Here is a 56,278-nt window from a genome sequence, read left to right on the forward strand (position 1 = left end):
CAACCACCCACTCCTTGATACGTTTGCCCGATATGAGCCCCACGCCGCCGGACGCACCCCTGCCCCCGCGCGGTGTGGTGCCGCCCAGGCGGCGCGGGGTCGAACTCGCGCTGCTCGTGGGGGCGGTGCTGATCGCGGTGTACGGGTACATCGGCGTCGGGCTGGCGCACGACGGCGCCCTTCCGCCGGGTGCCGCCGGGTACGGGGCGGGGCTCGGGGTGCTGGCGCTGCTCGCGCACCTGGCCGTACGCCTGCGCGCACCCTACGCCGATCCGCTGCTGCTGCCGATCGCCGTGCTGCTCAACGGGCTCGGGCTGGTCCTGATCTACCGGCTGGACCTGGAGACTCCGCGTCTTGAGGCCGCCCCCGCCCAGTTGGTCTGGTCGACGGTCGGCGTGGGCCTGTTCACCGTGGTGGTGCTGCTGTTGCGGGACCACCGGCTGCTCCAGGGGTACGCGTACCTGGCCATGACCGCGGCCCTGCTGCTGATGACCGTGCCGATCTTCTTCCCCGCCGTCAACGGGGCGAGGATCTGGATCCGGTTCGGCGGATTCTCGTTCCAGCCGGGCGAGTTCGCGAAGATCCTGCTGGCCGTGTTCTTCGCCGCGTACCTCGCAGCGAACCGCAACGCGCTCGCGTACACGGGCCGTCGGATCTGGCGGCTCCAGTCGCCGACCGGGCGGGTACTCGGGCCCATCGTCGCGATCTGGCTGCTGAGCGTGGGCGTGCTGGTGCTGGAACGGGACCTCGGGACCTCCCTGCTCTTCTTCGGACTGTTCGTGATCATGCTGTACGTGGCGACCGGCCGGACCGGCTGGATCGCGGTCGGACTGCTGCTCGCGGCGGCGGGCGCGGCGGCGGTCGGTGCCCTGGAACCGCATGTGCACGGGCGGGTGGAGGACTGGACGGACCCGTTCGCCGGGATCGCGGAGGGGCGGGGGGCGGGACAGCTCGCCCAGTCGTTGTTCTCCTTCGCGGCGGGCGGGGTGACGGGGACCGGTCTGGGGCGCGGCCACTCGATCCTGATCGGGTTCGCCGCGAAGTCCGACTTCATCCTGGCCACGGCGGGCGAGGAGCTGGGGCTGTCGGGACTGTCTGCGGTGTTCCTGCTGTACGCGCTGCTGGTGGCGCGGGGCTACCGGGCGGGGCTGGCGCTGCGCGACCCGTTCGGGAGACTGCTGGCGATCGGCCTCGCGTCGATCCTGGCGTTGCAGGTGTTCGTCATCGCGGGCGGGGTGACCGGGCTGATCCCGCTGACCGGCATGGCGATGCCGTTCCTGGCGCAGGGCGGTTCGTCGGTGGTGACGAACTGGATCATCGTGGCGCTGCTGATCCGGCTCAGCGACTCGGCCCGCCGGCCGGAGCCGGCCGCCGGCCATGACGCGTTCGAGCCCGTCGCCGAGGGCGTGCGGTGACCCGCTACATCCGGCGGGCGGCCGCACTGCTGCTGGTGCTGCTCGTGGCGCTGCTGGCGAACGCGGCGCGGGTGCAGCTGCTCCAGGCCGGGTCGCTCGATGCGAACCCCGCCAACCGCCGTGCCACGATCGCCCGTTACGCACAGCCGCGCGGTGCCATCATCGTCGACGGGCGGCCGGTCACCGCCTCCAAGGACACCCGGCAGCCGCTGCGTTACGAGCGGACGTACCGCGACGGCCCGCTGTACGCACCGGTCACGGGGCACGCCTCCCAGGTGTACGGCACGTCGTTCCTGGAGAACGCCGAAGACGCGCTGCTGGCCGGTACGGACCCCCGGCTGGTGCCGTTCCCGTCGTGGGACGGCCTGGCCCGCGGCCGGCAGCCCGGCGGCCGGGTCGTCACCACGATCAGGGATGCCGTGCAGCGGGCCGCGTACACGGGCCTCAAGGGCAGGCGCGGCGCCGTGGTCGCCCTGGAACCGGCCACGGGCCGGATCCTGGCGCTGGTGAGCAGCCCGTCGTACGACCCCGGGCGGCTGTCGGGGAACGACCGGTCGGTGGCCGAGGCGTGGACGGAACTGACCTCGTCGACCGCACAGCCGATGCTCAACCGTGCTGTCAGGGAGACGTATCCGCCCGGATCGACGTTCAAGATCGTGACGGCGGCCGCGGCGCTGGACGCCGGGCTCGTGCGGGACGTGGACGAACCGACCGACACCCCGGCGCCGTACATGCTGCCGGGCACCAGGACCAGGCTGCCCGACGGGGCGAGGGGCTGCCGGAAGGCCTCGCTGGCGGACGCGATCCGGGTGTCGTGCAACACCGTGATGGCCCACCTCGGGGTACGGGTCGGCCGGCCGGGGATGGTGCGGGCGGCGCAGCGGTTCGGCTTCAACGACACGGCCCTGCGCATCCCCTACGGCGTCGCGAAGTCCAACTTCGACACCGATATGAGCGCCGACCAGCTGGCGCTCTCCTCCATCGGCCAGTTCGACACACGGGCCACCCCGCTGCAGATGGCGATGGTCGCGTCGGCGGTCGCCAACCACGGGGAGCTGAGGCGCCCGTATCTCGTGGACCGGATCACGCAGGCGGACGGCGACACGGTCACCCACAACGGGCCGCGCCCGTACCGGATGGCGATGGGTCCGGCGACGGCACTGCGGCTCCAGCGGATGATGACGGACGTGGTGGAGCACGGTACGGGCGGCAACGCGGCGATCCGCGGGGTGCAGGTCGGCGGCAAGACCGGGACCGCGCAGCACGGGTTCCGCAACAAGGGCACGCCCTATGCCTGGTTCATCTCGTGGGCACGCCCCGCGGGTGCCCCCACGGCCACGGTGGCGGTGGCGGTGGTCGTGGAGGACGCGGCCGCGCAGCGTGCGGACATCAGCGGCGGGGGCAAGGCGGCGCCGATCGCCAAGGCGGTGATGGAGGCGGCTCTGGCGGTGGACGGCGGGGGCCGGGCCGGAGCCCGGACGACGCTGCCGGCCCGCCCGTCGGCGCCGGTGCGCCCCACTCTGCCATGGCGCCCCTCGCCGCCTGCCCGCCCCACCCTGCCCGGACGCCCCTCGCTCCCGGTGCGCCCTGCGCTTCCTCCACGGCCCTCCCCTCCGCTCCGGCCCTCGCTCCCTGCACGGCCCTCTCCTCCTGTACGGCCGTCGCTTCCTGCTTTCGCACCCGGGACCCGGGAGGCCCCAGGAGCCCGTAAGTCGCCCGGAGTCCATGAGCCACCCGGAGCCGGCGCCCCGGCCCGCACCCGGAACCCGAGCGGCACCCGTTCCCCAGGCGCCCCGGCCGACACCCGCACCCCCACCGAAATCCCGAACGCCCCCCGCGCTCGACCGCCCACCCGCACACGGCACACGCCCGCTGCCCGCGCCCCGGCCCGCACCCGGAGCTCACCGGCCATCACCACCCAAGCCCCGGCCGGAACCCGGGAGTGAGCCTTGCCGGGCACCCGCCGATGCCCGGACGGCGGCGGCAAAGTCCCTGGTGTGCGGCGCCCCGGCGGGCGGGGGAAGCTGGTGTCCATGAATATTGCGGAGGTACGGGACGGGGCGGGTGCCCTCGAGTCGGTGTCGGCGGCGCTCGGTCGTATCGAGCAGCTCGACGGGGAGCTGTGCGCGTTCATCGAGGTGTGGCGGGAGGAAGCCCTGGACCGGGCGCGGGAGATCGACCGGCGGGTGCGGGCCGGTGAGCGGCTGCCGCTGGCGGGGATGCCGATCGCGGTGAAAGGGCCGAGCGGGATCCGGTCGTTCGCCGCGCGAAGACTGATGGCCGCGGGATGCGTGCCGGTAGGTTCGACGGCGGTGCCGGGCCCGGAGCTGGAGTGGCAGACGTGGGGGCGCGGCGCGCACGGCCGCACCGTCAATCCGTACCGGGCGGACCGTACCCCCGGAGGGTCGTCGGCGGGCTCGGCCGTCGCCGTGGCGTCCGGCATGGTGCCGCTGGCGACGGGCAGTGACGGTGCCGGTTCGGTGCGGATACCCGCCGCCTGGTGCGGGGTGCTCGGGCTGAAGACGACGAACGGGCTGCTGCCCTCCCCGGACCGGACGGGGCTGGCCAGCGCGGGGGTGCTGGCGCGCGGGGCGGCGGAGGCGGTGGCGTATCTGCGGTGCGTGGTGGGCCGGGAACCGGAGGCAGTGGCGGGCCCGCTGCCCGCGGTGTGGTCCGCCGATCTCGGCTTCGCGCAGTGCGACCCCGAGGTCGAGACGGTCGCGCGGGCCGCGGCGGAACGCTGGGCGGAGGCGGGCCTCGTACGGTTCGGGGAGCCGGCGGATCCGTTCGCCCTGCTCGATCCCCGCGACGCGTGGTGCGCGGTGCGCAGCGGTGACGCGGAGCGGGCGGAGGACACGCGCGCCGAGAACGACCGCCGGCTCGCGGCCCTGTTCGCGGGCACGGCTCTGCTGCTCACCCCGGCCACCCCGAACCGGCCGCACGGCCACGAGGGCCCGGGTGACTGCTATTCGACGGCACTCACCTGGGCGTTCAATCTCAGCGGGCATCCGGCACTTTCGGTGCCCGCGGGATTCACCGCCGACGGTTGCCCGGTGGGCCTCCAGGTGGTCGCACCGCACCGCACCGAACCCCTGCTGCTGACCCTCGCACAAAAAATCGAGACCAGCGGAGCGGGCCGGGCTATCGTGCGCCCATGACCGCTCACGAACTCGCCCAGGTGAATATCGCCCGGCTCAAGCACCCCTTGGATTCCGATGAGTTGAAGCCCTTCGTCGACGCACTGGACCCGGTCAACGCGGACGCCGAGCATGCGGACGGCTTCGTGTGGCGCCTGACGAGCTCGTACGGGGTCGACGCGAAGGACCTCCGGGTGTTCGGCGACGAGTGGATGATGGTCAACATGTCGGTGTGGCGTGACGCCGATGCGCTCAGCGCCTTCATGTACCAGGGCCGGCACCGCGACATGCTGGCCCGCCGCTATGAGTTCTTCGAACGGCTGGACGAGGTCATGACGACCATGTGGTGGGTCCCGGCCGGCCACCGCCCGACCCTGGAGGAGGCGGAGCGGCGCCTCCTCCACGTACGCGAACACGGCCCGACGCCCTATGCGTTCACGTTCCGCACGACGTTCCCGGCGGAGCCGGCCGGACCGGTGGCACCGACGGGTCGCGTGGCTCCCGTCTGCCCGACGCCTCCGGCTACCTGACGGCCGTCAGGTAGATGTCGAGGGTGTCCGTCCGCAGGACTTCCCGCAGGACCTTCCCCGCGGCCCTCCGCGATGGCGGCGTCGACCTCCGCGACCCGTGCGGCCTCCTCCGCCGCGAAGCGGTCGCGGTCGAGCTGTTCGGCGATCTCCTCGTCCTGGGTCATCAGGAGGTCGAGGTCGGAGTCGCCGAGGTCGAAGACACCCATGGCGAGATAGGCCTTCTGGAGACGTTCGCCCCACAGGCCGATGTCCTTGACGCAGGGGACGATGCGGCTGAACAGCAGCTTGCGGAAGAGGTGCAGGAACTCCGACTGTTCCGAGAACTCCTCGGCCTCCTTCCTGGAGATGCCGAAGTTCTCCAGGACCTCCGTGCCGCGCAGCCGGTCGCGCATGAGGTGGCAGCCCTCGATGACGAACTCCTCCCGCTCGCGGAGTTCGGCGTCGGTGAGCTGCCGGTAGTAGTCCCGCAGCGCCATGCGTCCGAACGCCACGTGGCGGGCCTCGTCCTGCATGACGTAGGCCAGGATCTGTTTGGGCAGCGGTTTGTCGGTGGTGTCGCGGATCATCCCGAACGCGGCGAGCGCCAGGCCCTCGATGAGCACCTGCATGCCGAGGTAGGGCATGTCCCAGCGGGAGTCGCGCAGGGTGTCGCCGAGCAGCGTCCGGAGGTTGTCGTTGATCGGATAGAGCATGCCGATCTTGTCGTGCAGGAAGCGGGTGTAGATCTCGGCGTGACGGGCCTCGTCCATCACCTGGGTGGCGGAGTAGAACTTCGCGTCGAGGTCCGGCACGGACTCCACGATGCGGGCGGCGCACACCATCGCGCCCTGTTCACCGTGCAGGAACTGGCTGAACTGCCAGGAGGTGTAGTGCCTGCGCAGCTCGCCCTTGTCCTTCTCCGTCATCTTGGCCCAGTGGCGGGTGCCGTGGAGACTCAGGGCCTCGTCGGGGGTGCCGAGCGGGTCGTACGGGTCGACTTCCAGGTCCCAGTCGATCCGGGTGGCGCCGTCCCACTGCTTGTCCTTGCCCTTCCGGTAGAGGGCGAGGAGGCGTTCGCGCCCGTCGTCGTACTCCCAGCTGAAGCGGGCGGAGCCGGAGGCGGGTACCTGCCAGTGGGGCTCGGCCACGGGATTGGCGTACAGCTCGTGCGTCGGCATACTGCGCAGGCTCACACGTAGTAGACGCCGGGTCAACAAGTCGTAAACAGGGGATTGACGCTCTTACTGACAGGCAGTCTCATAAGAGTAAGCGAGATGTCCGGCGAGCGACATGAGGTGTCTTCAGCATGACGACCGAGATCGAACGAGGCATCCTCCGGGACGCACTCGGCCCGCTCCGGGACCGCGAGCAGGTCGCCGAGCGGCTGCTCGAGTCCTCCGCCAAGCACTCCTTCGACCCGGACCGGGAACTGGACTGGGACGCGCCGTTCGAGGAGGGCAAGTGGTTCTGGCCGCCGGAGCTGGTCTCGCTGTACGACACCCCGCTGTGGCGGCGGATGTCCGAGGAACAACGGATGGAACTGGCCCGCCACGAGGCCGCGTCGCTCGCCTCGCTCGGCATCTGGTTCGAGATCATCCTCATGCAGCTGCTCGTCCGGCACATCTACGACAAACCGGTCACCAGCAACCACGTCCGGTACGCGCTGACCGAGATCGCCGACGAGTGCCGGCACTCCATGATGTTCGCCCGGCTGATCCGGAGGGGCGGCACCCCCGCCTACCAGGTGCCCCGGGTCTACCACAATCTCGCACGGGTCCTGAAGACGGTCTCCACCACTCCCGGCTCCTTCGCGGCCACGCTGCTCGGCGAGGAGATCCTCGACTGGATGCAGCGGCTGACGTTCCCGGACGAGCGGGTCCAGAACCTGGTGCGCGGGGTGACCCGCATCCACGTCGTGGAGGAGGCCCGGCACGTGCGGTACGCCCGCGAGGAGCTGCGCCGCCAGATGGTCACCTGCCCCCGCTGGGAAGCCGAGTTGACCCGTATCAGCTGCGGCGAGGCGGCGCGGGTCTTCTCCGCCTGCTTCGTGAGCCCCGACGTCTACACGAACGTCGGCCTCGACCGCCGGGAGGCGGTCGCCCAGGTCAGGGCCAGCGGCCACCGCCGCGAGGTCATGCAGACCGGCGCGAAGCGGCTCACCGACTTCCTCGACGACATCGGCGTCCTCCAGGGAGTCGGGCGCCGGCTGTGGAAGAGCTCGGGGCTGCTGGCCTGACACCGTGAACGGCCGGACCCGACGCGTGGCGATGGGGTTACGCTGCGGAGCATGACCCCGACGCCGCCGGCCGACACCCGCGCCTACCGCAGGCTCAGCGTCGAGGAGCGGCGTGTGCAGCTGCTCGGCGCCGCCCTCACGCTGTTCGCGCAACGAGCACCGGAGGACGTGTCGCTGGACGACGTCGCCGAGGCGGCCGGGGTCTCCCGGCCCCTGGTGTACCGCTACTTCCCCGGCGGCAAGCAGCAGCTGTACGAGGCGGCGCTCCGCTCCGCCGCGGACGAGCTGGAGCTGTGCTTCGCCGAACCGCAGTCCGGGCCGCTGACCCTGCGTCTCGCCCGTGCCCTGGACCGGTACCTGGAGTTCGTGGACCAGCACGACACCGGGTTCAGCGCGCTGCTCCAGGGCGGCAGTGTCGCCGACACCTCCCGGACCACCGCGATCGTCGACGAGGTGCGGCGGGCCGGTGCCGAGCAGATCCTCGTCCACCTGGAGGTGCCCGATCCGGGCCCGCGGCTGCGGCTCATGGTCAGGACCTGGATCGCGGCGGTCGAGGCCGCGTCGCTGATCTGGCTCGACGAGGACAAGCAGCCGCCGCGCGACGAGCTCCGCGACTGGCTCGTCGACCATCTGGTCGCGCTGCTCACCGCGACCGCGGCGACGGATCCGCAGGCCGCGGAGATCCTGCGGGCGGCGCTCGGCACGGAACAGCCCGACGGGGCCGCCGCGCGGCTCGCCCGCCGGGTGCTGGGCGTGGTCGGCGAGGCGGAACGCCTCCTGTGAGACTGGAGGGGTGAGAAGCGAGAACACGCCGTTCGTCGGCGGCCCCCTGGACGGCCGCACCCTGCAGGTCCTGGTCGGGCCCACCGGCCAGCCGCCGCGCTGGTACGAGGTCCCCGTCCCCGACGATGCCGGAGGTCCGCCGACCGTGCACACCTACGAACGCGTCCCGGCCGGGCACACCAGACGACTGGGGCTCCCGCGCGGCTGGAAATACGTGTACGTGCCGGAGGGGCGGGAGCGGCGCAAGTGGCCTTGGTCCAAGTGAGAGGCGGGGGCCGGGTGGACCGAGGAAGACGCAAAGGGCCGTGGACCGGTTAGGACGCGAGGGGCCGTGGACCGGGTAAGGGCCCGCCGCAAACGGTCCGAGGTCCCGCAGGCGCGCCGGTGGACGTGCCGCCGTCAGCGGTACGGATGACCGGGCCGGCCCGCCGCGCCCCGCAACCTCCACGCCGGCCACACCCCATGGTGTGAGCATCACGTCCGGGGTCCGGGGAGGTCGGCATCCCCGCCGCCGAGGTGAAGAGGTGTCAGGAGCGTTTCCGCTGCGCGGGGGCCCTCCCGCCGTGGAACCCGTGTACGTACCCCCGGCCCCGTGGAATCCGGCGGCCCTCGGCGTGCACGCTGCTGACGAGACTTCAGGGGCTCCACCTGCAGCGGCCCCCGGGCGGGCCCACAAGCCTCCGTGTTCCCTCGGCCGAGGGCGGGCCGCTTTTCGGCCACGCGTCCGGAACGGCCGCCGCACTCCCCCTCGGGGTCCCAGGCGGATCACGCTCCCGCCGACGCGCGGTGAGTCACCGGGAGTCCTCGGCGGTCGTGTCCTGCGGCCGCCCCGACGGCGTCAGAGGCGCCGGAGTCCGTCCAGCACCCGTTCGAGCAGGGCGCGGTCCGGTGCGTCCTGGGCGTGTCCGGTGGTGAGGAACGGATTCGGTGCGGCCGGGTCGCCGAGCAACACCCTGACGACCCGCGGGCGGCCACCGGACAGGGAGTAGGGGCGCACACGCGCCGGGCGGCGCAGGACGACGCCCCGTACGGGGAGGGCGGGGACGGCCGCGCTCATCGGGTGCGCTCCAGCGACCGGCGCAGTTCGCTGCGGAGTTCGGGCGTGAGGACATGGCCGGCCCGGCCGACGAACAGCGCCATGTGGTAGGCCACCACCCCCATGTCGCAGTCCGCCGCGGCATGCACGCCGAGCAGGGAGCCGTCACTGATCGACATGACGAAGACATTGCCCTGGTCCATGGCGACCAGGGTGTGCTTGACGGCTCCCCCGTCGATCAGTGCGGCCGCGCCCATGGTGAGGCTGGCGATCCCGGACACGACCGCGGCGAGATCGGCACTCGATCCACGGGGTCCCTTGGGGCGTGGGGCATTGGCTGCTGCGGCGCGCTGCTCCGGGTCGGAGGACAGCAGCAGCAGCCCGTCCGACGAGACGACGGCAACGGACAGCAGCCCTGACACCTCCTCCACCAGGCTCTTCAACAGCCAGTGCAGGTTTCGTGCTTCGCTGCTCAGTCCATATGTGCCCGTCGCGGTCAACTACGTGCCTCCTCGACTGTCTCCCCCGATCCGTCCATGTCCGCGGGACGGTCCGTCCCGCCGTGCCCGGCGCTGTCGACGTGTGCGGCGATCTCCGCCTCGGCGTCGCGCCGTCCTTCGTTCGCGCCCTGGTGGAAGCCGCCGAGCCGGCGGCGCAGTTCCTCCAGGTCGTGGCCGCCCGTGCGCTCGTGCGCGGCGGACATCTGGTGGGGGATACGAGCGGTTCCACTGCCGGTTTCCGTTTCCTCGGGCAGTGCCGTGTCCGGGTCCCCGGCCGGAACCCCCTCCCGGCCCGTCACCGGCTCCGGCGTCCCCTCGGGCTCCGGTGCCGGCTGCGGCAGACGCATGGTGAACGTCGGCTCGTCGACCTCCGGCTCCGCGGCGGTCCGGGCGTCCTCGCCGTCCACGATGCGCTCGTGTGCCTCGGGCCCGATGGCGTAGGGACCGGCGACGGCCGCCGCGATCCGCTCGTCCGGCGCGGGGGCCTCCGGCTCGTCGTCCTGCCCGCCGTCGTATCCGTCCTCCGGCGTGGCTGCCGCGTCGTGGGACGCGGCGGTGGCTGCCGCGTCGGCCGGCTCACCGTGCTCGGTCACGGACACGGCCTCGTCGCGAACCCCGGCCTCGACCCCGGCTTCGGCCTCGAACTCGGCTTCCGCTTCGGCAGCAGCTTCGCCTTCAAACGCACTCTCGTCAGCAGCGGCCTCGGCCACCTCGGCGCGCATGCCCGGCTCGGTGGCCTCCGTCACCGCTTCGCCCGCGGTCACGGCCTCGTTCACGGCCTGGGAGGCCCCCGGGGCCTCGGACGTGCTGGGCATGATCGCCTCGGGCAGGACGACGACCGCGGCCATACCGCCCTGCTTCAGCTCCCTCAGCTCGATCCGGACACCCAGCCGCTGGGCGAGCAGCGCGGCCACATGGAGGCCGAGTCCGCCGCCCTCGACGTTCGCGCGGTCCCCCGGGTCGTACGAGGAGGGTTCGGCGAGCCGGGCGTTCAGCTCGGCACGGCGTGCGCCGGACATACCGGTGCCCTCGTCCTGCACGGTGAGAACGACCCCGCCGTCGTCCGTGAGCCGGCCGGAGAGCCGCACCTTGGTGTCCACCGGGGAGAAGGAGGTGGCGTTCTCCAGGAGTTCGGCGACCAGGTGGCTGAGGTCGTCCGCGGCGAAGCCGGCGACCTGGGCGTGTGCCGGGAGGGCCTGGATGTCGACGCGCTCGTAGGGCTCGATCTCGCTGACGGCGGCGCGCAGCACGTCCTCCAGCGGGATCGGTCCCGCCGTCTGGTGGCCGTGCTCGGTGCCGGCGAGGACCAGTACGTTCTCGCTGTGGCGGCGGATGACCGTGGCCATGTGGTCGAGCTTGAAGAGGGTGGAGAGCTGCTGAGGGTCCTGCTCGCGGCTCTCCAGCCCCTCGATGATCCCGAGCTGCCGTTCGACCAGGCCGAGGTTGCGCAGGGCGAGGTTGACGAAGGTGTGCTGGACGGACCTGCGCAGCCGCTCCACCTCGTCGGTGAGCGCGGTGGTGCGCTCGCGGAGTTCGGCGCGCTCGGTGGCGACCTTCTCGCGGGCCTCGATCAGCCGGCCGCGCTCGGCGGTCAGCTTGCCGGTCTGCTCGCCGGCCTCGGCCAGCTTGCCGTGCAGTGTGTTGAGGGACCTGACGACCTGCGCGAACTCGTCGTTGCGGCCGGTGAACCGGATCGGCTCCTCGGTCTCCGGGGCGGACGAGCCGGCGAGCCGGGCGGCGCCGATCCGCAGCACGGCGAGGGGCCGGGTGAGGGTGCGGGCGACGGCCGTGGAGACACCGATCGCGAAGAGGAAGCAGACCCCGACGAATCCGACGCGGATCTCCAGGGCGGTGACGTCGTCGTCCCGCAGGGCTTCGAGCCGCGCGACCTGTGCGGTGGCGAGGGAGGACTCGACCCCCCGCATGCGGTCGATACGGGCGGAGAGTGCCGCCTCGGTCTTATCGCGGTCGGTGCGCCGTTCCTCCTTGGAGAGTTCCGGCTGGTCGGTGAGTCGTCCGAGGGTGCGCTCGGCGGCGGTGACCTCGGGTCCCGAGACGGTGGTCGCGAGGGATTCGCGGGCGGCGCTGCCGGCGGCCTGGTCGAAGTCGGCGAGCGCGGCCAGTTCGCGGACCCGGGCCTGCTGGGCGGCGGCGCTGAGCGCGTTGCGCTCGCGGGCGGTGTCGCTGTCCTCGTCCTCCTTGCGGACGCCGGTGACCGGGTCGAAGGTGCCGCCGGTCTCCTCACGCGGCACGGCGAGGGCGGCGAGCAGCAGACCGCGGGTGGCCGAGGCCTGTTCGACGGCACGGCCGAGAGTGGCGGGCGCGCGCGTCGCCTCGGCGGCCCGGGCGGGCGTCTTCTCGGCGATCTCGTCGGCGACGCCCTGGAGCTTGGAGATGACGTCGGTGTACGCCTTGTGCGCTTCGAGGGCGCTGCCCTTGCCGGTGAGCGCGGTGCGGCGCACGGAGGGCACGGTGGCGAGGTCGCGGCCGAGGGCGGCGGGGGCGGCGGAGCGGATCTCGTCGATCTGACGGTCGACGCGGGCGCTGCGCTCGTCGGAGAGGCCCTTGGAGGCCTCGTCCCGGCCGGCCGCTACGTAGGAGGTGACCTGGTCCCGTTCGTCGGCGAGCGACTGGGCGAGGGTGACCGCCTGCTGGTTGAGCTGCGCGAGGGTGACCAGGCGCTGGGACTCGGTCAGGTCGGCGGAGGCGGCGACGACGGCCGGGGCTCCCGTGCCGAGGACGACGAGGCCGACCACGGCCACCGAGACGACCAGCCTACGGCGCACCCGTACCGGGCGCCCGTTTGCCGTACCGTCTTTGCCCCGAGGCGACTTCTTCTGCACCGGTGCTCGCAATCTTGACTCGCTTGACTCGACTCGCGTGTTTCATCCGCCCAGAAAGCCGGGTGACGGTCGGTCATGCCAGAGAGCGCCCCCACCCCTGAACGGGTTCCGACCATTCCAGTGGATTTGGGAGGGAGGCGCGCTTCAATGACTCCGCCACCCGAACGAGTGAACAACACTCCGGAGTTGACGAACAACTCTTGTTACCGACGGGAACATGTGAACCGGGTGCGCCGGTTGGACCTGGGCCACGGCCTTTGACAGGATGCGCGCCCACAGCTTCACGGACCGGCCATTCGGCGGGAAATGCGACACCCTCCGCCAGCACCGTCCAATCGCCGTCCATCCACATGGAAGCCGCGAAGGCGTCGGGCAGACTGGGCCCATGCGCATCGAACTCGCGACGGCTCCTGGTGATCCCGGACGGCCCAACGAGGACTGGGCGGGCGCCACGGCACCGACGGGCGGACAGGGCGGCACCCTGGTGGTCCTGGACGGCGTGACGCCGCCGACCGGGGGCGACGGCTGTGTGCACGGAGTGCCGTGGTTCACCATGCGACTGGGCGGACTGCTGACCGAACTGTCCGCTTCACTACGGGATACACCCCTCACCGGTGTGCTCGCCGAGTCCATCCGGCGCACAGCAGAGGCACATGCGGACCGGTGTGACCTTTCTCACGCGCGTACTCCGCAGGCGACGGTCGTGATGGTCCGGTGGGACCCGGACCTCGTGGAGCACCTGGTGCTGTCCGACTCGACGCTGTTGCTGGAGCACCGGGACGGGAGCGTGCGGGCGGTGCTCGACGACCGGCTGGACCGCCTGCCGCCCGGGGTGCGCATCTCGCTCACGGCGACCGACGCACTCCGGAACGCCGAAGGGGGCTTCTACACCGCCGCAGCCGACCCCTCGGTCGCGGTGCGCGCGATCACCGGCACGGTGCCGCGGTGCGAGATCCGGGCAGTCGCCGCGCTGACCGACGGCGCGAGCCGGTGGACCGATCGGTTCGGCGAGGGCGACTGGGCCGCGTGCCTGGCCGTGCTCCGCAAGGAGGGCGCGCAGGCCCTCGTCGACCGGGTGCGCGCCCTGGAGTCGGCGGACGCGGGGCGTACACGCCGACGCCACGGGAAGACGCACGACGACGCGACGGCGGTGTTCGCCGAATTCTGAGCATCCCGGACGGTCAGCCCTCCGACCCCGCGTTGAGCTGGTGCAGCAGCCTGGCCAGCTCCGCGACCTCCGCACGGTCCCAGTCGGCGAGTTTGCGGACGTACCGGGCACGGCGGGCGTCCCGTACCCGGCGGAAGCGGTCGCGTCCCCCGGAGGTGAGGCGCACCAGGAAGGCGCGCCCGTCGGCCGGATCGGGCTCGCGGTCCACGAGACCGAGGTCCTCCATGGCGCGCAACTGGCGGCTCATCGTGGCCTTGCCGACACCGAAGTAGCCTGCCAGGTCGGTGGCGCGCTGCTGACCGGCCTCCTCCAGGCGCACGAGCAGTCCGTACGCGGCGGGTTCGAGCTCCGGGTGGACCTCCCGGGCCAGTTCTCCCGAGGACGCCCGGGCACGGCGGAGGAAGACCGCGAGCTCGCGTTCGAGCGCGAGGAACTCCTGGAACTCCTCACCCGCGCCTCCTGCGCCGCCGGACCCGGTTCCGTGCACGTCAGCTCCCCTCGCATGGTCCGCCCTGCCGGTCCAGTATTTCCCAGCGACGGGCGCCGGACCGCTCCGGAGCACCCCCGTCTATGACGTGTTCACGCCACGACATGCCGACGGTTCGTCAGAAGCCCTCATGCGCAGCGTTCAGGGGCAGGCTATGCCCGTGCAAAGATCCGGAACGGAGCGCCGCCCGCGCACTGCGACGGCCGCGATCCTCCTCAGCCTCGCCACCCTGCCCCTCTGCCTCGCCCTGGCCCCTCCCGGCACCGCCGACGCGGCGGGCGCCGCGAAGGCGCGGCTCGCACGCGGTTCGGCCCGCATGGGCATGGGCGTCCTCGCACACGACGGCTGGCGCGGTATGCCGTCGGCGGGCCGCTCGACCCAGATCGAGGGCGTGGACGTCAGCAGCCACCAGGGCACCGTCGACTGGCCCGCCCTCTGGGCCAGTGGAGTGAAATGGGCCTACGTAAAGTCCACCGAAGGCACCTACTACAAGAACCCCTACTTCACGCAGCAGTACAACGGCTCGCGCAGCGTGGGCATGATCAGGGGCGCGTACCACTTCGCGACCCCCGACACGTCCTCGGGCGCCGCCCAGGCCGACTACTTCATCGCCCGTGGCGGTGGCTGGGTGCGCGACGGCCGGACCCTGCCCGGTGTCCTCGACATCGAGTGGAACCCGTACGGATCGGCCTGCTACGGCAAGTCCCGCGCGTCGATGGTGAGCTGGATCCGTTCCTTCGTCACCCGCTACAAGGCGCGTACCGGGCGCGACCCCGTCATCTACACCGCCACCAGCTGGTGGAAGATGTGCACCGGCAACCACCCGGGCTTCGGCGCGGTGAACCCGCTGTGGATCGCCCGGTACGACACCACCCCGGGCGAACTCCCCGCGGGATGGCTCTACCACACGATGTGGCAGTACACCTCGTCCGGGCCGCTCGTGGGCGACCACGACCGGTTCAACGGCGCCTACGACCGGCTGCGGGCACTGGCGAACGGCTGAGGCGGCCGACAAACCCGTGGTCCCTCTCCCCACGGGAGAGGGAGAGGGACCGAGCGGGGTCAGGCCGCGACCGGGACGTCCGCCGTGGCCGGCGCCAGGGCGAGCTCCAGGACCTGCCGGACGTCGGTGACCGGGTGCACCTCCAGCCCTTCGAGGACCTCCGCCGGGACGTCGTCCAGGTCCGCCTCGTTCCGCTTGGGGATCACCACGGTGGTGATGCCCGCCCGGTGCGCGGCGAGCAGCTTCTGCTTCACCCCGCCGATCGGCAGCACCCGGCCGGTCAGCGACACCTCGCCGGTCATGGCCACGTCCGTACGGACGAGCCGGCCCGAGAGCAGCGACGCCAGCGCGGTCGTCATCGTGACGCCGGCGCTCGGGCCGTCCTTGGGAACGGCGCCGGCCGGGAAGTGGACGTGCACCCCGCGGTCCTTGAGGTCCGCCACCGGCAGCTCCAGCTCCGCACCGTGCGAACGGAGGAAGCTCAGCGCGATCTGCGCCGACTCCTTCATCACGTCGCCCAACTGACCGGTGAGGGTCAGCCCGGCGGCACCCGTCTCCGGATCGGCCAGTGACGCCTCCACGAAGAGGACGTCCCCGCCCGCGCCGGTGACCGCGAGTCCGGTGGCCACGCCGGGCACCGAGGTGCGGCGCTCCGCCGGGTCCTGGGCGGACTCGGGCACGTGGTGCGGCCGTCCGATCAGTCCGCGCAGATCGTCCTCGGTGACCGTGAACGGGAACGCACGTTCCCCGAGCTCGTGCTGGGCCGCGACCTTCCGCAGCAGCCGCGCGACGGCACGCTCCAGGGTCCGCACGCCCGCCTCGCGGGTGTACTCGCCGGCGAGCCTGCGCAGGGCGGACTCGTCGATGGTCACCTCTCCGTCCGCCAGACCGGCCCGCTCCAGCTGGCGCGGGAGCAGGTGGTCGCGGGCGATGACGACCTTCTCGTCCTCGGTGTAGCCGTCGAGCCTGACGAGTTCCATACGGTCGAGCAGCGCCTCCGGAATGGCCTCCAGCACATTGGCGGTGGCCAGGAAGACGACGTCGCTCAGGTCGAGTTCGACCTCCAGGTAGTGGTCGCGGAAGGTGTGGTTCTGCGCCGGGTCGAGGACTTCGAGCAGCGCCGCGGCCGGGTCGCCGCGGAAGTCGGAGCCGACCTTGTCGATCTCGTCGAGCAGGACGACCGGGTTCATCGAACCGGCCTCCTTGATCGCCCGGACGATACGGCCGGGCAGGGCGCCCACGTAGGTCCGCCGGTGACCGCGGACCTCCGCCTCGTCCCGCACACCGCCGAGGGCGACCCGGACGAACTTCCGGCCCATGGCGTGCGCCACGGACTCGCCGAGCGAGGTCTTGCCGACGCCGGGAGGTCCGACGAGCGCGAGCACCGCGCCTCCGCGCCGGCCGCCGACCACGCCGAGGCCCCGGTCCGCGCGGCGCTTGCGCACCGCGAGGTACTCGGTGATCCGCTCCTTGACGTCCTCCAGACCGGCGTGCTCGGCGTCGAGGACCGCCTTGGCCCCCTTGATGTCGTAGGCGTCCTCGGTGCGCTCGTTCCACGGCATCTCCAGGACGGTGTCCAGCCAGGTGCGGATCCAGCCGCTCTCGGGGTTCTGGTCACCGGACCGCTCCAGTTTGGCGACCTCCTTGAGGGCCGCCTCGCGGACCTTCTCGGGCAGGTCGGCCGCCTCCACGCGGGCGCGGTAGTCGTCGGGTTCGTCGTCGTCGGACTCGCCGTTCAGCTCGCGCAGCTCCTTCCGGACGGCTTCGAGCTGCCGCCGCAGCAGGAACTCGCGCTGCTGCCGGTCGACACCCTCCTGGACGTCCTTGGCGATGGACTCGGCCACGTCCTGTTCGGCGAGGTGGTCGCGCAGCCACTGGATGGCGAGCTTCAGCCGCGTGACCGGGTCGGCGGTCTCCAGGAGCTCCACCTTCTGGGCGACGGTGAGGAACGGCGAGTACCCGGAGTTGTCGGCGAGCGCGGAGACGTCGTCGATCTGCTGGACGCGGTCGACGACCTGCCAGGCGCCGCGCTTCTTCAGCCAGCTGGTGGCGAGGGCCTTGTACTCCTTCACCAGCTCGGTGACGGAGCCGGGCAGCGGGTCGGGGACCGTCTCCTCGACCGGGGTGCCCTCCACCCACAGCGCGGCACCGGGTCCGGTGGTGCCGGCGCCGATCCTCACGCGGCCGCGGCCGCGGATCAGGGCGCCGGGGTCGCCGTCGGCGAGCCGTCCGACCTGCTCGACCGTGCCCAGGACGCCGGTCCCGGCGTACGTGCCGTCGATGCGCGGCACCAGGAGCACCTTGGGACGGCCCCCGGAGGCCCGGGCGGCCGCCTGCGCGGCCTCCACCGCGGCGCGCACCTCGGTGTCGGACAGGTCCAGCGGCACCACCATGCCGGGAAGCACGACCTCGTCGTCGAGGGGCAGCACGGGCAGGGTGAGCGGTGTGGACGTCGAAGCCATGATCTCCCCTTCAGCACTCAAGTTGAGCTATGCCGACTCAATGCTCGGGAGCGGCCGGATGTTCCACGGGCGCCGGTTGTTCGCTGTCGGCGATCACCCGGAAGAGGGGCGCGGACCACCAGGCAGGGAACAGGACAGCTCTGACCACCAGGAACGCCACGGACGCGGAGCATGTGCCCCGTGCCGACCGGACGTGTCGGGTGATCGTCGCCGCGTCGCCAGTCGCTGCCGCGCTCGCCGTCGCATCGCGCCCGTTCGTGCGCCATCACACCGCCCCTCGCCGTCGCCGCGCGGGGTGCGTCCCCGTCCACGAACCGGCCGCCCAGCTGACACAGACGGGGCGGGGGCCGACCGGACGCCGACGAGGCGAGGCCGGGGGCGTGCCGCCTACGGCACGACCGTGGGAAGCACCTGAGCTGCGGACGCTCCCGGGGAACGCCGCCACGGGCGCTCCGGGCGACCGGGCAGGCGCCGCAGCAGCGGCCAGCACGCGATACCGACGAGCAGGGCGATCGGATGGCCCCAGTTGCTGATCGGATCCTCGAACACCAGCAGGTCCCGGCCCAGCATCACCGCCACCCACGCGAGCGCGATCCACCGCGCCCGCGGGCTCAGCAGCCCGGCGAGCCCGCCCACGCACGCCAGAAGGCCGAAGCTGATGCCGTAGTCGAGACGGTGCAGGGAGGTCACCGGCAGATGTCCGGCCAGCACCGACAGCCCGACCGGAATCTCCGTGACCAGGGTCGTGGCCATATGGCCGATCACGAACAGTCCCGCGGTGGGCCAGGCGCCCGTACGGCGTTCCAGCGCCGTCAGCACGAAGAGGAACCCGAGGGCGTACGCCGAGGCCAGGCCGCCCGAGATCCACAGGGCGCTGGCGACCAGGACCCGCAGGGGACTGGTCACGAGATGTGCGACGTCCGTGCTGGAGCCGCGCAGCAGGGCCGCGACGGTGTCCGGATCGCCGTACTGGGCGAACAGCGACGTGCCGACGAGAAGCAGCGAGTACCAGAAGGTGAAGGGCGCGCCCGTGGGGCTCGGCAGCAGGCGCAGCGCCTGCCGGGCCCCTGCCCGGGGGCCCGGTCCGCACGTCGCCCGTGCGGCGGGGGTGCCTTGCGACGGCCCTTCGTGCGGCGCCGACGCCCCTTGGTCGGGCACCGGTGGCGTTGCCGTGCGGTCCGGCGATCCGCTCCGGTCCGCTGCCGCGCGAGGCCGTTGCACCGCGTCAGGCTCCTTCCCCGTCCGGCGTGCGCTGCCGCCCGCGTCCGGAATCGTCGAGCCGCCCGTGTACACCCCGGCCGCTTTCCCCATGTCATGGACAACGGCCACCCTCGGGGATCTTCTCCGGCCGCGTCCATGACGTGCGTCACAGAAAGCAACCTCCGGCCCCCGCCGCGCGTCCGCCGGCGTGCCCTCCCGGCCGAGTCCACGCGCGCCGCGCACGACGGGGTCAGCCGCGCGTAACGGGGTCACACGTCAATGCGGCACGTAAACGGCTTGGGCGCGTGCTCGCCCTCCCGCCAGGATGGACGGAAAGCCGTCGCTCACGCCGTCGTACGGATCAGCCGGAGGTCGCGTCCATGTCCGTTCCCGTCACCATCGACCGCCGAGAAGGCCCCTACGGCGAGGTGGTGCTGCGCAGACGCGGCGAGGACTTCGAGATCATCGCCAACGGCTGCTTCCTGATGGACACCTCAGACGGACGCTCGGAACGGCTGCTCGTCGACGCGGCGCTCCGGGCCCTGCCCGCGGACCGTGAGCGGCCCTCCGTGCTCATCGGCGGACTCGGTGTCGGCTTCTCGCTCGCCCACGCCGCGGCCGAGCCGCGCTGGGGACGCATCACCGTGGTGGAGCGCGAGGAGGCCGTCATCGACTGGCACCGCGAAGGCCCGCTCGACGTGGTGTCGGCCGCGGCGCTCGCCGATCCCAGGACGGAGGTGCTGCACACCGACCTCCTCGTCCATCTGCACGACCCCGCCTCCGGCCGCCATGACGCCCTGTGCCTGGACATCGACAACGGCCCCGACTGGACGGTCACGGAGAGCAACGGGAGCCTGTACGCGCCGGCCGGTCTGGAGGCCTGCCGGGACCGCCTCGAACCGGGTGGGGTGCTCGCCGTCTGGTCCGCACGACCGTCCGTCGCATTTGAGAAGGCCTTGCGGAATGCCGGGTTCTGCGAGGTTCGGACCGAAGAGATCCGGGTTGCCCGGGGCGTACCGGATGTGGTCCACCTCGCCGTTCGCCCTGCGTAGCCGGGAGTCCACCAGTGCCTTTAGTCTGCTGACCGACACACGGGATCTCCCCCACGATTTCCCGGAGCGCACGACAGGGGCGGGCGATGGAGCAGACACAGACCACTCACAACGGCGTCGCGGCGACTCCCGGCGCCCAGCGGCGCGTTCTGGTGGTCGAGGACGACACCACGATCGTCGAAGCCATCGCCGCACGCCTGCGGGCCGAGGGCTTTCAGGTGCAAACGGCGCTCGACGGGCCGGCGGCCGTGGACACGGCCGAGGCGTGGCAGCCGGACCTGATGGTGCTGGACGTCATGCTCCCGGGCTTCGACGGACTGGAGGTGTGCCGGAGGGTCCAGGCCCGCCGCCCCGTCCCCGTGCTGATGCTCACGGCCCGTGACGACGAGACGGACATGCTCGTCGGTCTCGGGGTCGGCGCGGACGACTACATGACCAAGCCGTTCTCCATGCGCGAACTGGCCGCCCGGGTCCATGTGCTGCTGCGTCGCGTGGAGCGGGCCACCCTGGCCGCCGCCGCACCGCGCAGTGGCATCCTGCGCCTCGGCGACCTGGAGATCGACCACGCACAGCGGCGGGTGCGGGTGCGGGCCGAGGACGTGCACCTCACCCCGACCGAGTTCGACCTGCTGACCTGCCTGGCGAGCACCCCGCGGGCCGTGCTGTCGCGCGAGCAGCTCCTCGCGGAGGTGTGGGACTGGGCGGACGCCTCCGGGACACGGACCGTCGACAGCCACATCAAGGCGCTGCGCCGGAAGATCGGCGCCGAGCGGATCCGTACCGTGCACGGAGTGGGATACGCGCTGGAGACCCCGGCGCCATGAGCCCGCCCTGGTCCGGGCTGCGGCCGTTCTCGATCAAGGCCAAGCTGGGCACCCTGGTCGTCGTCTCGGTCTTCATCACGACCGGGCTGCTGATGGTGGCGGTGCGCACGGAGACCGAGCTGCGATTCATCACCGTGTTCTCGGTGATCGCGACCCTCCTGATCACCCAGTTCGTGGCGCACGGTCTGACCGCGCCGCTGGACGAGATGACCAGGGTCGCCAAAGGCGTGTCGCACGGCGACTACACCCGGCGGGTACGCGGCGCCGACCGCCGCGACGAGCTGGGCGACCTGGCCTCCACGATCAACCGGATGGCCGACGACCTCGAGTCGGTGGACCGCCACCGCAAGGAACTGGTCGCCAACGTCTCGCACGAGCTGCGCACACCGATCGCGGCGCTGCGGGCCGTGCTGGAGAACGTCGTGGACGGGGTGTCGGCCGCCGACCCCGAGACGATGCGGACGGCGCTGAAGCAGACCGAGCGGCTGGGCGGGCTCGTGGAGACGCTGCTGGACCTGTCACGGCTGGACAACGGCGTCGTACCGCTGCGGGCCCGGCGCTTCGAGGTGTGGCCGTATCTGTCGGGGGTGCTGAAGGAGGCGAACCTGGCCACCGGGCAGCGCCGTCTGGCCTCCGGATCGGGCCGCCACACCCGTACCGACGTCCATCTGCACCTGGACGTGTCGCCGCCCGAGCTGACCGCGCACGCGGACGCGGAGCGGCTCCACCAGGTGGTCGCCAATCTGATCGACAACGCGGTCAAGCACAGCCCGCCGCACGGCCGGGTCACCGTACGGGCCAGGCGGGGCCAGGACCCCGAGTCGCTGGACCTGGAGGTGCTGGACGAGGGGCCCGGCATCCCGGAGTCGGAGTGGCACAAGGTCTTCGAGCGCTTCAACCGGGGCAGCGCCTCCACCCCGCACGGTCCGGGGAGCGACGGCGGTACGGGCCTGGGTCTGGCCATCGCGCGCTGGGCGGTGGATCTGCACGGCGGACGGATCGGAGTGGCCGAATCGGCCCGGGGTTGCCGGATCCGGGTCACTCTTCCGGGGATCCCACGGCAGCTGCCTTGACGTAGGGTTCGAACCGGAGGGACCGCTTCTGTGTGTCCTCCACCGAGGATGCGGCCAGGATGCGGGCCATGGGCCCGCAACCGCGCTGCGGCGTACCCGCGGAGAAACGGAACCTGGCTTGTTTCCCGCCATTTCCCGCGCCGAAACGCGGTTCTCGATGTGACTTACACGACGGATGGGACGCCCGGCCTGCACCTCCCCGCCCGGGAGGCGTAGCCTTTATTTCCGCTGTCCATCACCTTGTGAAGCGGAAGAGGGCGGTTGCCGCCGTGTCGTCTCAGTCCCCCAGTAACTCGAGCATCTCGACCGACCAAGACGGGCAGGGCACGAGCCCTGCGACCGCCTTCGGTGCCAATGAGTGGCTCGTCGACGAGATCTACCAGCAGTACCTCCAGGACCCGAATTCGGTCGACCGTGCCTGGTGGGACTTCTTCGCCGACTACAAGCCGGGCGCCACGTCCGGCGCGGCGGAAGCCCCTGCCGGCGGTACCGCAGCCGCGGGGGCTGCGGTGACCCCCACGCCCGCCGCACCGGCCCCGGCCGCACCGGCGAAGCCCGCGCCCGCCGTCCCGGCACCCGCCGCCCCGGCTCCGGCCGCACCGGCCGCCAAGCCCGCCGCCACCGCTCCCGCCGCCCCCGCACAGGCGGCCGGCGCGGCGGCGAAGCGTGCAGCCGCCCCGGCGGCCGACGCCGCCGCGGGCCCGGAGTTCGTCGTGCTGCGTGGCCCGTCCGCCGCCGTGGCGAAGAACATGAACGCCTCGCTGGAGCTGCCCACGGCGACGTCCGTGCGCGCCGTCCCGGTGAAGCTGCTGTTCGACAACCGCATCGTCATCAACAACCACCTCAAGCGCGCCCGGGGCGGGAAGGTCTCCTTCACCCACCTCATCGGCTTCGCGATGGTGCAGGCGATCAAGTCGATGCCGTCGATGAACTGGTCCTTCGCCGAGAAGGACGGCAAGCCGACGCTGGTGAAGCCCGAGCACGTGAACCTCGGTCTCGCCATCGACCTCGTCAAGCCCAACGGTGACCGCCAGCTGGTCGTCGCGGCCATCAAGAAGGCCGAGACCATGAACTTCTTCGAGTTCTGGCAGGCCTACGAGGACATCGTCCGCCGCGCCCGCAGCAACAAGCTGACGATGGACGACTTCACCGGCGTCACCGTCTCCCTCACCAACCCCGGCGGCCTCGGCACCGTGCACTCCGTGCCGCGCCTGATGCCCGGCCAGTCGGTGATCATGGGCGTCGGCTCCATGGACTACCCCGCCGAGTTCCAGGGCACCTCGCAGGACACCCTGAACAAGCTGGGCATCTCCAAGGTCATGACGCTGACCTCGACGTACGACCACCGGGTCATCCAGGGTGCCGCCTCCGGCGAGTTCCTGCGGATCGTCGCGAACCTGCTCCTCGGCGAGGACGGCTTCTACGACGACATCTTCGAGGCGCTGCGGATCCCCTACGAGCCGGTCCGCTGGCTGAAGGACATCGACACCTCTCACGAGGACGACGTCACCAAGGCGGCCCGCGTCTTCGAGCTGATCCACTCCTACCGGGTCCGCGGCCACGTCATGGCCGACACCGACCCGCTGGAGTACCGCCAGCGCAAGCACCCCGACCTCGACATCACCGAGCACGGGCTCACCCTGTGGGATCTGGAGCGCGAGTTCGCGGTCGGCGGCTTCGCCGGCAAGGCGATGATGAAGCTGCGCGACATCCTCGGCGTGCTGCGCGACTCGTACTGCCGCACCACCGGCATCGAGTTCATGCACATCCAGGACCCCAAGCAGCGCAAGTGGATCCAGGACCGCGTCGAGCGCGCGCACTCCAAGCCGGAGCGCGAGGAACAGCTGCGGATCCTGCGCCGCCTCAACGCCGCCGAGGCGTTCGAGACGTTCCTGCAGACCAAGTACGTCGGCCAGAAGCGGTTCTCGCTGGAGGGCGGCGAGTCCGTCATCCCGCTGCTCGACGCGGTCATCGACTCGGCGGCCGAGGCCCGCCTGGACGAGGTCGTCATCGGTATGGCCCACCGCGGCCGTCTGAACGTCCTCGCCAACATCGTCGGCAAGTCGTACGCGCAGATCTTCCGCGAGTTCGAGGGCAACCTCGACCCGAAGTCGATGCACGGCTCCGGCGACGTGAAGTACCACCTGGGTGCCGAGGGCACCTTCACCGGCCTGGACGGCGAGCAGATCAAGGTCTCGCTGGTCGCCAACCCCTCCCACCTGGAGGCCGTCGACCCGGTCCTGGAGGGTGTCTCGCGCGCCAAGCAGGACATCATCAACAAGGCCGGCACGGACTTCACCGTGCTGCCCGTCGCCCTGCACGGCGACGCGGCGTTCGCCGGCCAGGGCGTCGTCGCCGAGACGCTGAACATGTCGCAGCTGCGCGGCTACCGCACCGGCGGCACCGTGCACATCGTGATCAACAACCAGGTCGGCTTCACGGCGGCACCCACCGCCTCGCGTTCCTCGATGTACGCGACCGACGTGGCCCGCATGATCGAGGCGCCGATCTTCCACGTGAACGGCGACGACCCGGAGGCCGTGGTCCGCGTCGCGCGGCTCGCCTTCGAGTTCCGCCAGGCGTTCAACAAGGACGTCGTGATCGACCTGATCTGCTACCGCCGCCGCGGGCACAACGAGTCGGACAACCCGTCCTTCACGAACCCGCAGATGTACACGCTGATCGACAAGAAGCGCTCGGTGCGCAAGCTCTACACCGAGTCCCTGATCGGCCGCGGCGACATCACCCTGGAAGAGGCCGAGCAGTCGCTCCAGGACTTCCAGGGCCAGCTGGAGAAGGTCTTCACCGAGGTCCGCGAGGCTGCCGAGACCCCGGCCGAGGCCACGGTGCCGCAGCCCGAGACCGCCTTCCCGGTCCCGATGGGCACCGCGGTGTCGGAGGAGGTCGTCAAGCGGATCGCCCAGTCCCAGGTCAACATCCCCGACCACATCCATGTGCACCCGCGTCTGCTGCCCCAGCTGCAGCGCCGCGCCGCCATGGTCGAGGACGGCACCATCGACTGGGGCATGGGCGAGACCCTGGCGTTCGGCTCGCTGCTGCTGGAGGGCACCCCGGTCCGGCTGTCCGGCCAGGACTCGCGCCGCGGCACCTTCGGCCAGCGCCACGCGGTCCTGGTGGACCAGGTCAGCGGCGAGGAGTACACCCCGCTGATGTACCTGTCCGAGGACCAGGCCCGGTACAACGTGTACGACTCGCTGCTCAGCGAGTACGCCTGCATGGGCTTCGAGTACGGCTACTCGCTGGCCCGCCCCGAGTCGCTGGTCCTCTGGGAGGCCCAGTTCGGTGACTTCGTCAACGGCGCGCAGACCGTCCTCGACGAGTTCATCTCCTCGGCCGAGCAGAAGTGGAACCAGACCTCCGGCGTCACGCTGCTGCTGCCGCACGGCTACGAGGGCCAGGGCCCGGACCACTCGTCCGCCCGCCCGGAGCGCTTCCTCCAGCTGTGCGCGCAGAACAACATGACGGTCGCGATGCCGACCCTGCCGTCGAACTACTTCCACCTGCTGCGCTGGCAGGTCCACAACCCGCACCACAAGCCGCTGATCATCTTCACCCCGAAGTCGATGCTGCGTCTGAAGGCCGCGGCGTCGAAGACGGAGGAGTTCACCAGCGGCGGGTTCCGTCCCGTCATCGGCGACACGCACGCCGATCCGAGCACCGTCCGCAAGGTCGTCTTCTGCGCCGGCAAGGTCTACTACGACCTGGAGGCCGAGCGTCAGAAGCGGGGCACCACGGACACCGCGATCATCCGGCTGGAGCGCCTGTACCCGCTGCCGGGTGCGGAGATCCAGGCCGAGATCGCCAAGTACCCGAACGCCGAGAAGTACATCTGGGCCCAGGAGGAGCCGGCGAACCAGGGTGCCTGGCCGTTCATCGCGCTCAACCTGATCGACCACATCGATCTGAAGGTCGGTGCCGGTCTGCCCCCGGCCGAGCGTCTGCGCCGCATCTCGCGTCCGCACGGCTCGTCCCCGGCGGTCGGTTCGGCCAAGCGTCACCAGGCCGAGCAGCAGCAGCTGGTCAACGAGGTCTTCGACGCCTGATCCGGCAGCCGCCGGCCGAACGAACCGGAGGCCCGGTGCCGCGCACGACGCGGTGCCGGGCCTCCGGCGTTCCCGGACCTCCGGCGTTCCGCATCCCCGGCGTTCCCGGACCTCCGGCGTTCCCGGACCTCCGGCGTTCCGCACCCCCGGCGTTCCCGGACCTCCGGCGTTCCCGGCGACGGCGGCGCTCCGGGCAAGGGAAGCGCTCGAAGTACCCGTCGAACCCCACCCGCTGACGGGCCGCATCCGTCCCCGTCCCGGGGGCGAGAGGGGTGCGAGCGCCCGCCTATCCTGGATCCGGGGTCCCCCATCCATCGCACATCACCGACCGGAGCACCCGTTGTACTTCACCGACCGTGGCATCGAGGAACTGGAGAAGCGGCGCGGCGAGGAGGAGATCACCTTCGAGTGGCTCGCCGAGCAGCTGCGCACGTTCGTCGACCTCAACCCCGACTTCGAGGTCCCGGTGGAGCGGCTGGCGACCTGGCTGGCCCGCCTGGACGACGAGGACGAGGACGAGTAGCCGGCAGAGCGCACGCCCCGGCGCCTTGGCGCGGGGCGCGGCAGGTCTGCCCCCGAATCCGGGACGCCGACCGAGGAGATCCGCCCGCGGGCCGCACGGCCCGGCACCGGCTCCCCTCCTGCGGTCGCCGCGCCGCCGGGCCACGGTCTCGAACCGTCGTGAGCTGCGCTGAAGCCGGCCGATCGCCGGCCGTCGGCGATCGCCTGCAGGCCTGCCGCCGCCGCGAGGTGTGCGTACGGGTCACGTGCCGTCCGACCGGCGGCGCCGCCGGTCGTGGGCCAGGATCAGCAGGCCGTGGGCGATCAGCAGGCCGCCCGCGAACGCCCAGCCGGCATTGCGGCGGCTGAGGGCCCAGGCCGTCAGGGGCACACCGGCCGCCAGTTGGGCGGCGCCGAGGAGCCGGGCCGCCGGGCCGGGTACCGAGTGCGTGAACGGGCCTTCCGTCACGGCGTCGAGTTCCGCGCGGACCGCCTCGCGCAGGCCCTCCCATTCCACGACCATGCCGCCCGGGCGGCTGCGGGCCGTGTCGAAGAGGTCTTCCGCGGGCGCGCCCGGGTGCAGTCCGTCGGGCAGGTCGAGGCCGGTGCGGCCGAGGACGGCGGTGAGGCCGCGGAGCCTGGCGCGGGCGTCGGAGTCCGCGTCGGCGCGGGTCAGGGCGTCGAGCGCGGCCGCGTCCAGGACGGGGTCGAGGCCGAGCCTGGACGCGAAGGAGTGCATCGCCTCGTCCTCGCCCACGGGGGTGCCGTCCGCGAGCCAGACGTATCCGACGGTGCGGTGGAATCCTGAGGCGAGGGTGTAGCCGGCGCGGTCCTCGTCCCACCACAGGGCCACGACCGGCCAGGCCACCCCGAGGGCCAGTGCGGACGCCCAGCCGCCCGCGACCCGGTCGACCGGATCGTTGCCGGTGGCCCAGGGCCGCCCTTCGGGGATCAGTACGCTCCAGCCGTCGCCGGCCGGTGCGAGGGCCAGCCGTTCGCGCGGCAGACGGGCCGTCGATTCGACGACGGCGAGGTCGGCACGGCAGAGCAGGAGCGCTCCGACGGAGGGCGCGACGGCGTTGGGCACGGTCCATACGCTAGGGCAATTCGCCCGCTTATACGCGCTTCACCCCCCTGGCGTCCGTCCGGATCACCCTTGACTTGGCCCGACCGAGATATATCGTGTTCTTGTGAGTGACGCGATATGTTGCGTCACTGTCCCGCGGCTCGCCGCGCGCCCAGCCCAGGGAGGGGTCCGCACATGTCCGAGTGGTCCGTCGCAGAACCGCACAAAATGACCTTCGACGACCCGGTCACCACACTGAAGGTGCGCATCGTCAACGGAACCGTCAACGTCGTGGGGACGGACGAGAGTTCCGCCCGTCTCGAGGTCTCGGAGCTCGATGGCCCGCCGCTGACCGTGACTCAGCAGGAGCAGACCCTGACCGTCGGATACCAGGACCTCTCCTGGGCGAACTGCCTCAAATGGTTCGAACGCAAGGAGCGGGGGCGGCACGCGGTGGTGTCCCTCGCCGTTCCGGCGGACTCGCGGGTGGAGGTCAAGGTCGTGGGGGCCGGGTCCGTCGTCTCCGGCATCCGCGGGCGCACGGACGTACGCAGTGTCAGTGGTGACACCGCACTGGTAGGCATCTCCGGTGACGTACGGGCCGAAACCGTCACCGGGGACGTGGAGGCCCAGGCCGTGACCGGGCGGCTGCACCACAACTCGGTGTCCGGAGACCTCACCGTGGTCGACGGCGCGGGGACGGCCGTGAAGGCCGAGTCCGTCAGCGGCAACATGGTCGTCGACATCGACCCCGCGGGCCGGCCCACGAGCATCGAGCTCTGCACCGTTTCGGGTGAGATAGCAATCCGGCTTCCGCATCCGGCGGATGCGCGGGTGGAGGCCAACACCGCCAGCGGTGCGGTGTCCAACGCCTTCGAGGATCTGCGGGTTTCGGGCCAGTGGGGTGCGAAGAAGATCACCGGCACACTGGGCGCCGGCACCGGCAGACTGAAGGCGACCACCGTCTCGGGAGCCATCGCCCTGCTGCGCCGCCCGCCCGCCGACGGGGACGACCGCCACGAAGCCGCCGACACCCGCGCAGGAAAGGTGCTCTGACATGCCGCCCGTCTTCGCCCATGGACGCCTCCGCCTCTATCTGCTCAAGCTGCTCGACGAGGCTCCGCGCCACGGATACGAAGTGATCCGGCTGCTGGAGGAGCGCTTCCAGGGGCTGTACGCGCCGAGCGCCGGCACGGTGTACCCGCGTCTGGCGAAGCTGGAGGCCGAGGGGCTCGTCACCCACACCACCGAGGGCGGCCGCAAGGTCTACTCGATCACCGACGCCGGACGGGCCGAGCTGGCCGGCCGCAGCGGGGAACTGGCCGATCTGGAACAGGAGATCCACGAGTCGGTGTCCGAACTCGCCGCGGAGATCCGCGACGACGTACGCGGGGCGGCCGGCAGACTGCGGCGCGACATCCGCGCGGCGGCCGGAGAGACCCGCTCCTCGTCGTCCGGCACGGACTGGGAGTCGGTGTTCGGCGACAAGGAGGCCTGGCGGGCCGCCAAGGAGGAGGTGCGCAAGGCGAAGCAGGAGTGGAAGGAGCAGACCCGCCGCGCCAAGGACGAGTCCCGGCGCGCCCGCGAGGACGCCCGGCAGGCCCGCCATGCGGCCAAGGCGGCCCAGGAGCAGGCGCGGGAGGAGATGCAGCGCGTCGCCCGCCGGGTGCAGGAGCAGGTGCAGGACCACATCGGGCGCGGCGACTGGCCGGCCGCGGTCCGGGACGGACTGTCGGAGATCACCAGGGAGCTGTCCCGTTTCGGGCGTTTCCCGATGCCGGGCACCGGTCCCGGCGACGCGGGCCCGGCCGCCGGTCCCGCCGACGCACCCGATCTGACGCCCGAGCAGCCGGCCGGCACCGAACCCGAGTGGCTGTACGAGCCCACGACGGGCGACCCGGCCCGCGACCTCGACCGGCTGCTCGACCGCTTCCGCGACGACATCCGCGATGCGGCCCGCGACCGCGGTGTGACGGAGACCCAGTTGAAGAACGCCCGGCGTCATCTCTCCGCGGCAGCAGCCCACATCGGTGCCATCCTGCGCGCCCCGGACCGGGGCTGACGGGGCGGGACCATCAGTCCCGGCCGGCGGGCGGCGCGGCGGTGACCGTCACCCGGGCGCCCGGACGGGCGGGCAGCCGGACGACCGCGGCCTTGCCGGGCGCCACGGTGCGGTGGACCGGGCCCGCGGTCAGCCGCCAGCCGTCCGGGGCCGGCGGCAGGGACACCTCCGTGACGCCGCGGGACCGCCCGGACGCGGTGAAGGCGAGACGGTACGTCCGGGTCGACGGGTCCCATGTCTCGGAGCGGACCGCGCCCGCGACGGCCGGGGCGTAGGGGGCCGCGGTCTGCTCCTTGTTCGGACGGAGGCGGCCGTTCTCGTCGAGGGCGCAGTAGCCGCCGCCGTAGCACCAGACGTAGCCCGCCCAGCCGGAGCTGTAGCGGTTGAGCGAGGCGAGCGCATCGCGGTAGAAACGGCCCATGTTCGGAAGGGAGTTGTTGAGCGGTCCCCACTCGCCGACGACCACCGGGACGCGGTACCGCCTCGGATAGGCGGTGACGGCGGCCTCGTACGCCTCGATCCAGCCGGCCGCCGGGTCGTAGTCCCTGCCCGCTTCCATCGCCGCGTTGTAGAAGTGCGGGGCGTACACGACCTTCGGGTCGTCGATCCGGCCGAGCCCGGTGGGCACGCCCTCGCCCACGATGGGGGTCGGTTCGACGAAGATCCAGTTGCGGTCGTCGACCTCCCGGATCGCATCCGCGATGCGGTTGTACATCGGTGTGATCTGGTCCTGCTCGATGCGGCGTGCTGCGCCCGGCAGGTCCTCGCCCTGACGCATCTCGCCCATCGGTTCATTGATCAGGTCATAGCCGAGCACCGCCGGATGGTCCTCGAAGCGTTCGGCGAGCACCCGCCACATCCGCACCTGCGCCCGCCGCAGGTCCTCGTCCTCGTACAGATGGGTGAAGGCACGCTGCACGGCCGGCTCGAAGTACTCGGCGAACCAGTCGTCCGGGTGCGGGGTGAAGGGCAGTCCGTCCGTGCGGGTCGCCCATGCGGGGATGCCCCGATGGCCGAACGCGGGGCCGAAGACGTCCTGGTGGGCGTCGATCAGGACCTGGATGTCGTACTTGTCGGCCCAGTCCAGCACCCGCTCGATCTTCCGCAGGTAGCCGCCGCTGTACCGGCCGGGGACCGGCTCCAGGTCGTCCCAGAAGACCAGCAGCCTGGCGAAGCCGAAGCCGGCCGCGCGCAGGTCGCGGAAGTGGCGTTCGGTGATGGCGGACAGTGCCTGGTCACCGCGGTGGTTCTTGTCCTCGACGTTCCAGCCGCGGAGGGTGAGCACCCGGCCGCGGTCGTCGGTGAGTTCCGGAATGCCCTCGGGGGGCGAATCGGCGCGGGCGGGTGCGGCCACCGCCAGGACGGCGGAGCACAGCACGGCGGCGAGTGCGCGGAACGCTCGGGTTCGCATGGAACGGCCTCCGGCGCGGCGCGGGTTGGCGAGGACGCGCCGCGCCGGAGATACGATCAGCAGAACTGACGAACCATCAAGAGTTCGTCAGGACAATCTTTCCGAAGAGATCGCCGGCCGCGAGCTTCTCGAAGCCCTCCCGAGCCCGCTCCAGCGGCAGCACCTCGTCGATCACCGGCCGCACGCCGGTCGCGACGCAGAAGGACAGCAGGTCCTCCAGCTCGTCCTTGGATCCCATGGTCGAGCCGACGACCTTCAGCTCCAGGAAGAAGATCCGCGTCAGTTCGGCGTGCGAGGGACGGTCGCCGCTGGTCGCACCGGAGATGACCAGCGTGCCGCCGGGCCGCAGCGACTTGATCGAGTGGGACCAGGTGGCCGCGCCGACGGTTTCGATGACGGCGTCGACGCGCAGCGGCAGCCGTGCGCCGGGTTCGAAGGCGTCCACCGCACCCAGTTCCACGGCGCGCTTCCGCTTGGCCTCGTCACGGCTGGTGGCGTAGACGCGCAGTCCGGCCGCCTTGCCGAGGACGATGGCCGCGGTGGCGACGCCGCCGCCCGCGCCCTGCACCAGCACGGAGTCGCCGGGGCGTACTCCGGCGTTGGTGAAGAGCATCCGGTAGGCCGTGAGCCATGCCGTGGGCAGGCAGGCGGCCTCCTCGAAGGACAGTTCCTTCGGCTTGGGCAGGACGTTCCAGGTGGGGACGGCGACCTGCTCGGCGAAGGTGCCCTGGTAGCGCTCGGTGAGGATGGACCGGGGCTCGTCCGGGCCGACGCCGTGGCCGGTCTGGCCGATGACGGAGTGCAGGACGACCTCGTTGCCGTCCTGGTCGACGCCTGCGGCGTCGCAGCCGAGGATCATCGGCAGCTTGTCCTCGCCGAGTCCGACGCCGCGCAGTGACCAGAGATCGTGGTGGTTGAGGGAGGCGGCCCTCACGTTGACGACGGTCCAGCCGGGGGGCGCCACGGGGGCGGGCCGCTCCCCCAGGACCAGTCCTTCGAGCGGCTGGTCACGGTCGATGCGGGCGGCATAGGCAGCGAACATGACCTTGACCATAGGGCGGGTGCGGGACGCGACGGAACCACATCGGGGTGTGACGCGCCCCGCACCCGTCCGGCTCAGTCCCTGCGGTACTGCGCCGGGGAGTTCTTCGTCGCCGGGTCCTCGTAGGAGCCTGCCCCGCCCCGGTCCACGTGGAAGGTCGTCAGTGTGGTGACCGGGGACACCGGGTCCCGGCGGTCCGCGATGACCCGCATGTGGGCGGAGAACCGCTGCGGGGTGACCTCGTAGACGTCGTACCCGTAGCGGTTGCCCTCGAAGTACTTCAGATGAGGATTGGCCCGCCCCATGACGGGGCCGTTGGTCCTGTTCCAGTCGGCGGAGTACGCGCCCGAGGTGACCGAGTGGGCCGTGAACTCGGTGCCGACGACCGGCGAGGAGGTGTCGTCGAAGTCCGGCCGGATGTCGTCGACGAACGCCGAATGCCAGTCGCCGGTGATGACTATCAGGTCCTCCAGGCCGCTCCGGTGCACATGGCCCAGCACTTCCTTGCGCTCGGCGAGGAAGCCGTCCCACTGGTCGGTGAACATGTACGAACCGCCGGGCCGCGACCGCAGCTGGCTCAGCATGATCGAGTTGGCCCAGACGTGCCAGGAGTCCGGCGCGCGGTCGATGTTCGCCTTGAGCCAGTCCTTCTGGCGCGCGCCCAGGATGGTGCCGTTCGGGAGGTTCTGCGCGGACCGGTGCTGGCGCAGGTCGAGCACCGTCAGCTCCAGCAGGTCGCCCCAGCGGCGCACCCGGTGGATCTCCGGGTCCGGGAGGGAGGAGGTCCCGGCGTCGCGGTGCGGCATGTTCTCGTACCAGGCCTGGTAGGCGGCCGCCCGGCGCTGCAGGAAGGGCGCACCGCCGCCGGTGCCGGAGTAGTCGTTGACCACCTCGTGGTCGTCCCAGGTGAGGAACCAGGGGTGCGCGGCGTGCGCCTCGCGCAGGGAGGGGTCGCCCTTGTAGAGGGCGTGCCGGCGGCGGTAGTCGGCGAGGGTGAGGACGGCCGGTCCCTCGTGGTCGCGGACGTGGTCCCCGCCTACGACCCCGTGCTCGTAGATGTAGTCGCCCAGGTGGACGACGAAGTCGATGTCCTCGCGGGCGATTCCGCGATGGGCGGCGTAGAAGCCGTCGTGGAAGGCCTGGCAGTTGGCCGCGGCGAAGCGGACACGGGTGACGGCGCCGACGGGGGCGGTCCTGGTGCGGCCCGTGCGGCTGGTCCTGCCGAGCGCCGTGAAGGCGTACCAGTAGTGGGTGCCCGGCCGCAGTCCGCCGACCGGGACGTGCACGCTGTGGCCGAGGGTGGCGGAGGCGGGGGCGGTCCCGCGGGCGACCACGCGGCTCAGGGCGGGGTCCTCGGCGACGGCCCAGCCGACCTCCACGACCTCCGGGATGGCCTGCTCGGCCGCGAACGGTTCGGGGGCGAGCCGGGTCCACAGCACGACGCTGCCGGGCTGCGGATCGCCGGAGCCGACGCCGAGGGTGAAGGGCGCCGGGTCGTAGACGGCGCCCAGGTCCTCGGCGGCCTCGCGGGCCTGTGCGGGGGACAGTCCCGCGCTCAGTGGCCAGACGACGTTCAGTGCGCCCGCGGCGCCGGCGGCCTTGAGCAGATCGCGACGGTTGAGGGTCACCGGAGGCCTCCTGCGGCGGTCAGGGTCAGGAAGATGCCGTCGGCGTATCCGTCGTTGGAGGTCCCGCCCCCGGAACGGGTGAAGACGAGGACGACACGGGCGTTGCGCGCCCCGAACGGGACGGCGGCCTCGGCCCTGCGCTCCAGGAGGGCGGTGCGTCCGCCGCGTTCGGCGGAGCCGACGGGGCCGAGGACGCTGAGCGCGACCGGGGTGCCCTCCGCGTCGCGGAACTCGACGGAGAGCCGGACCCCGTCCTCCTGGGTTGCGTATCCGCCGAGCCATCCGGCGGCGGTGTAGCGGACGCGTCCGGCGTCCACCGCCGCCCGGCCGGTGGGACCGTCCGCCGGCAGCGGGACGTCCTGCACCAGTACGGTGCGCGGGCTGTTGCCTCCGGAGAAGAAGCGGCTTCCTCGCCGCGGGGGTCCCGGGTCGGCGGCCGTGGGGTAGCCGCCGCCGAAGCTGTACGCGATGAGGGCGGGCGCCCCCTCTTCGATCAACCATCCGGTGACGGTTCCGACCGGTGTGGCGGAGCCCCCGGGTCCGCTCTCGGCATCTCCGTTGACGACCAGATTCACTCGCGCCTCCTTCATGGGGAGTTGGCGCGGAGCATCACAGCAGCCGTGGATGAACCCCGGAAGACGGGCTGGGGAACAGTCGCGTTGAGTTGTACAGACAACTCGCTTCTCACATGTACTGGGCCAGTACGCACTTCTGACGGTTCGCCGGACGACGGTTCCCGGGGAGCGGGTACGGGTGGCGGACCAGGGGCGGCAGGCGCGGAAGGCACGGAGGGCACGGAAGGCGCGGACGAGTCAGGCCGACCGGAACGGAAGCGGGCAGGCCCGGGCAGGGGCAGACCCGGAATGCGCACGGGCCGGAGGCGGACCGGACACGGTCCGGCGGAGACAGCCCGGCGGCCGGAACCGGAACGGCGACGCGAGACGAAACGGCCCGGGACGGAACGACCGGAGCCGGAACGGAAACGGGCCGGGCAGCCCTCCGTGAGGAGTGCTGCCCGGCCCGACGGCTCTCGGCCGATGGTTCCCGGGGCGCGGCCGGCTCAGCGGCGCGCGACGCCCTCGGCGCGGGCCGCCGCGGCGACGGCCGCCGTGACGGCGGGGGCCACCCGCTCGTCGAACGGCGAGGGGATGATGTTGTCGGCGCGCAGTTCGTCGCCCACGACGTCCGCCAGCGCGTTGGCCGCAGCGATCTTCATGCCCTCGGTGATCCGGGACGCGCGCACCTGGAGCGCGCCGGCGAAGATGCCGGGGAACGCGAGGACGTTGTTGATCTGGTTCGGGTAGTCACTGCGGCCGGTGGCCACGACGGACGCGTACTTGTGCGCGATGTCGGGGTGGACCTCCGGGTTCGGGTTGGCCATGGCGAACACGAACGCGCCGGGCGCCATCGAGGCGACGGCCTCCTCGGCGACCGTACCGCCGGAGACGCCGATGAAGACGTCGGCGCCGGCCAGCGCGGCCTCCAGGGGCCCGGACAGACCGGCCTTGTTGGTGATCTCGGCCAGCTCGCGCTTGACGTCCGTGAGGTCCGTGCGGTCCCTGCTGACGATGCCCTTGCGGTCGACGACGGCGATGTCGCCGATACCGGCCTGCAGCAGGAACTTCGCGATGGCCACACCGGCGGCACCGGCTCCGGAGATCACGCCCCGGAGTTCACCGAGCGTGCGCCCGGTGAGCTTGGCGGCGTTGCGCAGCGCCGCGAGGGTCACGACGGCCGTGCCGTGCTGGTCGTCGTGGAAGACGGGGATGTCCAGTCGCTCCTGGAGCTTGCGCTCGATCTCGAAGCAGCGCGGCGCCGAGATGTCCTCCAGGTTGACTCCGCCGAAGGACGGCGCGAGACGGACGACGGTCTCCACGATCTCGTCCGCGTCGGTGGTGGCGAGCGCGATCGGCACCGCGTCCACACCGCCGAACTGCTTGAACAGGATCGCCTTGCCCTCCATGACGGGGAGCGAGGCCTCCGGGCCGATGTCGCCCAGTCCGAGGACGGCGGTGCCGTCGGTCACGACCGCGACGACCTGCGACTTCCAGGTGTAGTCGTTGACCAGCTCGGGCTTCTCCGCGATGGCACTGCACACCTTTGCCACGCCGGGCGTGTACGCGAGGGACAGATCGTCCCGGTCGCGGATGGGAACGGTCGCCTGGACGGCCATTTTGCCGCCCCGGTGCAGCGCGAAAGCCGGATCGAAAGGTTCGCCCTGAGCGCTTTCGGTCGTTTGGCCGTCACTGTCCGTGTGACTGTCGCTGCGAGGGTTGACGATTTCCGCTGCCACTTTATTTTACCCCTTAAGTTTTGAATGGTTGAGGGTGGCCACTCCTGGTTGAGGGGTGGGCGGGCACCGCATTCGTTCCCTGCGCCGGACGGATGGGCCCCGCCCTGCAGGGGGTGTCACGAACACGCGGGGCGCGCCGCACGCGCGCCCTGAGCCCCGGATGAGGGGTGTAAGGATCCTTCTTACCGGACGGACCACCTCGGCGACGAGTCCATATAGCCCCGGTGACATGACTCATAGCCGAACAACCGGACAACCCCGAAGGACGGCACGTACTGGTCCAGATAGCGGAAGGTGCCGAAGATTTTCCGGCGGAGGGGGCTGCATTCCGTAGAAGATCCGGCCCTGATGTACCGGCATGTCTGGATTCGGGGATCACCCGTTATCCGATTTTGACATGCGTGCCCCCCTGAATGCGCGGATCCGAATGGCAAGATGCCCGTATTCACACAGGGTCGCGACACCAGAAGGTGCGTGCCCGACCTCTGCAACCGTCACCCGCCGGAGGAATCAGACAATGACCGCAAGCACCACCCGCCGCACGACCGCCGCGACGTCTCGCCTTGCCGTGGTCAGCGCCATCGCGGTCGCCGGCTCCCTGCTGCTGACCGCCTGTGGCGACCAGACGAACGGCGGCAGCGGCACGAAGGAGACGTCCACCGGAGCCGCGAGCAACGCCCCGCTGTTCTCCAAGCTGCCCAAGAAGTACCAGGACGCCGGTGTGATCAAGGTCGGCACCGACGCCGCGTACGCCCCGATGGAGTACGAGGAGGGCGGCAAGATCGTCGGCATCGACCCCGACATCGCCGCCGCGCTCGGCACCCAGCTCGGCGTGAAGTTCGTCTTCACGAGCGGCACCTTCGACGGCCTGATCTCGTCGCTGAACACCGGCCGTCAGGACATCGTCATGTCCGCCATGTCCGACACCAAGGCCCGCCAGGAGGGTCTGGACGACAAGGGCAACAAGACCGGTGAGGGTGTCGACTTCGTCGACTACTTCACCTCCGGCGTCTCCCTCCTGGTCAAGAAGGGCAACCCGCAGAAGATCCAGTCCCTGGACGACCTCTGCGGCAAGAAGGTGGCCGTCCAGCGCGGCACGATCTACGAGACCACCTTCAAGGAGCAGTCCACCAAGTGCCAGGCGGCCAAGAAGGCTGCCCTGACCATCGAGGCGTTCGACACCGACGCCGAGGCCCAGACCCGCGTGAAGTCCGGCGGCGCGGTCGCCGACCTGAACGACTACCCGGTCGCCGCGCACATCGCGAAGACCGCGGGCGGCGGCAACGACTTCGAGGTCGCGGGCGGCCAGACCGACGCCGGCCCGTTCGGCATCGCGGTCGACAAGGACAACACGCAGCTGCGTGACGCCCTGAAGGAAGCCCTGGACGCGATCATCAAGAACGGTGAGTACAACAAGGTCCTGGAGAAGTGGGACGTCACCAACAGCGCCGTCAAGTCCGCGACCGTCAACGCCGGCCAGTGATCCACAGCGTCTACCGCTTCTCGCGTTCCATTGAAGGGCAGTCACTGTGACTGACAAGTTCGACAAGGTGCCCGCCGACGAGCCACCCGCCAACCCGGGGTCGGCGGTCACCAAGGAAGGGCCGGGCGCGCCCCCCGACCAGATCAAGGCCATCCCGGTCCGGCACTACGGCCGCTGGATCGCCGGTGTGATCGTGGTGGCGCTCCTGGGTTCGCTCGTCTACGCGTTCGCCCAGGGCGACATCCGCTGGCAGACGGTCGGCGACTTCCTCTTCGACCCGCGTATCCTCGCGGGCCTCGTCAACACGGTGCTGATCACCATCCTGTCGATGATCATCGGTCTGGTCCTCGGCATCGTGTTCGCGGTGATGCGGCTGTCCAAGAACCCGGTGACCGGAGCCGTCGCATGGCTCTACATCTGGTTCTTCCGCGGCACGCCGGTCTACGTGCAGCTGCTGCTCTGGTTCAACCTGGCGCTGATCTTCCCGATCCTGAACCTCGGGTTCTACAAGGACGAGATGGTCGACGTCATGACTCCGTTCATGGTCGCCCTCCTCGGCCTCGGCCTGAACGAGGGCGCCTACATGGCGGAGATCGTGCGAGCCGGCATCCAGTCCGTGGACGAGGGCCAGACGGAGGCCTCGCACGCGCTCGGCATGAGCAGCAGCAAGACCATGCGGCGAATCGTCCTTCCGCAGGCCATGCGGGTGATCGTGCCGCCGACCGGCAACGAGTTCATCAACCTGCTCAAGACCTCGTCCCTGGTCTCGGCGGTGCAGTACACCGACCTGCTCCGGGCGGCGACGAACATCGGCTCCACATCGTTCGCGATCATGGAAATGCTGATCGTCGCCTCGATCTGGTACCTGGCACTGACCAGTGTCTTCAGCGTCGGCCAGTACTACGTTGAGAGGTACTACGCACGCGGTTCGCTTCGGACGCTGCCTCCGACGCCCTGGCAGAAGGTCAAGGCAAACCTGCTGTCCCTCAAGAACATGTGGCGGTGAACCATATGACTGCAATGGTGAAGGCCGAGGGCGTCCACAAGTCCTACGGTGCCGCCCACATCCTCAAGGGCATCGACCTCGAGGTGAACAACGGCGAGGTGTTCTGCCTGATCGGCCCGTCCGGTTCCGGCAAGTCGACCTTCCTGCGGTGCATCAACCACCTGGAGAAGATCAACGCCGGCCGGCTGTACGTCGACGGCGAGCTGGTCGGCTACCGCCAGAAGGGCGACAAGCTGTACGAGCTGAAGGACAGCGAGGTCGCTGTGCAGCGCCGGGACATCGGCATGGTCTTCCAGCGCTTCAACCTCTTCCCGCACATGACGGCCCTGGCCAACGTCATGGAGGCGCCGATCCAGGTCAAGGGCGAGTCCAAGGCCGTGGCCCGGGAGCGCGCGATCAAGCTGCTCGACCGGGTCGGCCTGGGTGACAAGGCCGGGAACTACCCGACCCAGCTGTCCGGTGGTCAGCAGCAGCGTGTCGCCATCGCCCGTGCGCTGGCGATGGAGCCCAAGCTGATGCTGTTCGACGAGCCGACCTCGGCGCTGGACCCCGAGCTGGTGGGTGACGTCCTCGACGTCATGCGGCAGCTCGCCGAGGACGGCATGACCATGGTCGTGGTCACCCACGAGATGGGCTTCGCCCGTGAGGTCGGCGACTCGCTGGTGTTCATGGACGGCGGTGTGGTGGTCGAGTCCGGCCACCCGCGGGACGTCCTGACCAACCCGCAGCACGACCGCACGAAGGCGTTCCTCTCGAAGGTGCTGTAGCACCCGCGGGCATACGAAGGGCGGTACGGGCCGACAGGCTCGTACCGCCCTTTCGCGTCCGCGCGGCCGTCTCCCGGCCGCGTCGCCAGTCCGGGCCGCACGTCCGGGCCGCGGCCGGGCTCGCGGCGTCTCACGGCGCAGGGGCCGACGCGCAGCCGCCCCACCGCGCGGCCGCGGCTACTCGACGCCGCGGCTACTTGACCGCGAGGACCAGCGCGTCCGAGGGCGAGCGCCACACCGTGCGGGCCTCGACGAAGCCGGCCGCGCGCAGGGTGCGGGTGTGCCACTCCGCCGAGGGGGTCTCGCCGTCCGCGTGCTCGCCGTAGATCGCGAACCGTTCGGCGGTCGGTCCGGCGAGGACCGGGTCGGCGGCGGCCACCTGCCACCACTCGGCCCAGTCGAGGGCACCCCCTGCCTTGGCGCGGTCCATGACGGCGTGCCGGTGGGTGCGCTCGGCGGCGTTGATGCGGGGGGTGTCGTCGTCCTTCATGTGGTCGGCGTTCATGAACACGCCGCCGTCCCGGACCAGGCCCGCTATCTGCCCGTACAGCGTGGCCAGCGGGCCGATGCGCAGCCAGTGCAGGGCGGTTGCGGTGAGCACCGCGTCGTAGGAGTCGTGGGGCAGCCCGGCAGCCCACTCGGGGTCGGTCAGGTCGGCCGTGACGAAGGTGACGCGCGGGTCGTCCGCGAAACTGCCGCGGGCGATCGTCAACAGGGCGGGGTCGAGGTCGACCCCCGTGCTGGTGGCGTTCGGGAACCGGGCCAGCAGCCGGCCCGTGATACTTCCCGTACCGCACGCGAGGTCGAGGATCCTCGGCTCGGGACCGGTCAGTGCCTCGACCATGTCGAGCATGACCCGGAACCGCTCCTCGCGGTCGGGCATGTACCACTCCTGCTGGCGGTCCCAGCTTCGTTGCCAGGCCTGCCAGTCGGTCTTCCCCGCACTTGCCGTCTCAGCCATCCGAACGCCTCCGCTCGTAATACCCTCGATAGAGACCGACCCATTACGAGCACCTTAGACCGCCCCCGTAAGGACTACAAGTGGAATTGGCCTATTACTCGGACTATGCCGTGCGCCTGGTCAACAGTGAGGAACCGGCCCGGAACAAGGACACGCTCACCTCGGTCGAGGCGGTCCGGGCGCTGTTCGGCGAATCCTCGCAGGCCGCCCGGCGGGCCACCGACGCGGACGTGACGCGGTTCCGGAACGTACGGGCCCGCCTCCGCGCGGTCTTCGAGGCGGCCGACCAGGGGGACGAGGCCCTCGCCGTCGACCTGCTGAACTCGCTGCTGCTGGAGTTCCCGGTCAGCCCCCAGATCTCGGGACACGAGTACCTGGACGAGACCGGCCGCCCCAAGTGGCACATGCACCTCACCGAGCACCCGTCCAACGCGACCGCCGGCTACGCCGCGATCGCCGCCATGGGGCTGGCCTTCCACCTCACCGAGCACGGCGTGGACCGTCTCGGCCTGTGCCAGGCGCCGCCCTGCCGGAACGCCTACCTCGACACGTCCACCAACCGCTCGCGCCGCTACTGCTCCGACCGCTGCGCCACCCGTGCCAACGTGGCCGCCTACCGGGCGCGCAAGCGCCTGGGGGCGGACGGGTCCGCGAGCACCGGCCGCACCGCCGAGAGGGCCCAGGAGAGCATCCCGCGCAGCGACCAGTGAGCGTCGGCGGGCAGGGGGCGGTAGCGCGTCAGCACCCTGCCCAGCAGCAGCTCGTCGGGGACGGTCCCGAACACCCTGCTGTCCCCTTCGGCGTACGGGTTGTCGCCGAGCACCCACCAGCCGTCGCCGCGCCGCTCCACCAGCCGCTTGACGATCAGCAGGTTCTGCTGGAGGGGGTGCCGCAGCACGACCACGTCACCGGGCCGCACCGCCACCCCGTACCGCACCAGCAGCCGGTCCCCGTGGCGCAGCGTCGGCGCCATCGAGGGCCCCGTCACCTCGGCGATCCCGAACGGTGGGTTCGGCTCCCGCCCCTGGTCGTTCATCGGACACCCTCCGGTCCTTCCGTGCGTTCGGCCATCGGTCCCATCCTGGCCCCGGACTTTTGTCCCAGGCGCGAGGGGCCGGTCGCGAATTCGGGACCCTCACGGAGTAATGTCCCACCTGAGAAGACGATCACGAGGAAGGACAGCTCAATGCTCTCCCGCCTGTTTGCGCCCAAGGTCAAGGTCAGCGCCCACTGTGACCTCCCCTGTGGTGTCTACGACCCGGCTCAGGCCCGCATCGAGGCCGAGTCCGTCAAGGCCGTCCAGGAGAAGATGGCCGCCAACGACGACCCGCACTTCCAGGCCCGTGCGACGGTCATCAAGGAGCAGCGCGCCGAGCTCGCCAAGCACCACGTCTCGGTGCTGTGGAGCGACTACTTCAAGCCCCCGCACTTCGAGAAGTACCCCGAGCTCCACCAGCTGGTCAACGACGCACTGAAGGCGCTCTCCGCGGCCAAGGCGTCCTCCGACCCGGCGACGGGCCAGAAGGCGCTCGACTTCATCGCCCAGATCGACAAGATCTTCTGGGAGACGAAGAAGGCCTGATCTTGGATCATGCCGCTTGACCTGCGATTCTTCTGATCGCCTGGTCTTCCTGACCGCACCCGGCCCGCAGGCCGCCGAGCACGGCGTCCTCGACGGACCGGGTGCGGTCGTGTTTTCCGCGGGCCGCCCGCCCACGGCAGCGGTGAGGACCACCGCCGGGGCCGTCACCGAACGGCTTCGGGGTCCGGGAGCCAGTCACGGTCGGGGGTGAACTCCAGCCAGCGGCGGCGGTGTGCGGTGTCGGTGACGGCGTGGAGCAGTGCGGTCGGGCCGGCGGGGAGGTGGGAGGGGGACCACATCAGGGACCAGGCGTAGAGCGGGGTCGGGGCGACGAGGGGGACGAAGCGGATGCCTGGGACGTCGGTGGGGGCCGCGTCGGCGGGGAACAGGGAGAAGCACGAGGGGTCGTCGCGGACGGCTTCCAGGAAGGGGACCTGTCCGAGGTTCGGGCCGTCCGTCCGGCGGGGGACGCCGAAGTGGTCGGCGAACCGGGTGAGGAAGTCGAGGCGGCCGGCGTCGGCCGGGTAGCGCAGGACGAAGGCCCTCAGGTCCGACGGGCGCAGCGCCCGGGCGCCGGCGAGGGGATGGGTCTCGCCGAGGACGGCGTCGACGGGTTCCAGCCGGACCAGGCGGTGGGCGATACCGGGCGTGGACGCCCGGTGGGGGCCGGGGACACGGCCGAACCCGGCGTCCGCCTCGCCGCGGCGCAGGGCCTCCACCACCGACGGGTGGTCGCGGCCGGTGGCCGGTTCGATGCCGAGTCCCGGAGCGTCGGCGATGACCTGCGCGAGGGTGCGCAACGGCCCGTACAGGTGTCCCCAGACGTCGATACGCAGCCGCTGCCGCGCGCCGAGTGCCGCGGTCACCGCCGCCTCGCCCGCCGCCAGTGCCCGGCGGGCCGGCCCGAGGAAGCGCTCGCCTGCCTCGGTGAGGCGTACTCCTCGGCCGTCGCCGCGGTCGAACAGCCGGACGCCGAGCCCGGCTTCGAGGCGGGCGATGCGCTTGGACAGAGCCTGCTGGGTGATCGCGAGCTCCGCGGAGGCCCTGCCGAAGTGCAGGAAGGAGGCGACCGCGGTGAACGCGCGCACCTGCGCGAGGTCGAGGTCCATACACCTCACGTTATGACAACCACCGGTTGTCTCCCGGTGCGTGGTGGTTGTTGGACCGCCGCCGGCCGGCCGGGGTTGATTGGGTTCCATGGCTTCCTTCCTCGATCTCCCCGGTGTGCTGCGGCAGTTCGTGGCCGACAACCGGTCACGCGTCACCGCGGCCGGCCTGGACCCGTTCGCGTACGACCGTGTCACCGCACCGCTCGGCTCCCTCCACGACTGGCCCGCGGCCTTCCACGCGGCCGGGCAGGCGCACCTCACGGCCGCCGAGGCCCACGAGGTGCGAGGGCACCTGCTCTCCGCGGGCGACGCGTTCCGTACCGCCGCCCGCTGGTTCCACTGCGCGGGGGTGCTTCCCCACCCCGACGAGGAACTGCTCGCCCGTACGGCCGCCGACGCCGACACGGCGATGAGCCGGGCACTGGCCCACCTGGATCCCCGTGCCGTCCGGATCGACGGGTCCACGTTCGAGGGGTGGCTGCGCCTCCCCGCCGGCTCCGCGGACACCCGGCCCGGCGTGGTCGTCGTGGTCCCCGGGCTCAACTCCGGGAAGGAGGAGTTCCACGACGTGGCCGAGGAGCTGCTGCGCCGCGGCGCCGCGGTCTTCGTCATGGACGGCCCCGGCCAGGGCGTCCTCGCGTACAGCCTCCCGCCCCGGGCCGACTACCAGCACGTCGTGGGCGAGGTGATCGACGCCTTGGCGGCCCGGGCGGAGGTCGACGCCTCGCGTGTCGGACTCATCGGTCTCAGCCTGGGCGGCTACTACGCCGCGGTCGCCGCCGCCCACGACCCGCGGGTCCGCGCCGTGGCGGCGGTCAGCCCTCCGTACCGGCTCGGCTGGGACGAGCTCCCGCTGTACGTCACGCAGGTACTGACCCAGCGTACGGGCAGCGCCGACGGTGCGCGGGGCTTCGCCGGCCGCGTGGACCTGCGCGGCGTGGCCGGACGCATCACCTGCCCGCTGCGCGTCGTCGACGGCGGGCAGGACGTCACCCCGGGTGTGGTGGGCGGCGAGCCGCTGGCCCGGGAGGCCCCGCTCGGTGAGTACGTGCTCGTCCCGCACGGCGACCATCTGCTCGGGAACGCGCTTGCCGACTGGCTGCCCGCGACCGCCGACTGGCTGGCCGACGCCGTTGTCGTTCCCGGCATGAAGGCCCGTCCCGGGCGATACTGCCCCGTGTGACATTCGAGAACGCGCCCGCCCCGCACCGACGGCTCGTGGCCGATGTCCTCGATCTGGGGCGGGAGCACGGACTCGTCCTGGGCGGCGGGTACGCCGTGCTGGCGCACGGCCTGATCGCCCGGCCGGGACGGGACCTGGACTTCGTCACCGAGCACGCCACACCGACCTCGGACATCGTCGGCCACCTCGCCGACGGGCTGCGGGCCCGGGGGTGGCGGGTCGGGCGGGTGAACGTGGTGCCGCTCGTCGGCCGGATGGCGGTCGGGGACCCGGACTCCGAGGAGGAGTGCGAGATCGTCGTGGAGAAGGACGTGCTGTGGCGGCCTCCGGACGTGGTGGAGGGCGTCGGCCCGGTGCTCGCTCCGGAGGACCTGGCCGGCACGAAGATGCGGGCCCTGGTCGACCGGGGGCTGCCGCGCGACGTCGTGGACGTGTACGCGGTCGGGAGCCTGTTCAGTACCGCCGAGCTGGAGCACCTCGGAGCGCGGCACGACGAGGACTTCGACCTGCGGGAGCTGCACGACCGTCTGGAGAGCCTGGAGTGGGTGACGGACGCCGAGTTCGAGGCGTGCGGACCGGCCGCGGAACAGGTCCGGACCCTGCGCCAGTGGGCCGCCGCATGGGCCCAGGACATCGCCGAGCGCCTCGCCGAACCATACGAGGAACCTGACACGGAGGACGACGCCGACGGGCGGGCCGGCCCTGGGTGAGGCTCAAGGCCGACCTCGGGTGAGTGTCAGGACCGGCCCCGGGTGGGCCATGGAGCCGGCAGGCCGCCGCGCCCGGCACGGCCCCCGCCGGTGGAGCACGAGCGGGCACCGCGCCCGCGCCGTGACGGGCGCGGGCGGACGGCGGACCGTGCAGGCCGACGGCGTCCGCGTCGGCGGGCGGAACGCCGTCCCGGCCCGGGCCGGGACCGGGGAACGCCTACTCCCGCCCGGCCGGAGCCCGCCGTCGCTCCGTCATCGCCCCGTCCGGCCCGCCTCCTCGTGCCCTGCTCTGCAGGACCGCACCCGCTGCCCGACCGCCCCGGGGCGGGTCAGGCGCGCGCGTACGGACGAGCCTGGAGCGCGACGCCCGGCGGCAACTGGCGTTCGATCGCGTCGAGCGCCGCCTCGAAGCCCGCGTCCGAGTACGCCGAGGCGTAGGCGGCGCCCCCGAGGTGGAGGGCGAGCGCGGTCTCGGAACGGATCGCCCCGCCGGAGGGGGCCGTGCGGCCGAGGGTCAGCAGGCAGTGCAGGGTGGCCTGCTGGACCGTGCCGCCGGTGTCCACGACCGTGAGGGGCAGGTCCCACTCCAGAACACCTTCGCAGAGCACACCCGCCGCGACGGTGAAGGCCAGTTGCTCCGGCGGTGTGCCCACCACCGGTTCCAGGGCGTCGAATCGTCCGCCCACGAACTCCACATCCCTGATCCGGGTGCGGAGTTGGTCTCCGTCCCTCGTGATCGTGATTGCTTCCGCACCATGGCGGTCCCGGAACCAGCCGGACCAGACTTCGGTTGACATGGCGCGGACTGTAGCGGTCCGAACGCCCGCGCTGCGCCGCAGGTCACCCGATGGCCGTTAGTCCTCCTGGGTGACGTCTCCCGGGGCATGGTGGGAGGGGCCCCCGCGAGGCCCCGGAGCGTCACCTGGACGGCTCCCCGCAGGGGGTGCGACGCCGGGTCCGCCCTCGCCCGGCCCACGCGCGTCCGGCGCCGGATCACCCGACTGCTTCGGGACGTGCGCGGGGCACGCGGGGTTGTGGCAGGGTCCGGGTGCCCAGATCGGCACGTACGCCCCGAGCGTCTTGTGGCGTCTCACGACCGTCTCCACGTGCTGTCCGCAGACGGCGCAGACGTGCCCGCCCTCGGGGCGGCCGCTCATCCGCTCCTCGCTGCCCCGGGTGCCGGCGCTCCGATGGGCGCCACCGGCGTGTCCGCTGCCCATACACCCAGACTAGGCCGGTACGGACAGTTGTGCCCCACCTCTTCCGGCCGACGGGAGCAGCGGACCCGTGAGGAACGGCTCGCGCAGGATCACGTACGAGCGGTGACCGGGTCGCGCCACATCGGCCACATCTGCGGACCGTCCGGCAGGTCCACCGTGGTCCCGGTGAAGGCGAACCCGAGCCGCTCGTAGAGCCCGGTGCTGCGCCGGCTGCTGGCCTCCAGGTACGCCGCCACACCGTCACGGTCGCACCGGTCCAGCACGGACCCGATCAGCGCCGCGCCCAGGCCCTCGCCCTGCCGCTCCGGCGTCACCGCGATCAGCAGGAGATAGGCGTGCGCCCGGTCGTGCGGGTGCACCGCAGCGGTGAGCCGCCCGATCAGCTCCGCCCGCTCGTTGTCCGGGTCGGCCGCCTCCCGCAGGCGGACCGGGGTCTCGTCCTCCTCCTCGGGCTCCCCCGCAGGCACGTCCAGCCACAGGGCGGCCGCGGCACAGTCCTCCGTGACGTCCACCCAGCCCTCTTCGAGGACGACGTCCAGGAAGGCCCCCATGAGCCTGTGGTGCGCCCTGCGGCGGTGCTCCTCCCCGGGGAAGACCCAGCAGCTCACCGGATCGTCGAAGAACGCCCTGTCCAGCAGTGTCGCGACCGCTTCCCGGTCGTCCCGCCCCGCTCGCCTCATCGCTGTGCCCACGCCGTCCGCCTCTCATCCGCCCGGCCGGTCGGGCCGGTTCGGTCAGCTCGGTGAACTCTCGTACGTGATCCTAGAGTTGGACCGTTCCGCCGGGCGGACCGCGGGGCAGGCCGGGGCAGAAGCCGGAGGGCCGGCGGAGGCAGCACCCGGAGGGTCACGGGTCCCCTGGGCCGGTCCGGCCGCGGCGCCGCTCACGCCGGGCGGCCCAATGGCCCACCGGACGGTGCCGTACAGGGCACCGTCCGATGGGCCGTTTCGCGCCCTCGGCGCTTCCCTCCCTGCCCCTCCCTCCCTGCCCCTCCCCTGCCCGGTCGCTCCGTGACGCCGCGAGGTCAGAGCGTTCGGCGGGTGACGAACTCCGCCAGGGCCAGCAGATCGCCCGCCGCCGACAGGTCCGGTACGGCACGGGACAGGTGGTGGATCGCCCTTGCCATCCGGTCCGCCGCCTGGACCTGTGCCCAGTCCCGGCCGCCTGCCCGGTCCACGGCCTCGGCCGCACGCCGGACGGCCACAGGGTCCATGGGACCGCGGTAGAGCTCGGCGAGTTCGGCCGCGGCCGGGGTGCCGGAGGCCAGTGCGGCCACCACCGGGAGGGACTTCTTGTGGGCGGCCAGATCGGCGCCGACGGGCTTGCCGGTGCGGTCGGGGTCGCCCCAGATGCCGATGAGGTCGTCGATCAGCTGGAAGGCGAGACCCGCCTCGCGGCCGAAGGCGTCCATCGCCTCGACCTCCTCCTCCCCCGCCCCCGCGTAGAGCGCGCCCAAGGCGCATGCGCAGCCCAGCAGGGCGCCCGTCTTGGCCTCGGCCATGCCGAGGCACTCGTCGAGGGTGACCTCGCCGGGGTCCCGGGCCTCGAAGGCGCAGTCGGCCTGCTGGCCGGCGCAGAGTTCGACCACGCAGGCCGCGAGCCGCGCCGACGCCGCGGAAGCCGCGGGGTGCGGGTCCTCGGCGACGAGGCGGAGCGCCTGGGCGAGCATCGCGTCCCCGACGATGATCGCATCCGCGGTGCCGAACACGGTCCACGCCGTGGGACGGTGGCGGCGGGTCACGTCCTCGTCGATGACGTCGTCGTGCAGCAGGGTGAAGTTGTGGGCGAGTTCCACGGCCGCGGCGGACCGGACGGCGTGGTCCGGGTCCCCGCCGAGCGCGCGGGCCGCGGCGAGGACCAGCGCGGGCCTGATGGCCTTCCCGGCCCGCCCCGCCGCGGGCGTGCCGTCGGCGTGCTCCCAGCCGAAGTGGTACATGGCGACGCGGCGGATGGGGCCGGGCAACGACTCGACGGTCCGCCGCAGTTCCGGGTGGACGGCCGTACGGCTCCGCTCCAGCAGAACGGTCGCCTCGGGTCCCCCGGTGGCGTGTTCCGTGCCGGTACTGGTGAGGGTCATGCGATCACTTCCTCGGCAGACTCGCGGGAGTGGCGGGCATGGCGGTGCGCTCTCGCGCTGCGCCGCTGCGGTGGTGCGGCGCTCCGGTGATGCGCGCTGCGGTGGTGGTGCCCGGCACGGTGCGTGCGGGCGTACGGCCGGGCCTCCGGCAGGTGCGTGCGTACGGCCGGACCCTCCGGCGCGGTGCGTACGGGCGGGCGGCCGGGGCACGGCCGGGCCCTCCGGCACGGTGCGTACGGGCGGCCGGGGCCTCCGGCGCCGCACGCACCACGGCCGGACGGGATGCCGGTCCGGCTCCCTCACCTCCAGCGGCCGACCTCGACGTTCTCCAGTACGCCGAGCGCGTCCGGCACGAGCACCGCGGCCGAGTAGTAGGCCGTCACCAGGTAGGAGATGATCGCCTGCTCGTCGATGCCCATGAAGCGCACGGACAGGCTGGGTTCGATCTCGTCGGGGATGCCGCTCTGCTGGAGGCCGATGACGCCCTGCTCGGCCTCGCCGGTACGCATGCAGAGGATGGAGGTGGTGCGGGCGTCACTGATGGGGATCTTGCTGCAGGGGAAGATCGGCACTCCGCGCCAGGCGGGCACATGGTGTCCTGCGACCTCCACCGAGTCGGGGTAGAGGCCGCGCCGGTTGCACTCGCGGCCGAACGCGGCGATGGCGCGCGGGTGGGCCAGGAAGAACTTGTTGCCGCGGCGCCGGCTGAGCAGTTCGTCCATGTCGTCGGGTCCGGGGACGCCGTCATGGGGCTGGAGGCGCTGCCCGAAGTCGCAGTTGTGCAGCAGACCGAACTCCGGGTTGTTGATCAGCTCGTGCTCCTGGCGCTCGCGGAGCGCCTCGACCGTGAGCCGCAACTGCTGCTCGGTCTGGTTCATCGGCTGGTTGTAGAGGTCGGCGACCCTGCTGTGGACCTTGAGGACGGTCTGGGCGACGCTCAGTTCGTACTCGCGGGGCGTGGCCTCGTAGTCCACGTACGTGTGCGGGATGACGGGCTCGCCCACATGGCCGGCCGCCAGCTCGATCTCCGCCTCGCCGTACTTGTTGGTGCGCTGGCGGGGCAGCGAGCGCACCCGGGTGAGGTGGTCACGCAGCGAGCCGGCACGGTCGGCGAGGTTCAGCACGTCCTGCCGGGTGAGCTCCAGGGCGACGCAGTGGGTGACGGCACGGGTGGTGTGCTCCCAGACGCCGTCCTCGTCCAGCAGCGCCCCGTCGCCGAAGTACGCGCCGTCGGCGAGGACTTCGAGGACCGCCTCCTCGCCGTACGGTCCGGCGCCGATCCTCTCGGCCCGTCCGTGCGCGAGCAGGAACACCCGGTCCGCGCGGTCGCCCGTGGCGGCGATCACCTGGCCGGGCGCGAACGCCCGCTGGGTGCACCGCTGGGCGAGCTCGGTGAGCACGTCGTCGTCCTCGTACCCGCGCAGCGCGGGCAGTTCGCCGAGCTCGGCGGGGATGACCTCCACACGGTCGCCGGTCTGGACGAACGTCACGCGTCCGTCGCCGACCGCGTAGCTCAGCCGGCGGTTCACCCGGTAGGTGCCGCCCTGCACCTGCACCCACGGCAGCATCCGCAGCAGCCACCGGGAGGTGATCTCCTGCATCTGCGGCGCGGACTTGGTGGTGGTCGCCAAGTTCCGCGCGGCCGCCGTGCCAAGACTCTGCTGGCGCGACGCGTCTGCGCGGACCTCGGAACCTGCCTCGACCGACATCTAGTGTCCCTTTCGATCATGGGCTGACCTGCAGGAAAAGACTTTCAGCACGCACAGTGCCGACACCATTACACAAATGAGTGGGACTAGATCTTTATCGGAGGGGGCATCGCGGCGTTCACCGGCCACGAATGACCGGATCGGCTCGTACGTTGTGCGATAGCTGTAGCCCACACGGGTAACGCTCCGGTACAAGCCGAGGGAGACGATCCGCTCAACTGCAAAGGAGGCGGCCATGGCCCCACCCATGTCCGCAGGCAGTTTCCTGACGGCTCTGAGAAACGAAGGGCTCACCGTCGTCGAAGTCGGCGAATGGGAGACCCACAACCGCAACCACAAAGGCCCTTGGGGGCCCGTGCACGGGGTGATGATCCATCACTCCGTCACGAGCGGCACCGCGAACACGGTGCGCATCTGCCGGGACGGCTACGAGGGCCTGCCCGGTCCGCTCTGCCACGGCGTCATAGCCAAGAACGGCCATGTCCACCTGGTCGGCTACGGCCGGGCCAACCACGCGGGGCTCGGCGACGACGACGTGCTGCGCGCCGTCATCGCCGAGGCTCCCCTCCCGCCGGACAACGAGGCCAACACCGACGGGAACCGACATTTCTACGGCTTCGAGTGCGAGAACCTGGGCGACGGAGAGGACCCCTGGCCGGAGGCCCAGCTGCTGGCCATCGAGAAGGCCGCCGCGGCGATCTGCCGCAAGCACGGCTGGACCGAACGCTCCGTCATCGGGCACCTGGAGTGGCAGCCGGGCAAGATCGACCCACGCGGCTTCACCATGGCCGCGATGAGGGCCCGGATCCGCGCCCGCCTCGGCTGATCACGGACGCCCGGGTCCACGGGACCGCGGCAGCACCGGGACCGGCCGTCGGCCGGTCCCGGTGACAATGGCCGGGTGACCAGCGAAGCGCTCGACCTCTCCGCCCTGCGACCGCGGCTGCCGTCGCCGTTGCAGGAGGTGCCGGACGCGCGCTTCGCGCTGCACGGGGTGCGGCTGCTGCTGAAGCGGGACGACCTCATCCATCCCGATCTGCCGGGCAACAAGTGGCGGAAACTGGTCCCGAACCTTGAGGCCGCCGCCACCGAGGACCGGCGCACCCTGCTCACCTTCGGCGGCGCGTACTCGAACCATCTGCGGGCGACGGCGGCCGCCGGCCGGCTGCTCGGCTTCGCGACGGTGGGAGTGGTGCGCGGCCACGAACTGGCCGGCAGGCCGCTCAATCCGTCGCTGGCCCGCTGTGCCGCCGACGGCATGCGTCTGCATTTCCTGGACCGTACGACCTACCGGCGGAAGGCCGAGCCGGAGGTGCTGGCCGGGATCGTCCGGCCCTTCGGCGACTGCTTCGTCGTCCCGGAGGGCGGCAGCAACGCCCTGGCCGCGCAGGGCTCCACGGAGCTCGGCAGGGAGCTGCGGGGAGCCGCCGACGTGGTCGCGGTGGCCTGCGGCACGGGCGGCACGCTCGCCGGACTCGCCGCCGGCCTGGGGCCGGGGCAGCGTGCCCTGGGCTTCCCGGTGCTCAGGGGAGGCTTCCTCGGCGAGGAGATACGCACCCTGCAGCGCGCCGCTTTCGGCGGTCCCGCCGGGGACTGGCGGCTCGAAGAACGCTTCCATTTCGGGGGCTACGCACGGACGACACCCGAGCTCGACGCATTCGCCGAGGAGTTCGAACAGTGCCACGGAGTGCCACTGGAACGACTGTATGTGGCCAAAATGCTGTACGGGCTCACCGCACTTGTGTCGGAGGGCGCCTTCGCCCCCGGGACACGGATCGCCGCGGTCGTCACCGGCCGGCCGTAGGGCGTCCGCGGGCCCGTACCCACCGTCGCGTCGAGGCCGTACTCCACACCGAATCCGTACGCCGTATCGGGCCCGTACCGCCCCGTCAGGCCCGTGCCGCGACACCGAGTCCGTACCGTCACATCGAACCCTCCCGATAGGCGGCCGCCTCCTCCAGGTCGAGCCGGAAGAGCAGGGTCCGCATCATCTCGTCGTCGATCCGCCGCTCGTCACGCAGCCGCACGAACACCTGGCGTTCCGTGTGGATCACTTCCCGTGCCAGCCGGCGGTAGGTGTCGTCTGCCGTCTCCCCGGTCAGTTCGTTGACCGCTCCGAGGCGCTCCCACACGGAGTTGCGCCTCCGCTCCAGGACGTTCCGCAGCCGGTCCGCGAGCGGCTGCGGGAGGCGGTTGCGTTCGTCGGCGAGCAGCAGGCCGAGCCGTTCCTCCGCGGCCCGCGAGGCCTCGCTCTGGGCCTGGGCCTCGGCCAGGGTCTCGGCCTGCGGGTCGCGGGGCGGGAACTTCAGGGCACGGATCAGCGCGGGCAGCGTGAGGCCCTGCACGACCAGGGTGCCGATGACCGTGGTGAAGGTCAGGAAGAGCACCAGGTCGCGCGCCGGGAACGGCTCGCCGTCGACCGCCACGGGCACGGAGAAGGCGATGGCCAGGGAGACCACTCCGCGCATGCCTGCCCAGCCGACGGTCACCGGGGCCCTCCAGTCCACGCCGGGCTCGCGCTCCCTGATCCGCGGCGAGAGCGCGCGCGGCACGAACGTGGCCGGGAAGACCCAGACGTAGCGGACGACGACCACCGCGACGAACACCCCGAGGGCGGACAGCGCGGCCTGCCAGCCCCCGTAGGAGCCGAGTCCGCGCAGCACCACCGGCAGCTGGAGCCCGATCAGCAGGAAGACGGTCGACTCCAGGATGAAGGCGACCATCTTCCACACCGCCGCCTCCTGGAGCCGGGTCGCGAAGTCGACCTGCCAGGAACGGTGGCCGAGGTAGAGGGCGACGACGACGACCGCGAGCACGCCGGAGGCCCCGACCTGCTCGGCAGCCGCGTAGGCGACGAAGGGGATGAGCAGGGAGAGCGTGTTCTGGAGCAGGGGTTCGGTCAGCCGGGTCCGCAGCCAGTGCAGCGGGACCATGAGCACCAGTCCGACACCGATGCCGCCCACCGCGGCGAGCAGGAACTCGCCGATGGCGCCCGCCCAGCTCGCGCCCTCCCCGACGGCGGCGGCCACCGCCACCCTGAACGCGGTGATCGCCGTCGCGTCGTTCACCAACGACTCGCCCTGGAGGATCGTGGTGATGCGGTGCGGCAGACCGACCCTGCGGGCGATCGCGGTGGCGGCCACGGCGTCCGGTGGGGCGACGACCGCGCCCAGTACCAGCGCGGCGGTCAGCGGCAGGCCGGGCACCATCAGGTGGGCGAGCCAGCCGACGGCGACGGTGGCGAAGAGGACGTATCCCACGGAGAGCAGCGCGATGGGTCTGATGTTCGCCCGCAGGTCGAGGTACGAGCTCTCCAGCGCAGCGGTGTGCAGCAGGGGCGGCAGCACCAGGGGCAGCACGATGTGCGGGTCGAGGGCGTACTCCGGCAGGCCGGGGACGTAAGAGGCCGCCAGTCCCGCGGTGACCAGCAGCAGGGGCGCGGGCACGGGGGTACGGCGGGCCAGCCCGGCGACCGTGGCGCTCACCGCGATCAGCGCCACCAGTGACAATGCGTTCATCCGTCCGTACCGTCCTCTCCCCGGGCCGCGCCGTACCCTGGCCATCATGAGCGCATGCCCGCACCTGGCAGAACAGCCGCACCCCGAGCCCCGTCCGACGTCGGCGACGTGCACGGAGTGCCTCGCGGCCGGAACCCACCCGGTCCAGCTGCGGCTGTGTCTGGCCTGCGGACATGTGGGGTGCTGCGACTCGTCGCCGCTGCGGCACGCGACGGGGCACTTCAAGGAGACCGGGCATCCGGTCATGCGGAGCCATGAGCCGGGGATGCCCTGGCGCTGGTGTTATGTCGACGGTTCGATCGTGTGACCCATGGGTAGAGAGGACGGGCGCCTGGTCGGCGCGTCAAGGTGACGCAGGTTCCCCCCAATTGGGAGCCGCAGACCCCTAGCCACTGTGCGTACTCATGTGCCTACCATGAGTGACAGCCGTGGAGGACGTCCGGGTGAGGGGGCCCGGCGACACGGCACCATGGATCGCGATAGCGTCACGGCGGAACGACGCGGACGGCGTGCCGCCGTCGTGCCGCCCGGCTCCGGGGCCCCCTTTCCCCGGATCCCCCGAATGAGCATGTGCCACCTTGGAGGTGAGGGTGTCCCAGATCGCAGGCGAGCCCGCGACCCAGGACTTCGTGGAAGTCCGGCTGCCCGCTGCGGGCGCCTACCTGTCGGTGCTGCGTACGGCCACGGCCGGTCTCGCGGCACGGTTGGACTTCACCCTCGACGAGATCGAGGATCTCCGGATCGCCGTCGACGAGGCGTGCGCGATCCTGCTCCAGCAGGCGGTGCCCGGCTCCGTCCTCAGCTGCGTCTTCCGGCTGGTCGACGATTCGCTGGAGGTCACGGTCTCGGCCCCGACGACGGACGGGCGCGCCCCGGAGCGTGACACCTTCGCCTGGACGGTCCTGTCGGCGCTCGCCGGCAAGGTCGACTCCTCGGTCGCCGAGGACAAGACGGTCGGCATCAGCCTGTACAAACAGCGCGGCGCGGGTCCCGGGCCGGCGTGAGGAACGGGGACGGTCCGGTGCGTGACGAGGAGCGCATCCCACAGCCGGAACGAGGTCGAGCGGCTCCGGCGGAGCCGACGCTCGTTCCGGGAGGCATCCCGGAGCAGCAGGCCAGGCCCCATCCGGTGGACGGACTTGACGGCCGCACGGCCGTGGCGGAGCAGGCGCAGGCTGGGGGTACCACCCAGGCGGTTCACTGGGGGAGGGCGGCCCATATGACCGAGCAAGAGCAGCAGTCGCAGCAGGACCGCAGTGGTGCGCGGGCGATGTTCATCGAGCTGCGCCGGCTTCCCGACGGTTCCCCGGAGCGTGCCGAGCTCCGCAATCGGCTGGTGCGGATGCACCTGCCGCTGGTGGAGCACCTGGCGCGGCGGTTCCGGAACCGCGGCGAGCCGCTGGACGATCTGACGCAGGTCGCGACGATCGGTCTGATCAAGTCCGTGGACCGGTTCGACCCGGAGCGCGGGGTGGAGTTCTCCACGTATGCGACGCCCACCGTCGTCGGCGAGATCAAGCGCCACTTCCGTGACAAGGGCTGGGCGGTCCGGGTGCCGCGACGGCTCCAGGAGCTGCGGCTGTCGCTGACCACGGCGACCGCGGAGCTGTCCCAGATGCACGGACGTTCCCCGACGGTGCACGAGCTGGCCGAGAAGCTCGGCATCTCGGAGGAGGAGGTGCTGGAGGGTCTGGAATCGGCCAATGCCTACTCCACCCTCTCCCTGGACGTTCCGGACACCGACGACGAGTCGCCCGCGGTGGCGGACACGCTCGGCGCGGAGGACGAGGCGCTGGAGGGCGTCGAGTACCGCGAATCGCTGAAGCCGCTGCTGGAGGACCTGCCGCCGCGCGAGAAGCGCATCCTGCTGCTGAGGTTCTTCGGCAACATGACCCAGTCGCAGATCGCGCAGGAGGTCGGCATCTCCCAGATGCACGTCTCGCGGCTGCTGGCCCGGACCCTGGCCCAGCTCCGCGAGAAGCTCCTCGTGGAGGAGTGAGACGGCTGCCGGCTCCTGCCCTCGGGGCGGATTCAAGGGGCCGTTCGTTCCCAGGGCGTTCGGTCCCGGCGGTCTTTCATTCCCGGGGCCGTTCAGTCCTACGAGACCGTTCAGGCGCCGCGGGCGCCGCCGGCGTTCAGTGCGCGGGCGGTGGCCGGGTTGACCAGGAGGACGAGGCCGGCCACGGCGACGACGGCCAGCACGATGCCCACCGGGATCAGCGGACCGCTGCTGCGCAGCAGCGTCCAGGCCGGGATCAGGGCCATCAGCTGGGTGATGAGGGCGGGGCCGCGGCTCCAGCTGCGCTGCTTGAGCAGCCCGCGTGCGGCGATCAGCGGGATCAGGGACAGGACGATCAGCGTCAGTCCGCCGGTCGCGGCCTGCTGCGCGCTCTCGGGCCGGCCCAGCAGACCCATCACGAGCATGTACGCGCCACCAGCGGCCACGGCCAGGCCCACGAGGCCGGTGAGCGCCGCCGCGGCGGTGAGGCGGGCGGGGCGGGGGTTCTGCTCAGTGGTCACCCCGAAAGGGTAGCCGGAGGCGCCCGCACGGCCCGGAACCCGGTCTGGGCCGGGTACCCCGCAGTAGGTAGGCTGCTGAGCATGCGCGCACTCCTCGTGGTCAACCCGGCGGCTACCACCACCAGTGCCCGCACGCGCGACGTCCTGATCCACGCGCTGGCCTCCGAGATGAAGCTGGAGGCCGTCACCACCGAGTACCGGGGACACGGCCGGGACCTCGCCCGCGGGGCCGCGGAGGCCGGCGACATCGACCTGGTGGTCGCGCTCGGCGGCGACGGCACCGTCAACGAGGTCGTCAACGGACTGCTCCACGGCGGCCCCGACCCGGAGGGACTGCCCCGGCTCGCGGTCGTGCCGGGCGGCTCCACCAATGTCTTCGCCCGCGCACTGGGACTGCCGAACGACGCGGTCGAGGCGACCGGCGCGATTCTGGACGCACTGGCCGAGAAGCGCGAGCGCACGGTCGGACTGGGTCTCGCCGCGGGTACGCCGGGGACCGAGGACGAGGGGGTACCGGCCCGCTGGTTCACCTTCTGCGCGGGCCTGGGCTTCGACGCCGGGGTGGTCGGCCGGGTCGAGCACCACCGGGAGCAGGGCAGGCGCTCCACTCACGCGCTGTACATACGCCAGGCGCTGCG

50 protein-coding genes and 1 pseudogene (1 of these 51 only partly in view) are annotated in these 56,278 nt (G+C 71.6%); 29 read left to right on the forward strand and 22 right to left on the reverse strand.

The window, feature by feature from the left end; genetic code table 11:
- The first annotated feature begins 32 nt into the window (after positions 1-32).
- From ACZ4Z5_RS01170 to ACZ4Z5_RS01185, 4 genes and pseudogenes are all read left to right on the forward strand, one after another.
- Positions 33-1,415: an FtsW/RodA/SpoVE family cell cycle protein gene (locus ACZ4Z5_RS01170; protein WP_468254777.1), complete on the forward strand. Its 1,383-nt coding sequence runs from the start codon at positions 33-35 to the stop codon at positions 1,413-1,415.
- Positions 1,412-2,866 (forward strand): annotated as a pseudogene (locus ACZ4Z5_RS01175) (penicillin-binding transpeptidase domain-containing protein); the annotation flags it as partial. The gene ACZ4Z5_RS01170 and the pseudogene ACZ4Z5_RS01175, both read left to right, overlap by 4 nt.
- 582 nt (positions 2,867-3,448) lie before the next feature.
- Positions 3,449-4,573, forward strand: coding sequence for an amidase (locus tag ACZ4Z5_RS01180; RefSeq protein ID WP_468254780.1), 1,125 nt, complete (start codon positions 3,449-3,451; stop codon positions 4,571-4,573).
- Positions 4,570-5,082 carry a DUF3291 domain-containing protein gene (locus tag ACZ4Z5_RS01185; RefSeq protein ID WP_468254783.1) on the forward strand — a complete coding sequence of 171 codons (513 nt, stop codon included), beginning with the start codon at positions 4,570-4,572 and terminating at the stop codon, positions 5,080-5,082. The genes ACZ4Z5_RS01180 and ACZ4Z5_RS01185 overlap by 4 nt, the downstream gene beginning before the upstream one ends.
- Here the strand turns inward: ACZ4Z5_RS01185 and ACZ4Z5_RS01190 are convergent.
- On the reverse strand, positions 4,980-6,239 hold the full coding sequence (locus ACZ4Z5_RS01190) for a ferritin-like domain-containing protein (RefSeq protein WP_468254786.1): 1,260 nt from the start codon (positions 6,237-6,239) through the stop codon (positions 4,980-4,982). The two genes, ACZ4Z5_RS01185 and ACZ4Z5_RS01190, sit on opposite strands and share 103 nt — an antisense overlap.
- Before the next feature lie 128 nt (positions 6,240-6,367).
- Here ACZ4Z5_RS01190 and ACZ4Z5_RS01195 point away from each other — a divergent pair, with 128 nt between their 5' ends.
- The 3 genes from ACZ4Z5_RS01195 to ACZ4Z5_RS01205 are packed head-to-tail and all read left to right on the forward strand — an operon-like array spanning position 6,368 to position 8,345.
- A complete protein-coding gene (locus tag ACZ4Z5_RS01195) occupies positions 6,368-7,297 on the forward strand; it encodes an AurF N-oxygenase family protein (protein ID WP_468254788.1) in 930 nt (309 codons plus the stop codon).
- Positions 7,298-7,348: 51 nt separating this feature from the next.
- Positions 7,349-8,080 carry a TetR/AcrR family transcriptional regulator gene (locus ACZ4Z5_RS01200; protein ID WP_468254790.1) on the forward strand — a complete coding sequence of 244 codons (732 nt, stop codon included), beginning with the start codon at positions 7,349-7,351 and terminating at the stop codon, positions 8,078-8,080.
- Between the two features lie 10 nt (positions 8,081-8,090).
- Positions 8,091-8,345: a hypothetical protein gene (locus ACZ4Z5_RS01205; protein WP_468254793.1), complete on the forward strand. Its 255-nt coding sequence runs from the start codon at positions 8,091-8,093 to the stop codon at positions 8,343-8,345.
- Positions 8,346-8,918: 573 nt separating this feature from the next.
- Here ACZ4Z5_RS01205 and ACZ4Z5_RS01210 read toward each other — a convergent pair.
- Genes ACZ4Z5_RS01210 through ACZ4Z5_RS01220 form a run of 3 tightly spaced genes read right to left on the reverse strand, consistent with a single transcriptional unit; the run spans position 8,919 to position 12,459 of the window.
- Entirely contained in the window at positions 8,919-9,137 is a 219-nt protein-coding gene (locus ACZ4Z5_RS01210; RefSeq protein WP_468254795.1) for a hypothetical protein, read from the reverse strand.
- Positions 9,134-9,616: a roadblock/LC7 domain-containing protein gene (locus tag ACZ4Z5_RS01215; protein ID WP_468254798.1), complete on the reverse strand. Its 483-nt coding sequence runs from the start codon at positions 9,614-9,616 to the stop codon at positions 9,134-9,136. The genes ACZ4Z5_RS01210 and ACZ4Z5_RS01215 overlap by 4 nt, the downstream gene beginning before the upstream one ends.
- A complete protein-coding gene (locus ACZ4Z5_RS01220) occupies positions 9,613-12,459 on the reverse strand; it encodes a sensor histidine kinase (protein WP_468254800.1) in 2,847 nt (948 codons plus the stop codon). The genes ACZ4Z5_RS01215 and ACZ4Z5_RS01220 overlap by 4 nt, the downstream gene beginning before the upstream one ends.
- A 385-nt stretch (positions 12,460-12,844) precedes the next feature.
- Between ACZ4Z5_RS01220 and ACZ4Z5_RS01225 the strand changes: the two genes are divergently transcribed.
- Entirely contained in the window at positions 12,845-13,627 is a 783-nt protein-coding gene (locus ACZ4Z5_RS01225; protein ID WP_468254803.1) for a protein phosphatase 2C domain-containing protein, read from the forward strand.
- A 13-nt stretch (positions 13,628-13,640) separates the two neighbouring features.
- On the opposite strand, the gene ACZ4Z5_RS01230 is transcribed toward ACZ4Z5_RS01225, so the two are convergent.
- On the reverse strand, positions 13,641-14,114 hold the full coding sequence (locus ACZ4Z5_RS01230) for a MarR family winged helix-turn-helix transcriptional regulator (protein WP_468254806.1): 474 nt from the start codon (positions 14,112-14,114) through the stop codon (positions 13,641-13,643).
- A gap of 154 nt (positions 14,115-14,268) precedes the next feature.
- Here ACZ4Z5_RS01230 and ACZ4Z5_RS01235 point away from each other — a divergent pair, with 154 nt between their 5' ends.
- Positions 14,269-15,117, forward strand: a complete 849-nt coding sequence (locus ACZ4Z5_RS01235; protein ID WP_468254809.1) for a lysozyme — start codon at positions 14,269-14,271, stop codon at positions 15,115-15,117.
- 59 nt (positions 15,118-15,176) lie between these two features.
- Here the strand turns inward: ACZ4Z5_RS01235 and lon are convergent, their stop codons facing one another.
- Both lon and ACZ4Z5_RS01245 read right to left on the reverse strand, forming a co-directional pair.
- Positions 15,177-17,579, reverse strand: coding sequence for an endopeptidase La (lon, locus tag ACZ4Z5_RS01240; protein ID WP_468254811.1), 2,403 nt, complete (start codon positions 17,577-17,579; stop codon positions 15,177-15,179).
- A gap of 387 nt (positions 17,580-17,966) precedes the next feature.
- The gene (locus tag ACZ4Z5_RS01245; protein WP_468254813.1) at positions 17,967-18,800 is read right to left on the reverse strand and encodes a rhomboid-like protein; all 834 of its coding nucleotides are present in this window, start codon (positions 18,798-18,800) and stop codon (positions 17,967-17,969) included.
- Positions 18,801-19,159: 359 nt separating this feature from the next.
- Between ACZ4Z5_RS01245 and ACZ4Z5_RS01250 the strand changes: the two genes are divergently transcribed.
- From ACZ4Z5_RS01250 to ACZ4Z5_RS01270, 5 genes are all read left to right on the forward strand, one after another.
- Positions 19,160-19,831, forward strand: coding sequence for a spermidine synthase family protein (locus ACZ4Z5_RS01250; protein WP_468254815.1), 672 nt, complete (start codon positions 19,160-19,162; stop codon positions 19,829-19,831).
- Positions 19,832-19,917: 86 nt separating this feature from the next.
- Positions 19,918-20,655, forward strand: a complete 738-nt coding sequence (locus tag ACZ4Z5_RS01255; protein WP_468254818.1) for a response regulator transcription factor — start codon at positions 19,918-19,920, stop codon at positions 20,653-20,655.
- A complete protein-coding gene (locus ACZ4Z5_RS01260; protein ID WP_468254821.1) occupies positions 20,652-21,728 on the forward strand; it encodes a HAMP domain-containing sensor histidine kinase in 1,077 nt (358 codons plus the stop codon). Before ACZ4Z5_RS01255 ends, ACZ4Z5_RS01260 begins: the two co-directional genes overlap by 4 nt.
- Positions 21,729-21,997: 269 nt before the next feature.
- On the forward strand, positions 21,998-25,792 hold the full coding sequence (locus ACZ4Z5_RS01265; protein WP_468254825.1) for a multifunctional oxoglutarate decarboxylase/oxoglutarate dehydrogenase thiamine pyrophosphate-binding subunit/dihydrolipoyllysine-residue succinyltransferase subunit: 3,795 nt from the start codon (positions 21,998-22,000) through the stop codon (positions 25,790-25,792).
- 340 nt (positions 25,793-26,132) lie between these two features.
- Complete coding sequence (locus ACZ4Z5_RS01270) at positions 26,133-26,315, forward strand: DUF6104 family protein (protein ID WP_014176503.1); 183 nt, start codon at positions 26,133-26,135, stop codon at positions 26,313-26,315.
- Positions 26,316-26,555: 240 nt separating this feature from the next.
- Here ACZ4Z5_RS01270 and ACZ4Z5_RS01275 read toward each other — a convergent pair whose 3' ends face one another.
- The gene (locus tag ACZ4Z5_RS01275) at positions 26,556-27,380 is read right to left on the reverse strand and encodes a hypothetical protein (protein WP_468254828.1); all 825 of its coding nucleotides are present in this window, start codon (positions 27,378-27,380) and stop codon (positions 26,556-26,558) included.
- A gap of 174 nt (positions 27,381-27,554) precedes the next feature.
- On the opposite strand from ACZ4Z5_RS01275, the gene ACZ4Z5_RS01280 reads away from it, so the two are divergent.
- Together ACZ4Z5_RS01280 and ACZ4Z5_RS01285 are read left to right on the forward strand one after the other, a co-directional pair.
- A complete protein-coding gene (locus tag ACZ4Z5_RS01280) occupies positions 27,555-28,415 on the forward strand; it encodes a DUF4097 family beta strand repeat-containing protein (protein WP_468254830.1) in 861 nt (286 codons plus the stop codon).
- A gap of 1 nt (position 28,416) precedes the next feature.
- Positions 28,417-29,421 (forward strand): PadR family transcriptional regulator, encoded by a 1,005-nt coding sequence (locus ACZ4Z5_RS01285; RefSeq protein WP_468254833.1) that lies wholly within the window; start codon positions 28,417-28,419, stop codon positions 29,419-29,421.
- A 13-nt stretch (positions 29,422-29,434) separates the two neighbouring features.
- On the opposite strand, the gene ACZ4Z5_RS01290 is transcribed toward ACZ4Z5_RS01285, so the two are convergent.
- From ACZ4Z5_RS01290 to ACZ4Z5_RS01310, 5 genes are all read right to left on the reverse strand, one after another.
- Positions 29,435-30,832: a cellulase family glycosylhydrolase gene (locus tag ACZ4Z5_RS01290; protein WP_468254836.1), complete on the reverse strand. Its 1,398-nt coding sequence runs from the start codon at positions 30,830-30,832 to the stop codon at positions 29,435-29,437.
- A gap of 76 nt (positions 30,833-30,908) precedes the next feature.
- Positions 30,909-31,874, reverse strand: coding sequence for a zinc-binding dehydrogenase (locus ACZ4Z5_RS01295; protein WP_468254839.1), 966 nt, complete (start codon positions 31,872-31,874; stop codon positions 30,909-30,911).
- Positions 31,875-31,948: 74 nt separating this feature from the next.
- A complete protein-coding gene (locus ACZ4Z5_RS01300; RefSeq protein WP_468254841.1) occupies positions 31,949-33,502 on the reverse strand; it encodes an alkaline phosphatase D family protein in 1,554 nt (517 codons plus the stop codon).
- Positions 33,499-34,077 (reverse strand): phosphoesterase, encoded by a 579-nt coding sequence (locus ACZ4Z5_RS01305; protein ID WP_468254844.1) that lies wholly within the window; start codon positions 34,075-34,077, stop codon positions 33,499-33,501. The genes ACZ4Z5_RS01300 and ACZ4Z5_RS01305 overlap by 4 nt, the downstream gene beginning before the upstream one ends.
- A gap of 485 nt (positions 34,078-34,562) precedes the next feature.
- Complete coding sequence (locus tag ACZ4Z5_RS01310) at positions 34,563-35,795, reverse strand: NAD(P)-dependent malic enzyme (protein ID WP_468254847.1); 1,233 nt, start codon at positions 35,793-35,795, stop codon at positions 34,563-34,565.
- Between the two features lie 517 nt (positions 35,796-36,312).
- Between ACZ4Z5_RS01310 and ACZ4Z5_RS01315 the strand changes: the two genes are divergently transcribed.
- Genes ACZ4Z5_RS01315 through ACZ4Z5_RS01325 form a run of 3 tightly spaced genes read left to right on the forward strand, consistent with a single transcriptional unit; the run spans position 36,313 to position 39,051 of the window.
- A complete protein-coding gene (locus ACZ4Z5_RS01315) occupies positions 36,313-37,278 on the forward strand; it encodes an ABC transporter substrate-binding protein (protein WP_468254850.1) in 966 nt (321 codons plus the stop codon).
- Positions 37,279-37,324: 46 nt separating this feature from the next.
- Complete coding sequence (locus ACZ4Z5_RS01320; RefSeq protein WP_468254853.1) at positions 37,325-38,284, forward strand: amino acid ABC transporter permease; 960 nt, start codon at positions 37,325-37,327, stop codon at positions 38,282-38,284.
- A gap of 5 nt (positions 38,285-38,289) precedes the next feature.
- Complete coding sequence (locus tag ACZ4Z5_RS01325; RefSeq protein ID WP_468254856.1) at positions 38,290-39,051, forward strand: amino acid ABC transporter ATP-binding protein; 762 nt, start codon at positions 38,290-38,292, stop codon at positions 39,049-39,051.
- Positions 39,052-39,244: 193 nt separating this feature from the next.
- Here ACZ4Z5_RS01325 and ACZ4Z5_RS01330 read toward each other — a convergent pair whose 3' ends face one another.
- Positions 39,245-40,012, reverse strand: coding sequence for a class I SAM-dependent methyltransferase (locus ACZ4Z5_RS01330; RefSeq protein WP_468254859.1), 768 nt, complete (start codon positions 40,010-40,012; stop codon positions 39,245-39,247).
- Positions 40,013-40,092: 80 nt separating this feature from the next.
- Here ACZ4Z5_RS01330 and ACZ4Z5_RS01335 point away from each other — a divergent pair, with 80 nt between their 5' ends.
- Positions 40,093-40,722 carry a CGNR zinc finger domain-containing protein gene (locus tag ACZ4Z5_RS01335; protein WP_468254862.1) on the forward strand — a complete coding sequence of 210 codons (630 nt, stop codon included), beginning with the start codon at positions 40,093-40,095 and terminating at the stop codon, positions 40,720-40,722.
- Here ACZ4Z5_RS01335 and sodX read toward each other — a convergent pair.
- Positions 40,626-41,048, reverse strand: a complete 423-nt coding sequence (gene sodX / locus ACZ4Z5_RS01340) for a nickel-type superoxide dismutase maturation protease (RefSeq protein WP_468254865.1) — start codon at positions 41,046-41,048, stop codon at positions 40,626-40,628. The genes ACZ4Z5_RS01335 and sodX overlap by 97 nt on opposite strands.
- Before the next feature lie 150 nt (positions 41,049-41,198).
- Here sodX and sodN point away from each other — a divergent pair, with 150 nt between their 5' ends.
- A complete protein-coding gene (gene sodN, locus ACZ4Z5_RS01345; protein ID WP_468254867.1) occupies positions 41,199-41,594 on the forward strand; it encodes a superoxide dismutase, Ni in 396 nt (131 codons plus the stop codon).
- Positions 41,595-41,758: 164 nt separating this feature from the next.
- On the opposite strand, the gene ACZ4Z5_RS01350 is transcribed toward sodN, so the two are convergent.
- The gene (locus ACZ4Z5_RS01350) at positions 41,759-42,703 is read right to left on the reverse strand and encodes a LysR family transcriptional regulator (protein ID WP_468254870.1); all 945 of its coding nucleotides are present in this window, start codon (positions 42,701-42,703) and stop codon (positions 41,759-41,761) included.
- Positions 42,704-42,791: 88 nt separating this feature from the next.
- Here ACZ4Z5_RS01350 and ACZ4Z5_RS01355 point away from each other — a divergent pair, with 88 nt between their 5' ends.
- Positions 42,792-43,886: an alpha/beta hydrolase family protein gene (locus ACZ4Z5_RS01355; RefSeq protein ID WP_468254872.1), complete on the forward strand. Its 1,095-nt coding sequence runs from the start codon at positions 42,792-42,794 to the stop codon at positions 43,884-43,886.
- The gene (locus ACZ4Z5_RS01360) at positions 43,883-44,596 is read left to right on the forward strand and encodes a nucleotidyl transferase AbiEii/AbiGii toxin family protein (RefSeq protein ID WP_468254874.1); all 714 of its coding nucleotides are present in this window, start codon (positions 43,883-43,885) and stop codon (positions 44,594-44,596) included. Before ACZ4Z5_RS01355 ends, ACZ4Z5_RS01360 begins: the two co-directional genes overlap by 4 nt.
- Before the next feature lie 329 nt (positions 44,597-44,925).
- Here the strand turns inward: ACZ4Z5_RS01360 and ACZ4Z5_RS01365 are convergent, their stop codons facing one another.
- The 4 genes from ACZ4Z5_RS01365 to ACZ4Z5_RS01380 all read right to left on the reverse strand — a co-directional run bounded on the left by ACZ4Z5_RS01365 (position 44,926) and on the right by ACZ4Z5_RS01380 (position 49,602).
- The gene (locus tag ACZ4Z5_RS01365) at positions 44,926-45,393 is read right to left on the reverse strand and encodes a DUF6304 family protein (RefSeq protein ID WP_468254876.1); all 468 of its coding nucleotides are present in this window, start codon (positions 45,391-45,393) and stop codon (positions 44,926-44,928) included.
- 512 nt (positions 45,394-45,905) lie between these two features.
- Positions 45,906-46,508, reverse strand: coding sequence for a GNAT family N-acetyltransferase (locus ACZ4Z5_RS01370; protein WP_468254879.1), 603 nt, complete (start codon positions 46,506-46,508; stop codon positions 45,906-45,908).
- A gap of 332 nt (positions 46,509-46,840) precedes the next feature.
- Positions 46,841-47,893, reverse strand: a complete 1,053-nt coding sequence (locus ACZ4Z5_RS01375) for a family 2 encapsulin nanocompartment cargo protein polyprenyl transferase (RefSeq protein ID WP_468254882.1) — start codon at positions 47,891-47,893, stop codon at positions 46,841-46,843.
- 299 nt (positions 47,894-48,192) lie between these two features.
- The gene (locus ACZ4Z5_RS01380; RefSeq protein WP_468254884.1) at positions 48,193-49,602 is read right to left on the reverse strand and encodes a family 2B encapsulin nanocompartment shell protein; all 1,410 of its coding nucleotides are present in this window, start codon (positions 49,600-49,602) and stop codon (positions 48,193-48,195) included.
- A gap of 235 nt (positions 49,603-49,837) precedes the next feature.
- Between ACZ4Z5_RS01380 and ACZ4Z5_RS01385 the strand changes: the two genes are divergently transcribed.
- Both ACZ4Z5_RS01385 and ACZ4Z5_RS01390 read left to right on the forward strand, forming a co-directional pair.
- Positions 49,838-50,428, forward strand: coding sequence for an N-acetylmuramoyl-L-alanine amidase (locus ACZ4Z5_RS01385; RefSeq protein ID WP_468254887.1), 591 nt, complete (start codon positions 49,838-49,840; stop codon positions 50,426-50,428).
- 75 nt (positions 50,429-50,503) lie between these two features.
- Complete coding sequence (locus ACZ4Z5_RS01390; protein ID WP_468254889.1) at positions 50,504-51,406, forward strand: 1-aminocyclopropane-1-carboxylate deaminase/D-cysteine desulfhydrase; 903 nt, start codon at positions 50,504-50,506, stop codon at positions 51,404-51,406.
- Between the two features lie 118 nt (positions 51,407-51,524).
- Here ACZ4Z5_RS01390 and ACZ4Z5_RS01395 read toward each other — a convergent pair whose 3' ends face one another.
- Positions 51,525-53,120, reverse strand: coding sequence for a Na+/H+ antiporter (locus tag ACZ4Z5_RS01395; protein ID WP_468254892.1), 1,596 nt, complete (start codon positions 53,118-53,120; stop codon positions 51,525-51,527).
- A gap of 46 nt (positions 53,121-53,166) precedes the next feature.
- Here ACZ4Z5_RS01395 and ACZ4Z5_RS01400 point away from each other — a divergent pair, with 46 nt between their 5' ends.
- The 3 genes from ACZ4Z5_RS01400 (at position 53,167) to ACZ4Z5_RS01410 (ending at position 55,119) form a co-directional block, all read left to right on the forward strand.
- Complete coding sequence (locus ACZ4Z5_RS01400; RefSeq protein ID WP_468254895.1) at positions 53,167-53,427, forward strand: UBP-type zinc finger domain-containing protein; 261 nt, start codon at positions 53,167-53,169, stop codon at positions 53,425-53,427.
- A 283-nt stretch (positions 53,428-53,710) separates the two neighbouring features.
- Positions 53,711-54,124 (forward strand): ATP-binding protein, encoded by a 414-nt coding sequence (locus ACZ4Z5_RS01405; protein ID WP_468254898.1) that lies wholly within the window; start codon positions 53,711-53,713, stop codon positions 54,122-54,124.
- A complete protein-coding gene (locus ACZ4Z5_RS01410; protein ID WP_468254900.1) occupies positions 54,121-55,119 on the forward strand; it encodes an RNA polymerase sigma factor SigF in 999 nt (332 codons plus the stop codon). Before ACZ4Z5_RS01405 ends, ACZ4Z5_RS01410 begins: the two co-directional genes overlap by 4 nt.
- A gap of 110 nt (positions 55,120-55,229) precedes the next feature.
- Here ACZ4Z5_RS01410 and ACZ4Z5_RS01415 read toward each other — a convergent pair whose 3' ends face one another.
- Complete coding sequence (locus ACZ4Z5_RS01415) at positions 55,230-55,640, reverse strand: hypothetical protein (protein WP_468254903.1); 411 nt, start codon at positions 55,638-55,640, stop codon at positions 55,230-55,232.
- Positions 55,641-55,721: 81 nt separating this feature from the next.
- On the opposite strand from ACZ4Z5_RS01415, the gene ACZ4Z5_RS01420 reads away from it, so the two are divergent.
- Positions 55,722-56,278, forward strand: the 5' portion of a protein-coding gene (locus ACZ4Z5_RS01420; protein WP_468254906.1) for a diacylglycerol/lipid kinase family protein. The gene runs 412 nt beyond the window's last position; only the first 557 of its 969 coding nucleotides appear in the window; its start codon is at positions 55,722-55,724; its stop codon lies beyond the right edge, outside the window.

Source organism: Streptomyces sp. NPDC030222 (assembly GCF_055573115.1).

What these genes read in the sequence shown, in the direction of transcription:
- ACZ4Z5_RS01170 (WP_468254777.1), top strand. Translation starts at nt 33, where the DNA reads ATGAGCCCCACGCCGCCGGACGCACCCCTGCCCCCGCGCGGTGTGGTG.
- ACZ4Z5_RS01180 (WP_468254780.1), top strand. Translation starts at nt 3,449, where the DNA reads ATGAATATTGCGGAGGTACGGGACGGGGCGGGTGCCCTCGAGTCGGTG.
- ACZ4Z5_RS01185 (WP_468254783.1), top strand. Translation starts at nt 4,570, where the DNA reads ATGACCGCTCACGAACTCGCCCAGGTGAATATCGCCCGGCTCAAGCAC.
- ACZ4Z5_RS01190 (WP_468254786.1), bottom strand. Translation starts at nt 6,239, where the DNA reads ATGCCGACGCACGAGCTGTACGCCAATCCCGTGGCCGAGCCCCACTGG.
- ACZ4Z5_RS01195 (WP_468254788.1), top strand. Translation starts at nt 6,368, where the DNA reads ATGACGACCGAGATCGAACGAGGCATCCTCCGGGACGCACTCGGCCCG.
- ACZ4Z5_RS01200 (WP_468254790.1), top strand. Translation starts at nt 7,349, where the DNA reads ATGACCCCGACGCCGCCGGCCGACACCCGCGCCTACCGCAGGCTCAGC.
- ACZ4Z5_RS01210 (WP_468254795.1), bottom strand. Translation starts at nt 9,137, where the DNA reads ATGAGCGCGGCCGTCCCCGCCCTCCCCGTACGGGGCGTCGTCCTGCGC.
- ACZ4Z5_RS01225 (WP_468254803.1), top strand. Translation starts at nt 12,845, where the DNA reads ATGCGCATCGAACTCGCGACGGCTCCTGGTGATCCCGGACGGCCCAAC.
- ACZ4Z5_RS01235 (WP_468254809.1), top strand. Translation starts at nt 14,269, where the DNA reads ATGCCCGTGCAAAGATCCGGAACGGAGCGCCGCCCGCGCACTGCGACG.
- lon (WP_468254811.1), bottom strand. Translation starts at nt 17,579, where the DNA reads ATGGCTTCGACGTCCACACCGCTCACCCTGCCCGTGCTGCCCCTCGAC.
- ACZ4Z5_RS01250 (WP_468254815.1), top strand. Translation starts at nt 19,160, where the DNA reads ATGTCCGTTCCCGTCACCATCGACCGCCGAGAAGGCCCCTACGGCGAG.
- ACZ4Z5_RS01255 (WP_468254818.1), top strand. Translation starts at nt 19,918, where the DNA reads ATGGAGCAGACACAGACCACTCACAACGGCGTCGCGGCGACTCCCGGC.
- ACZ4Z5_RS01260 (WP_468254821.1), top strand. Translation starts at nt 20,652, where the DNA reads ATGAGCCCGCCCTGGTCCGGGCTGCGGCCGTTCTCGATCAAGGCCAAG.
- ACZ4Z5_RS01280 (WP_468254830.1), top strand. Translation starts at nt 27,555, where the DNA reads ATGTCCGAGTGGTCCGTCGCAGAACCGCACAAAATGACCTTCGACGAC.
- ACZ4Z5_RS01285 (WP_468254833.1), top strand. Translation starts at nt 28,417, where the DNA reads ATGCCGCCCGTCTTCGCCCATGGACGCCTCCGCCTCTATCTGCTCAAG.
- ACZ4Z5_RS01290 (WP_468254836.1), bottom strand. Translation starts at nt 30,832, where the DNA reads ATGCGAACCCGAGCGTTCCGCGCACTCGCCGCCGTGCTGTGCTCCGCC.
- ACZ4Z5_RS01295 (WP_468254839.1), bottom strand. Translation starts at nt 31,874, where the DNA reads ATGTTCGCTGCCTATGCCGCCCGCATCGACCGTGACCAGCCGCTCGAA.
- ACZ4Z5_RS01315 (WP_468254850.1), top strand. Translation starts at nt 36,313, where the DNA reads ATGACCGCAAGCACCACCCGCCGCACGACCGCCGCGACGTCTCGCCTT.
- ACZ4Z5_RS01325 (WP_468254856.1), top strand. Translation starts at nt 38,290, where the DNA reads ATGACTGCAATGGTGAAGGCCGAGGGCGTCCACAAGTCCTACGGTGCC.
- ACZ4Z5_RS01330 (WP_468254859.1), bottom strand. Translation starts at nt 40,012, where the DNA reads ATGGCTGAGACGGCAAGTGCGGGGAAGACCGACTGGCAGGCCTGGCAA.
- sodX (WP_468254865.1), bottom strand. Translation starts at nt 41,048, where the DNA reads ATGAACGACCAGGGGCGGGAGCCGAACCCACCGTTCGGGATCGCCGAG.
- sodN (WP_468254867.1), top strand. Translation starts at nt 41,199, where the DNA reads ATGCTCTCCCGCCTGTTTGCGCCCAAGGTCAAGGTCAGCGCCCACTGT.
- ACZ4Z5_RS01350 (WP_468254870.1), bottom strand. Translation starts at nt 42,703, where the DNA reads ATGGACCTCGACCTCGCGCAGGTGCGCGCGTTCACCGCGGTCGCCTCC.
- ACZ4Z5_RS01355 (WP_468254872.1), top strand. Translation starts at nt 42,792, where the DNA reads ATGGCTTCCTTCCTCGATCTCCCCGGTGTGCTGCGGCAGTTCGTGGCC.
- ACZ4Z5_RS01365 (WP_468254876.1), bottom strand. Translation starts at nt 45,393, where the DNA reads ATGTCAACCGAAGTCTGGTCCGGCTGGTTCCGGGACCGCCATGGTGCG.
- ACZ4Z5_RS01375 (WP_468254882.1), bottom strand. Translation starts at nt 47,893, where the DNA reads ATGACCCTCACCAGTACCGGCACGGAACACGCCACCGGGGGACCCGAG.
- ACZ4Z5_RS01380 (WP_468254884.1), bottom strand. Translation starts at nt 49,602, where the DNA reads ATGTCGGTCGAGGCAGGTTCCGAGGTCCGCGCAGACGCGTCGCGCCAG.
- ACZ4Z5_RS01385 (WP_468254887.1), top strand. Translation starts at nt 49,838, where the DNA reads ATGGCCCCACCCATGTCCGCAGGCAGTTTCCTGACGGCTCTGAGAAAC.
- ACZ4Z5_RS01395 (WP_468254892.1), bottom strand. Translation starts at nt 53,120, where the DNA reads ATGAACGCATTGTCACTGGTGGCGCTGATCGCGGTGAGCGCCACGGTC.
- ACZ4Z5_RS01400 (WP_468254895.1), top strand. Translation starts at nt 53,167, where the DNA reads ATGAGCGCATGCCCGCACCTGGCAGAACAGCCGCACCCCGAGCCCCGT.